The sequence below is a fragment of the Pseudomonas sp. GM49 genome, assembly GCF_000282355.1.
Classification (GTDB): Bacteria; Pseudomonadota; Gammaproteobacteria; order Pseudomonadales; family Pseudomonadaceae; genus Aquipseudomonas.
Genome location: NZ_AKJL01000001.1, coordinates 1 through 55,091, shown reverse-complemented (window position 1 = coordinate 55,091; position 55,091 = coordinate 1). Strand labels below are relative to the sequence as shown.

56 protein-coding genes, 1 tRNA gene and 1 pseudogene are annotated in these 55,091 nt (G+C 59.7%); 33 read left to right on the top strand and 25 right to left on the bottom strand.

Annotated elements, in window-relative coordinates; all coding sequences use genetic code 11:
• Positions 1-131: 131 nt before the first annotated feature.
• Positions 132-485, top strand: a complete 354-nt coding sequence (uraH, locus tag PMI29_RS29445) for a hydroxyisourate hydrolase (protein ID WP_007993084.1) — start codon at positions 132-134, stop codon at positions 483-485.
• 193 nt (positions 486-678) lie between these two features.
• Here the strand turns inward: uraH and PMI29_RS29450 are convergent, their stop codons facing one another.
• The 3 genes from PMI29_RS29450 to PMI29_RS29460 form a co-directional block, all read right to left on the bottom strand.
• Positions 679-1,305 (bottom strand): LysE family translocator, encoded by a 627-nt coding sequence (locus PMI29_RS29450; RefSeq protein WP_007988142.1) that lies wholly within the window; start codon positions 1,303-1,305, stop codon positions 679-681.
• 72 nt (positions 1,306-1,377) lie between these two features.
• A complete protein-coding gene (locus PMI29_RS29455; RefSeq protein ID WP_007993083.1) occupies positions 1,378-2,727 on the bottom strand; it encodes an NCS2 family permease in 1,350 nt (449 codons plus the stop codon).
• 332 nt (positions 2,728-3,059) lie between these two features.
• The gene (locus PMI29_RS29460; RefSeq protein ID WP_007993082.1) at positions 3,060-3,506 is read right to left on the bottom strand and encodes a MarR family winged helix-turn-helix transcriptional regulator; all 447 of its coding nucleotides are present in this window, start codon (positions 3,504-3,506) and stop codon (positions 3,060-3,062) included.
• A gap of 82 nt (positions 3,507-3,588) precedes the next feature.
• Between PMI29_RS29460 and PMI29_RS29465 the strand changes: the two genes are divergently transcribed.
• Positions 3,589-4,755, top strand: a complete 1,167-nt coding sequence (locus PMI29_RS29465) for an aminotransferase-like domain-containing protein (RefSeq protein WP_007993081.1) — start codon at positions 3,589-3,591, stop codon at positions 4,753-4,755.
• A gap of 187 nt (positions 4,756-4,942) precedes the next feature.
• Here PMI29_RS29465 and PMI29_RS29470 read toward each other — a convergent pair whose 3' ends face one another.
• From PMI29_RS29470 to PMI29_RS29490, 5 genes are all read right to left on the bottom strand, one after another.
• Positions 4,943-5,314, bottom strand: coding sequence for a glutathione S-transferase N-terminal domain-containing protein (locus PMI29_RS29470; RefSeq protein WP_007988133.1), 372 nt, complete (start codon positions 5,312-5,314; stop codon positions 4,943-4,945).
• A 104-nt stretch (positions 5,315-5,418) separates the two neighbouring features.
• Positions 5,419-5,964, bottom strand: a complete 546-nt coding sequence (gene folE / locus PMI29_RS29475; protein WP_007988130.1) for a GTP cyclohydrolase I FolE — start codon at positions 5,962-5,964, stop codon at positions 5,419-5,421.
• A gap of 77 nt (positions 5,965-6,041) precedes the next feature.
• On the bottom strand, positions 6,042-6,599 hold the full coding sequence (locus PMI29_RS29480; RefSeq protein ID WP_007993080.1) for a Smr/MutS family protein: 558 nt from the start codon (positions 6,597-6,599) through the stop codon (positions 6,042-6,044).
• Positions 6,600-6,687: 88 nt separating this feature from the next.
• On the bottom strand, positions 6,688-7,008 hold the full coding sequence (locus tag PMI29_RS29485; RefSeq protein ID WP_007988126.1) for a hypothetical protein: 321 nt from the start codon (positions 7,006-7,008) through the stop codon (positions 6,688-6,690).
• 131 nt (positions 7,009-7,139) lie between these two features.
• Positions 7,140-7,730: a cysteine hydrolase family protein gene (locus PMI29_RS29490; RefSeq protein WP_007993079.1), complete on the bottom strand. Its 591-nt coding sequence runs from the start codon at positions 7,728-7,730 to the stop codon at positions 7,140-7,142.
• A gap of 238 nt (positions 7,731-7,968) precedes the next feature.
• On the opposite strand from PMI29_RS29490, the gene prmB reads away from it, so the two are divergent.
• Positions 7,969-8,877: a 50S ribosomal protein L3 N(5)-glutamine methyltransferase gene (gene prmB / locus PMI29_RS29495; RefSeq protein WP_007993078.1), complete on the top strand. Its 909-nt coding sequence runs from the start codon at positions 7,969-7,971 to the stop codon at positions 8,875-8,877.
• Positions 8,878-9,006: 129 nt separating this feature from the next.
• Here the strand turns inward: prmB and PMI29_RS29500 are convergent, their stop codons facing one another.
• Together PMI29_RS29500 and PMI29_RS29505 are read right to left on the bottom strand one after the other, a co-directional pair.
• On the bottom strand, positions 9,007-9,798 hold the full coding sequence (locus PMI29_RS29500; protein WP_007993077.1) for a hypothetical protein: 792 nt from the start codon (positions 9,796-9,798) through the stop codon (positions 9,007-9,009).
• A 151-nt stretch (positions 9,799-9,949) separates the two neighbouring features.
• A complete protein-coding gene (locus PMI29_RS29505; RefSeq protein WP_007993076.1) occupies positions 9,950-10,948 on the bottom strand; it encodes an alpha/beta hydrolase in 999 nt (332 codons plus the stop codon).
• Positions 10,949-11,031: 83 nt separating this feature from the next.
• On the opposite strand from PMI29_RS29505, the gene aroC reads away from it, so the two are divergent.
• From aroC to mtnC, 5 genes are read left to right on the top strand one after another with little or no spacing between them, the layout of a single operon-like run.
• Positions 11,032-12,123 (top strand): chorismate synthase, encoded by a 1,092-nt coding sequence (gene aroC, locus PMI29_RS29510; RefSeq protein WP_007993074.1) that lies wholly within the window; start codon positions 11,032-11,034, stop codon positions 12,121-12,123.
• A gap of 34 nt (positions 12,124-12,157) precedes the next feature.
• On the top strand, positions 12,158-13,303 hold the full coding sequence (locus tag PMI29_RS29515; protein ID WP_007993073.1) for an MFS transporter: 1,146 nt from the start codon (positions 12,158-12,160) through the stop codon (positions 13,301-13,303).
• Complete coding sequence (locus tag PMI29_RS29520) at positions 13,300-13,926, top strand: methylthioribulose 1-phosphate dehydratase (protein ID WP_007993072.1); 627 nt, start codon at positions 13,300-13,302, stop codon at positions 13,924-13,926. Before PMI29_RS29515 ends, PMI29_RS29520 begins: the two co-directional genes overlap by 4 nt.
• Before the next feature lie 20 nt (positions 13,927-13,946).
• A complete protein-coding gene (locus PMI29_RS29525) occupies positions 13,947-14,492 on the top strand; it encodes a 1,2-dihydroxy-3-keto-5-methylthiopentene dioxygenase (RefSeq protein ID WP_007988110.1) in 546 nt (181 codons plus the stop codon).
• 4 nt (positions 14,493-14,496) lie between these two features.
• The gene (gene mtnC / locus PMI29_RS29530) at positions 14,497-15,180 is read left to right on the top strand and encodes an acireductone synthase (protein ID WP_007993071.1); all 684 of its coding nucleotides are present in this window, start codon (positions 14,497-14,499) and stop codon (positions 15,178-15,180) included.
• A 70-nt stretch (positions 15,181-15,250) separates the two neighbouring features.
• Here the strand turns inward: mtnC and PMI29_RS29535 are convergent, their stop codons facing one another.
• Complete coding sequence (locus PMI29_RS29535; protein WP_007993070.1) at positions 15,251-15,529, bottom strand: DUF3509 domain-containing protein; 279 nt, start codon at positions 15,527-15,529, stop codon at positions 15,251-15,253.
• Positions 15,530-15,898: 369 nt separating this feature from the next.
• On the opposite strand from PMI29_RS29535, the gene PMI29_RS29540 reads away from it, so the two are divergent.
• The 10 genes from PMI29_RS29540 (at position 15,899) to PMI29_RS29585 (ending at position 24,993) form a co-directional block, all read left to right on the top strand.
• The gene (locus tag PMI29_RS29540; protein ID WP_007993069.1) at positions 15,899-17,737 is read left to right on the top strand and encodes a long-chain-acyl-CoA synthetase; all 1,839 of its coding nucleotides are present in this window, start codon (positions 15,899-15,901) and stop codon (positions 17,735-17,737) included.
• Between the two features lie 97 nt (positions 17,738-17,834).
• Positions 17,835-18,353 (top strand): ankyrin repeat domain-containing protein, encoded by a 519-nt coding sequence (locus PMI29_RS29545; RefSeq protein ID WP_007993068.1) that lies wholly within the window; start codon positions 17,835-17,837, stop codon positions 18,351-18,353.
• 231 nt (positions 18,354-18,584) lie between these two features.
• Complete coding sequence (locus PMI29_RS29550; RefSeq protein WP_007993067.1) at positions 18,585-19,115, top strand: hypothetical protein; 531 nt, start codon at positions 18,585-18,587, stop codon at positions 19,113-19,115.
• A gap of 80 nt (positions 19,116-19,195) precedes the next feature.
• On the top strand, positions 19,196-19,387 hold the full coding sequence (locus tag PMI29_RS29555; protein ID WP_007993066.1) for a PLD nuclease N-terminal domain-containing protein: 192 nt from the start codon (positions 19,196-19,198) through the stop codon (positions 19,385-19,387).
• A 260-nt stretch (positions 19,388-19,647) separates the two neighbouring features.
• Positions 19,648-20,523, top strand: coding sequence for a polyamine aminopropyltransferase (speE, locus tag PMI29_RS29560; protein WP_007993064.1), 876 nt, complete (start codon positions 19,648-19,650; stop codon positions 20,521-20,523).
• Positions 20,524-20,657: 134 nt separating this feature from the next.
• Positions 20,658-20,891, top strand: a complete 234-nt coding sequence (locus tag PMI29_RS29565) for a hypothetical protein (protein WP_007993063.1) — start codon at positions 20,658-20,660, stop codon at positions 20,889-20,891.
• A gap of 210 nt (positions 20,892-21,101) precedes the next feature.
• Positions 21,102-21,446 carry a ribonuclease E inhibitor RraB gene (locus PMI29_RS29570; RefSeq protein WP_007988090.1) on the top strand — a complete coding sequence of 115 codons (345 nt, stop codon included), beginning with the start codon at positions 21,102-21,104 and terminating at the stop codon, positions 21,444-21,446.
• Between the two features lie 368 nt (positions 21,447-21,814).
• A complete protein-coding gene (locus PMI29_RS29575) occupies positions 21,815-23,224 on the top strand; it encodes a circularly permuted type 2 ATP-grasp protein (protein WP_007993061.1) in 1,410 nt (469 codons plus the stop codon).
• A gap of 12 nt (positions 23,225-23,236) precedes the next feature.
• Positions 23,237-24,187, top strand: a complete 951-nt coding sequence (locus PMI29_RS29580) for an alpha-E domain-containing protein (protein WP_007971901.1) — start codon at positions 23,237-23,239, stop codon at positions 24,185-24,187.
• Positions 24,184-24,993 (top strand): transglutaminase family protein, encoded by an 810-nt coding sequence (locus PMI29_RS29585; RefSeq protein WP_007988084.1) that lies wholly within the window; start codon positions 24,184-24,186, stop codon positions 24,991-24,993. Before PMI29_RS29580 ends, PMI29_RS29585 begins: the two co-directional genes overlap by 4 nt.
• A 123-nt stretch (positions 24,994-25,116) precedes the next feature.
• On the opposite strand, the gene PMI29_RS29590 is transcribed toward PMI29_RS29585, so the two are convergent.
• A complete protein-coding gene (locus PMI29_RS29590) occupies positions 25,117-25,938 on the bottom strand; it encodes a c-type cytochrome (RefSeq protein WP_007993059.1) in 822 nt (273 codons plus the stop codon).
• A 603-nt stretch (positions 25,939-26,541) separates the two neighbouring features.
• Between PMI29_RS29590 and PMI29_RS29595 the strand changes: the two genes are divergently transcribed.
• The 3 genes from PMI29_RS29595 to PMI29_RS29605 all read left to right on the top strand — a co-directional run bounded on the left by PMI29_RS29595 (position 26,542) and on the right by PMI29_RS29605 (position 30,734).
• Positions 26,542-27,747, top strand: coding sequence for an acetyl-CoA C-acetyltransferase (locus PMI29_RS29595; protein WP_007993058.1), 1,206 nt, complete (start codon positions 26,542-26,544; stop codon positions 27,745-27,747).
• Positions 27,748-27,771: 24 nt separating this feature from the next.
• Positions 27,772-29,916: a 3-hydroxyacyl-CoA dehydrogenase NAD-binding domain-containing protein gene (locus PMI29_RS29600; protein ID WP_007993057.1), complete on the top strand. Its 2,145-nt coding sequence runs from the start codon at positions 27,772-27,774 to the stop codon at positions 29,914-29,916.
• Positions 29,917-30,011: 95 nt separating this feature from the next.
• Positions 30,012-30,734: an amidotransferase gene (locus tag PMI29_RS29605; RefSeq protein ID WP_007993055.1), complete on the top strand. Its 723-nt coding sequence runs from the start codon at positions 30,012-30,014 to the stop codon at positions 30,732-30,734.
• A gap of 99 nt (positions 30,735-30,833) precedes the next feature.
• Here PMI29_RS29605 and PMI29_RS29610 read toward each other — a convergent pair whose 3' ends face one another.
• The 3 genes from PMI29_RS29610 to PMI29_RS29620 form a co-directional block, all read right to left on the bottom strand.
• Positions 30,834-31,805 carry a magnesium and cobalt transport protein CorA gene (locus PMI29_RS29610; protein WP_007993054.1) on the bottom strand — a complete coding sequence of 324 codons (972 nt, stop codon included), beginning with the start codon at positions 31,803-31,805 and terminating at the stop codon, positions 30,834-30,836.
• A 147-nt stretch (positions 31,806-31,952) separates the two neighbouring features.
• Complete coding sequence (locus tag PMI29_RS29615; protein ID WP_007993052.1) at positions 31,953-32,675, bottom strand: lysophospholipid acyltransferase family protein; 723 nt, start codon at positions 32,673-32,675, stop codon at positions 31,953-31,955.
• A gap of 214 nt (positions 32,676-32,889) precedes the next feature.
• Positions 32,890-33,579 carry a crotonase/enoyl-CoA hydratase family protein gene (locus PMI29_RS29620; protein WP_007993050.1) on the bottom strand — a complete coding sequence of 230 codons (690 nt, stop codon included), beginning with the start codon at positions 33,577-33,579 and terminating at the stop codon, positions 32,890-32,892.
• 308 nt (positions 33,580-33,887) lie between these two features.
• Here PMI29_RS29620 and PMI29_RS29625 point away from each other — a divergent pair.
• A tRNA-Ser gene (locus tag PMI29_RS29625) sits at positions 33,888-33,977 on the top strand.
• 121 nt (positions 33,978-34,098) lie between these two features.
• On the opposite strand, the gene PMI29_RS29630 is transcribed toward PMI29_RS29625, so the two are convergent.
• Complete coding sequence (locus PMI29_RS29630) at positions 34,099-34,680, bottom strand: hypothetical protein (RefSeq protein WP_007993049.1); 582 nt, start codon at positions 34,678-34,680, stop codon at positions 34,099-34,101.
• 327 nt (positions 34,681-35,007) lie between these two features.
• On the opposite strand from PMI29_RS29630, the gene PMI29_RS29635 reads away from it, so the two are divergent.
• The 6 genes from PMI29_RS29635 to PMI29_RS29655 all read left to right on the top strand — a co-directional run bounded on the left by PMI29_RS29635 (position 35,008) and on the right by PMI29_RS29655 (position 38,398).
• A complete protein-coding gene (locus PMI29_RS29635) occupies positions 35,008-36,285 on the top strand; it encodes a serine hydrolase domain-containing protein (RefSeq protein ID WP_086790145.1) in 1,278 nt (425 codons plus the stop codon).
• Positions 36,282-36,602 (top strand): YbjQ family protein, encoded by a 321-nt coding sequence (locus PMI29_RS29640; protein ID WP_007993045.1) that lies wholly within the window; start codon positions 36,282-36,284, stop codon positions 36,600-36,602. The genes PMI29_RS29635 and PMI29_RS29640 overlap by 4 nt, the downstream gene beginning before the upstream one ends.
• A gap of 146 nt (positions 36,603-36,748) precedes the next feature.
• A complete protein-coding gene (locus PMI29_RS29645; RefSeq protein WP_032829518.1) occupies positions 36,749-36,937 on the top strand; it encodes a hypothetical protein in 189 nt (62 codons plus the stop codon).
• Positions 36,938-37,249: 312 nt separating this feature from the next.
• Positions 37,250-37,618 (top strand): hypothetical protein, encoded by a 369-nt coding sequence (locus tag PMI29_RS29650; RefSeq protein ID WP_007988063.1) that lies wholly within the window; start codon positions 37,250-37,252, stop codon positions 37,616-37,618.
• A gap of 113 nt (positions 37,619-37,731) precedes the next feature.
• Positions 37,732-38,199 (top strand): glycine zipper domain-containing protein, encoded by a 468-nt coding sequence (locus PMI29_RS30645; RefSeq protein WP_007993042.1) that lies wholly within the window; start codon positions 37,732-37,734, stop codon positions 38,197-38,199.
• 16 nt (positions 38,200-38,215) lie between these two features.
• The gene (locus PMI29_RS29655; protein WP_007993040.1) at positions 38,216-38,398 is read left to right on the top strand and encodes a hypothetical protein; all 183 of its coding nucleotides are present in this window, start codon (positions 38,216-38,218) and stop codon (positions 38,396-38,398) included.
• A gap of 30 nt (positions 38,399-38,428) precedes the next feature.
• On the opposite strand, the gene PMI29_RS29660 is transcribed toward PMI29_RS29655, so the two are convergent.
• Positions 38,429-41,620, bottom strand: a complete 3,192-nt coding sequence (locus PMI29_RS29660; protein ID WP_443216412.1) for an RHS repeat-associated core domain-containing protein — start codon at positions 41,618-41,620, stop codon at positions 38,429-38,431.
• 412 nt (positions 41,621-42,032) lie between these two features.
• On the opposite strand from PMI29_RS29660, the gene PMI29_RS29665 reads away from it, so the two are divergent.
• Complete coding sequence (locus PMI29_RS29665; protein ID WP_007993036.1) at positions 42,033-42,728, top strand: HAD-IA family hydrolase; 696 nt, start codon at positions 42,033-42,035, stop codon at positions 42,726-42,728.
• A 54-nt stretch (positions 42,729-42,782) separates the two neighbouring features.
• On the opposite strand, the gene PMI29_RS29670 is transcribed toward PMI29_RS29665, so the two are convergent.
• Positions 42,783-43,529, bottom strand: coding sequence for a 3-oxoacyl-ACP reductase family protein (locus PMI29_RS29670; protein ID WP_033051845.1), 747 nt, complete (start codon positions 43,527-43,529; stop codon positions 42,783-42,785).
• 124 nt (positions 43,530-43,653) lie between these two features.
• Here PMI29_RS29670 and PMI29_RS29675 point away from each other — a divergent pair, with 124 nt between their 5' ends.
• Entirely contained in the window at positions 43,654-44,577 is a 924-nt protein-coding gene (locus tag PMI29_RS29675; RefSeq protein ID WP_007993033.1) for a LysR family transcriptional regulator, read from the top strand.
• Positions 44,578-44,692: 115 nt separating this feature from the next.
• On the opposite strand, the gene PMI29_RS29680 is transcribed toward PMI29_RS29675, so the two are convergent.
• The 3 genes from PMI29_RS29680 to PMI29_RS29690 all read right to left on the bottom strand — a co-directional run bounded on the left by PMI29_RS29680 (position 44,693) and on the right by PMI29_RS29690 (position 48,326).
• Positions 44,693-45,421 (bottom strand): aspartate/glutamate racemase family protein, encoded by a 729-nt coding sequence (locus tag PMI29_RS29680; RefSeq protein ID WP_007993032.1) that lies wholly within the window; start codon positions 45,419-45,421, stop codon positions 44,693-44,695.
• Between the two features lie 56 nt (positions 45,422-45,477).
• A complete protein-coding gene (locus PMI29_RS29685) occupies positions 45,478-47,019 on the bottom strand; it encodes an NCS1 family nucleobase:cation symporter-1 (RefSeq protein ID WP_007993030.1) in 1,542 nt (513 codons plus the stop codon).
• A gap of 566 nt (positions 47,020-47,585) precedes the next feature.
• Positions 47,586-48,326, bottom strand: coding sequence for a phosphoadenylyl-sulfate reductase (locus tag PMI29_RS29690; protein WP_007971943.1), 741 nt, complete (start codon positions 48,324-48,326; stop codon positions 47,586-47,588).
• A gap of 172 nt (positions 48,327-48,498) precedes the next feature.
• Between PMI29_RS29690 and thrH the strand changes: the two genes are divergently transcribed.
• Positions 48,499-49,116 carry a bifunctional phosphoserine phosphatase/homoserine phosphotransferase ThrH gene (gene thrH / locus PMI29_RS29695; RefSeq protein WP_007993026.1) on the top strand — a complete coding sequence of 206 codons (618 nt, stop codon included), beginning with the start codon at positions 48,499-48,501 and terminating at the stop codon, positions 49,114-49,116.
• Between the two features lie 125 nt (positions 49,117-49,241).
• Here thrH and pabB read toward each other — a convergent pair whose 3' ends face one another.
• From pabB to rloA, 4 genes are all read right to left on the bottom strand, one after another.
• On the bottom strand, positions 49,242-50,585 hold the full coding sequence (gene pabB / locus PMI29_RS29700) for an aminodeoxychorismate synthase component I (protein ID WP_007993025.1): 1,344 nt from the start codon (positions 50,583-50,585) through the stop codon (positions 49,242-49,244).
• Positions 50,586-50,773: 188 nt separating this feature from the next.
• Entirely contained in the window at positions 50,774-51,760 is a 987-nt protein-coding gene (locus PMI29_RS29705) for an alpha-L-glutamate ligase-like protein (protein ID WP_007993023.1), read from the bottom strand.
• A complete protein-coding gene (gene rloB / locus PMI29_RS29710; protein WP_007993021.1) occupies positions 51,760-53,295 on the bottom strand; it encodes an osmotic stress tolerance membrane protein RloB in 1,536 nt (511 codons plus the stop codon). Before rloB ends, PMI29_RS29705 begins: the two co-directional genes overlap by 1 nt.
• A 5-nt stretch (positions 53,296-53,300) precedes the next feature.
• Complete coding sequence (gene rloA / locus PMI29_RS29715) at positions 53,301-53,837, bottom strand: retropepsin-like aspartic peptidase RloA (RefSeq protein WP_033051843.1); 537 nt, start codon at positions 53,835-53,837, stop codon at positions 53,301-53,303.
• A 297-nt stretch (positions 53,838-54,134) separates the two neighbouring features.
• Between rloA and PMI29_RS29720 the strand changes: the two genes are divergently transcribed.
• Both PMI29_RS29720 and prpB read left to right on the top strand, forming a co-directional pair.
• Positions 54,135-54,854, top strand: a complete 720-nt coding sequence (locus PMI29_RS29720; protein WP_007993019.1) for a GntR family transcriptional regulator — start codon at positions 54,135-54,137, stop codon at positions 54,852-54,854.
• Positions 54,851-55,091 (top strand): annotated as a pseudogene (prpB, locus tag PMI29_RS29725) (methylisocitrate lyase); the annotation flags it as partial. The gene PMI29_RS29720 and the pseudogene prpB, both read left to right, overlap by 4 nt.

Genomic DNA, 55,091 nt, shown 5'->3' with positions numbered 1-55,091 from the left:
TTTTTTTGAAAAGTGTCTTAATAATTCGCTCGCCGCAGCTTTTCGTGCTTCGAATCGGTGCGGTCTCCTTTTCAACTGACTTCGGGAGGCGCGAAGTCTGACTGCTCCACGCAGGCAGGCGCGCAGAATCAATGGGACGTTTGACTACACACGTTTTGGACGCAGCACACGGTTGCCCGGGCAGCTCGATCAAGGTCGAGTTGTACCGCGTTGAAGGTTCGCAGCTGGAATTGGTCGCCACTGCCGTTACCAACAGCGATGGCCGTGTCGATGCACCGCTGCTGCAAGGCGATGACTACCGCTCCGGGGTCTATCAGGTTCAGTTTCATGCCGGCGATTACTACCGCGCCCGTGGTGTAAAACTGCCGGAGCCGGCGTTTCTGGATGTCGTGGTGCTTCGTTTCGGCATCTCTGCCGAACAGGATCACTACCACGTGCCGTTGTTGATTTCGCCTTATAGCTACTCCACCTATCGCGGCAGCTGATCCCCCAAGCAGCAGCTGCACCCTGGAAGCGACTGCGCATATAGCTTCTTTGGTCTTTCGCCCGCTCACACTGCGGGCTTTTTTTCGTCTGTAGGAGCGAGCTTGCTCGCGATGGAGGTCCAGGCAGCGCGATAATTCATACTGCACGCGTTATCGTTGACGTCCATCGCGAGCAAGCTCGCTCCTACAGCTTTTAGCGGCTCAGCAGCGACGCTGCACCCGCACCACCAAACAACCCCGCACTGATCCGGTTGAACCAGCTCTGGCCCTTGCCGCTGCGCAGATAGCGCGCCGCACCATGGGCGCCGAGGCCGTAGGCCAATTTGCACAGCAGGTCGAGCACGGTCCAGGTCGCAATCATCACCAGCAGTTGCGGCAGGAACGGTTGTTCGGCACTCAAGAACTGTGGCAGGAAAGCGGCGAAGAACAGTATGTCTTTCGGATTGCTGGCGCCGAGCATGAAGGCACGGCCGAACAGTGCACGAAAGCGAGGCACCGGTGCTGCTTGCGGCACTTCAGCGCCGTGGGAAGGCTGGCGCGATTGCTGCCAGCTCTGCCAGGCGAGGTAGAACAGATACAGTGCGCCGATAATCTTCAGGGCGCTGAACAGCTGTTCCGAAGCCAGCAACAACGCACCCAGGCCCAGCGCCGAAGCACTGAGCAGGCAGATCGATGCGGACACGCCGCCGAGAAAGGCCGGGTAAGAGCGGCGCAGGCCGTAATTCAGACTGTTGCTGATCATCAGCAAAGACAGCGGCCCCGGGATCAGGATCACTATCAGCGCAGCGCCGCTGAACAGCAGCCAGGTTTCCAGACTCATCACTTTCCTCCATTTGCACAAAAGCCTCACCCGACGGGGTGAGGCTGTTTTGAAGCGGGTCCCGCGTAAGGCTTACAGGAAGATGAACTTGGCGATGAAGATCGCGCAGAGCACCCACAGGCTTACGGAAATTTCCTTGTACTTGCCGGTACCGGCCTTCAACGCCACGTAGGTGATGAAACCCAGCGCGATACCGTCGGCAACCGAGAAGGTCAGCGGCATCATGATTGCGGTGACAATCGCCGGAATGCTGTCGGTCGCTTCATCCCATTCGATGTGAGCCATGCCGCCCATCATCAGCATTGCTACATAAATCAGTGCGCCAGCGGTGGCATAGGCGGGAATCATGCCGGCCAGAGGTGCGAAAAACATTGCAGCTATAAATAGCACACCAACGGTGACTGCGGTAAGACCAGTCCGACCACCAGCGGCCACGCCGGCAGCACTTTCTACATAGCTGGTCACTGGCGGAACGCCGACTACTGCACCGAATACGCTGGAAGCACTGTCGGCTTTCATCGCACGGGAGAGGTTTTCGATGCGGCCGTCAGCGCCCACCAGGTTGGCGCGCTGGGCAACGCCCATCAGTGTGCCGGCGGTGTCGAACATGTGCACGAAGAGGAACGCCAGGACCACGCTGATCATGCTGACGTTGAACACACCGGCGACGTTCATGGCCATCCAGGTCGGTGCCAGGCTTGGCGGGGCCGACATGATGCCCTCGTAGTGCACCAACCCAAGGCCCCAACCGGCGAGGGTCACGGTAATGATGCTGATGAGGATTGCGCCGAACACTTTGTGATAGCTGAGGATGGCAATCATCAGGAAGCACACGGCGGCGAGCAGCGGGCCGGGCTCGCGCAGGGAACCGAGCTTGATCAGGGTAGCCGGGCTATCGACGACGATACCCGCGGTTTTCAGGCCGATCAGCCCCAGGAACAGACCCACGCCGGCGCCCATGGCGAAGCGCAGGCTGACCGGGATGCTGTTGAGCAGCCATTCGCGGATCCGCGAGAAGGTCAGGATCATGAACAGCACACCGGAAACGAACACCGCGCCGAGGGCGGTTTCCCAGTTGTAGCCCATGGTGCCGACCACGGTGTAGGTGAAGAAGGCGTTCAGCCCCATGCCCGGCGCCAGGCCGACCGGCCAGTTGGCGTACAGGCCCATCAACAGGCAACCGAGTGCGGCGGCGATGCAGGTGGCGACGAACGCTGCACCGTGGTCGATCCCGGCGTCGGCCATGATGTTGGGGTTAACGAAGATGATGTAAGCCATGGTGATGAAGGTTGTCAGACCGGCAATCAGCTCGGTCTTCACCGTGGTGCCGTGCAAGCTGAGTTTGAACAGACGTTCCAGCAAGCCATTGCGTAATGGCGGCGAGAGATCCAGCGTCGATGCTTCGGATTTGCGGCTTTCCACAGCGAATACTCCTCAAGAGTTTTATTGTTATTTCCAGGGCCGGACCCATGAGGGTGGCAGCGGCCCTTTGAGGCACTTGCGAATTTGTTGACCGCTTGGTCAGAAACTCGCACGAGGTGGATTATGCTTTTGTATACAAATAATGCAAATAATGTTTTTGGTTTTGTCGACGAAAAGTTTGGCTTTAGGGATATATCGCCTGTTCCGGCCCCTTCGCGGGCAAGCCCGCTCCCACAGTTGACCGCATTCCCACCTGTGGGAGCGGGCTTGCTCCGGGCGGCGTTCCGACGAAGGCGTCGGTTCAGCCACTACAAATCCAGCTGATTCAACACTCAGTCTGCCGACAACCGGGTTTGCCCCAACGCCAGATTCACCGCCAGCCACCCATTCACCGCCGTCTCCCCGGCCTCGGCAAACACCCGTTCCAGCAATTTCACCTGCTCGCGCCTCAACGCCTGCTCAAACCGTGTGCCTTCAGCAGTCAATTCCAGCAAGCGCTTACGCTTGTCGGTCTCGGACGCGACGCTGTCGACCAGGTGCATCTCCAACAATTGTCGCAATGGCATGTTCAGCGCCTGCTTGCTCACGCCGAGCAAGGCCAGTAACTCCTTGACGCTCAGGTTCGGGTAACGGGCGATGAAAAACACGATGCGCTGATGCACCCGGCTCAGGCCGCGACGTTCGAGCATTTCATCGGCCTTGGCGGTGAAGGCCTGGTAGCCGAAGAAAAACGCTTCCATGGCTTGCTGCTGGGAGATCGGGTTTTTAAGGTCAAGCATATTGACGTATCCATTCGAGCTGGCGTAATTTCGGTCAATAAGTTTGACTCATTTTCCTCGTGCCTCGCTACCGGTGATCCCCATGGCTTTTTCCGAACGTGTCTCGCGCCTTAAAAGTTCTTTGATCCGTGAAATCCTCGCCGCGGCTCAGCGTCCGCAGATGATGTCATTTGCCGGCGGCCTGCCCGCCGAAGCCATGCTGCCGAAGGTCGAATGGGCCGACATGCCGTTGTCCATGGGCCAATACGGCATGAGCGAAGGCGAGCCGGCGCTGCGCGAAGCGCTGGCAGCAGAAGCGCGAGCGTTGGGAGTGCCGTGCGAGGCAGGGCAGGTGCTGGTGGTCAGCGGCTCACAGCAGACCCTGGACCTTGCAGCCAAGCTCTACATCGACAAGGGCACTGAAGTCCTGCTCGAAGCGCCGACTTATCTGGCGGCGTTGCAGATTTTTCAGCTGTTCGGCGCCGAATGCCTGACCGTGCCGCTGGAGGCTGACGGTCCGAACCTGGCGCAATTGCGCGCACGCCTGGAAAAACACTGTCCGGCCTTCATCTACCTGATCCCGACCTTCCAGAATCCATCGGCCGTGCGTTATAGCGAAGCAAAGCGCGACGCGGTGGCAGCGCTGCTCGACGAGTTTGGCGTCACCCTGATCGAAGACGAGCCTTATCGCGAACTGACTTTCGACGGTGGCAGCGCCACGCCGATTGCCGGTCGCTTGAAGACGGCCAGCTGGATCTATACCGGGACCGTGTCGAAAACCCTGTTGCCGGGTTTGCGCGTTGGCTACCTGATCGCCAGTCCCGACCTGTTTCCCCATCTGTTGAAACTCAAGCAGTCGGCGGATTTGCACACCAATAGGGTAGGCCAATGGCAGGCGCTGCAATGGATTGGCAGCGAGAAATATCAGCAGCACCGCAGTGAGTTACGCGATTTTTACCGTGGACGTCGGGATGCGTTCCAAGCAGCGCTGGAAACTCACTTTTCGGATCTGGCGGACTGGAACGTGCCGCAGGGCGGGCTGTTTTTCTGGTTGAAACTCAAGCAGCCACAGGACACCCGAACCTTGCTTAACGCCGCGCTGGCCAACGACGTGGCGTTCATGCCGGGCGAACCGTTTTTCCCCGAGCCGGATAACCATCCGGGGTATTTGCGGTTGAACTTCAGTCACATTGAGCCTGCGCGGCTGGATGAGGGGCTCAAGCGCTTGGCGGGGGTGGTGCGGGCAGCCCAAGCCGCCAAAGCAGCCTGAAAGCAGACAAAGATAAACCGGCCCTTGAGCCGGTTTATCTTTGTTCGGGGTTTGCGTTGTCTGAGCCGGCCCCATCGCGAGCAAGCTCGCTCCCACAGGTTTTGTGCACGCCACAAGCCCCCTGTGGGAGCGAGCTTGCTCCGGGCGGCGTTCCGACGATGGCGTCAGTCAGATCACCACAAATACATCAGGCTGCAGCGAATCGCTTGTCCAGATAATCAATGATCACCTTGGACTCATACATCCAGGTGGTCTGGCCATTCTCTTCGATACGCAGGCATGGCACCTTGATCTTGCCACCTTGCTCCAGCAAGGTCTGGCGATCCTGTTCGTTGTTCTTCGCATCGCGAAGGGCCACCGGCACATTCAGGCGGCGCAGGGTGCGGCGGGTCTTCACGCAGAACGGGCAGGCGTGGAATTGATACAGCGTCAGGCCTTTGGCGGCCGCTTCGACCTGGGCCTGAGCCGCGGCGGGGCGCTTTTTCTTGCCTGGACGGGTGATGAAGTCGATGAAGATGATCAGTTGGCCAAGGCCGACACGAAGCGCTTTTACGAACACGTTGAAAGCCTCACGGTGCAAATGAAGAAGGGCGCGCAGCTTACCTGATTTTTTGCGGACGAAAAAAAACCGGCGATGAGTGCCGGTTTTCTTCGTGCCGCGAATTACTTGATGAGGCTGAGGAATTCGCTGCGGGTCGCGGCGTTCTCACGGAACTCACCGAGCATCACCGAGGTGATCATCGTCGAATTCTGCTTCTCCACACCGCGCATCATCATGCACATGTGCTTGGCCTCGATCACCACTGCAACGCCCAGGGCGCCGGTGACCTGCTGGACCGCGTCGGCGATCTGGCGGCTGAGGTTTTCCTGGATCTGCAGGCGACGGGCGTACATATCGACGATCCGCGCCACCTTCGACAGGCCCAGGACCTTGCCGCTCGGGATGTAGGCGACGTGAGCCTTGCCGATGAACGGCAGCAGGTGGTGTTCGCACAACGAGTACAACTCGATGTCCTTGACCAGCACCATTTCGCTGTTGTCGGAGCTGAACAGGGCACCGTTGGTGACCTCTTCCAGTGTCTGTTCATAGCCGCGGCAGAGGTACTGCATGGCTTTGGCGGCACGCTTGGGCGTGTCGAGCAGGCCCTCGCGGGAGACGTCCTCGCCCAGTTGGCCAAGGATCGCGGTGTAATTCTGTTCCAGGGACATGAAACTACCTGTGGGATTTTACGCAAAGGGCAAGGGTACGGTGGCGGACACGACGCTGCAAGCGTGGCGCATCAGCTTTACTCGTCGCGACCTTCCATCATGGTGCGTTTGAGCATCACATAAACCGCGCCGGCACCGCCGTGTCTGGCCTGGCACGAGGTGAAGCCGAGTACCTGTGGATGCTGGCGCAGCCAGGTGTTGACGTGGCTTTTGATCATCGGCCGCTTGCCGTCCAGGCGTACAGCCTTGCCATGGGTGACGCGCACGCAGCGGATTTCGAACTTGGTCGCTTCGGCCAGGAAGGCCCAGAGGGTTTCCCGGGCTTTTTCCACACTCATGCCATGCAGGTCGAGGCTGCCTTCGAACGGAATCTGGCCGATCTTGAGCTTGCGCATCTGGCTTTCCTGCACGCCGTCACGCGCCCACATCAGCTCGTCTTCAGGGCCGACGTCGATGACGAACTGATCGGACAGCCCGTCAACGGTGGTGGATTCGGTGCGCACAGTGGCCGCTAGACGCAGCTTGGCAATCTGCGCGCGGTCAGCCTTGGGTTTGCCGGTTTCGGCGCGATCGTGCTTGATCGGCTTGACGCCTTGGATTGCGCTTTTGAACAGGGAAAAATCGTCGTCTTGCATGTCAGCCTCCGCGAAGGGCGGCCAGTTTACCCAACTCCAGGCAGTTGGGGCGCGACAAAACACGCGGCGTTGGGCTTCGAGCCTGGGCTCAGTCGTGTTTTTTCATCAGATGCGGGGACATGTTCAGTTCTTGTGACTGACGCGAGCGGCGACGGCAGCGGCGCCACAGCCACACGCCGAGGTACAGCACCACCAGACCAATCGCCAGGATCACCGCCGCACCGGCACGGTTGGTGTTCATCTCGCCGAGGGCGGGGGCGTGACCGAGCAGGCTGGCGACACCGGCCATGGCGAGCAACACACCGCTCATGGCCAGCAACGCGGCTATCGTTGCGCCGATTCGAAAACGCCAATTGCGCTGGCCTTTGGGCCGCAAGCGGCGAGCGTCAAAACCATCGGATAACTTCATTCCGACCTTCCTCAATGGGTATCGGCCCTTCGACCGGGAGTTGACCGGGATGTTCCTGAGGCTATGACATTTACGGCTAATGAGAGGCTTTTGCGGATGAGCGGCGTATTTGACCGCTCATTGGGCGCCGATCAGACCAGTTCGTGGGTCAAGGCGAGGGTGGCAAAGTTATCGCCCATGATCGCCATTTCGGTCTGATGAACGTGCGCGGCGCTCAGTACACCACCCTTGTAGGGCAGATCGCGAGTGGCGCAGGCATCTTCAATAAGTGTGCATCGGAAACCCAGGTTCTTCGCCGCGCGCACAGTGGTGCTGACGCTCGAGTGACTCATGAAGCCGCAGACGATCAGGTCGAGGGCGCCGAGGTCCTCCAGGCGTTTGGCCAGTTCGGTACCGTGGAACGCGCTCGGCAGCAATTTGCCGATGATGGTTTCGTCGTTCTGTGGCTCAAGACCCGGAATGAACTCACCACCGACGCCTTGCGGGTTGAACATTCCACCGAGCGTGCCGAGGTGGCGGACATGCACGATCGGCCGGCCAGCGGCACGGGCCGCGGCGAGTAACTGCTTGATGTTCGCGACGGCCTCATCCATGCCGCTGAGGGCCAGCGGCCCGCTCAAATACTCTTTCTGGGCATCGATGATGATAAGGGTCGCATGACTCAGTTTGGCTGCCGGATAACCGCGGCCGCTGAGTTGAAACATCGTTTTTGGAACGGACATTCTGGGGCTCCTTGGAGTGGGGCTTTTGCGACATTGTCCTCTGGCTGAGCGGTTCTGTGAATCGCTACGATCGTAGGTGCCGTCGTTGCTGGCCTGTAGCCTTGTCAATAGTCACGTTTTGTTCAATAGCCTGGCGAAAAAATGGATAACTCCTACATTTGAATCGGTAGTTTCCCGCGTCGTCGTGACGTCGTTTGACTGGTAGAATCGCCCGTCGATTTTTCTGGAGTTTGCCGTCGTGATCACTTCCCGCCTTCGCACCCTGCGTGACCATATCCGTTGGGCCGTCAGCCGCTTCCATGGGGAGGATCTGTTTTTCGGTCATGGCACCGACAACGCCTGGGACGAAGCCCGGCAATTGGTGTTGGGCGCACTGCACCTGCCGTGGGAAATCGCCGACAGCTACCTCGACTGCAATCTGGAAGACGACGAACTGGTCCATTTGCAGCGCTTGCTCAAGCGCCGTATCGAAGAGCGGGTACCGACAGCGTATCTGCTGGGCGAGGCCTGGTTCTGTGGCATGTCGTTCATCGTCGATGAGCGTGTTTTGATCCCGCGTTCACCGATTGGCGAGTTGATCGAAAATCGTTTTACCCCGTGGCTTGCTTCGGAGCCTGCGCGGATTCTCGACCTGTGCACCGGTTCCGGTTGCATCGGCATTGCCTGCGCCTACGAGTTCCAGCATGCCGAGGTGGTGTTGGCAGACCTGTCGTTCGAAGCGCTGGAAGTGGCCAACCAGAACATCGAGCGCCATGGTGTCGATGAGCGCGTGTACACGGTGCAGGGCGACGGTTTCGAAGGCTTGCCGGGACAACGTTTCGACCTGATCGTGTCGAACCCGCCCTACGTCGATGCAGAGGATTTCGCCGACATGCCGGACGAATACCAGCACGAACCGGAACTGGGCCTGGCCTGCGGCGATGACGGTTTGAACCTGGTACGGCGCATGCTCGCCGAAGCGGCGGATCATCTGACTGAGAAGGGCTTGCTGATTGTCGAAGTGGGCAACAGCCAGGTGCACGTTGAGGCGTTGTACCCGGAAGTCGACTTCGCCTGGCTGGAGTTCGAGCGTGGCGGCCATGGTGTGTTCATGCTGAGCGCACAGCAGTGCCGGGAGCATCAGGCGTTGTTCGCTTCCCGCGTTTGACCCTTGTAGGAGCGAGCTTGCTCGCGATGAACGTAAGGGCGACGTGTTTATTCAGAATACACGCGTCATCGTTAACGTCCATCGCGAGCAAGCTCGCTCCTACAATGAATGCGCCGCGGTCTCAAACCTTCATCGGTGCGTGGCAATCCAGATCAGCAACCCCGCCTGAAACACCGCAAACGCCACCAGGCAGGTGATGGTGAAGCGCAGCCCGGCGTCTTCGCGTTTGTACTTGCTGACTTTTTCTTCGTGTTTCTTGAGTTTGACTTCCTGCTCGGCCAGGTTCTGCTCGGCTTGCTGGAGCATCTGCGCCGCCTCGAGAATTTCCACGACCTGCAGTTTTTCGCCGTTCCAGTCGCCAGAAAGGTCGCCGACCTTGACCGGCTTGACGCTGCCTTTCAAATGCTGGGCATCGGCATACACCACGTCGAAACCGTGCACGCGTAAAAAATGATCGCGGCGCAGGCGGGTGTCTTCGTTCAGCGCTTCCTTGTTGTTCAGGTCAAAGCCGTCGACGGTGTAGGTCGGCCAGCGCTTCTTCGCCCAGTTGATGCCCTGGGCCGCCATGAATCGGCCAATGCCACGGTTCAGCGGTTCTACCTGCAAACCGCTATCCGGGGCGAAATGCACGCGCTTTTCGGTGTGATCGACCCACACGTCCAGATGATTCTGTTCCTTGCGCACGCGCTGGCCGGGCAGGGTGATGCTCATGCGCATCAGGCTGCGTTCCTTGTCGTTGCGCTCGGCATAGCCGAGCTCGACAAAGCGCAACGGGCGCCCGCCCGTGTTGCGGTCAGTCTGCAGCGGCGCCAGACGGAGCATCTTGTGGTGCTCGACGTGGACGTCCGCCCAGGGCAGCTCGACCGCTGGCGGTGCGTCTATTTCAGCGGTGGTGTCGGGTGAAGTCTGGGTGTCAGTCATAACGGCGAGATCCTGTCCAAGCTCAGCTTGTCGCCAGCCAATCTGCTGGCGACAAAGGCTTATCGGCCGTTTTTTTCAAGACTGGAGGGCCGGGGGCGTTCTCAACCATTTTCACGCCGTGAAAACTGGTTGAGAACGCCCCCGGCAGCGCTTAACTGGTGCGAAGTCCGTCGATAAACCCGAGGATTCGCGTGCCCAGTTCCGCCGCCAGGGGCAACTGCGGGTCTTTATAGGAAGCCATCTGGCGTTTGACGTCGTTGGGCACGATGCGCATGACGTGGTTCATGCCCTCGATCAGCGCCAGTTCGGCGTCCGGTTTGGCCGCCTTGAGCAGCCTTGCGTCATTGACGCCAACCTGGATGTCGTTGCTGCCCTGGATGATCAGCGCTGGCATCTTCAGCTTGGCAAATGCCGCGGCCGGGTCCTGGCGGAACAGGGAAATCAGATAAGGCTGTACGCTCGGACGGAAAATCGCCTGCAAGGGTGGCGGCACATTGTCGTCGGGTTTCCCGGCCTTGAGGCTGTCGAGCAATTCATTGCTGCGCAGCATCAGCGGTGGCGGCAGGCGATTGCCCAGTTGCTCGCGAATGACCTGATCCACCGGTCTTGCGCTACCCGAAACAGAAATCACCGCGTCGGCATCGATGCCCGGCGCAGCAAGGCTGGCGATCAAGGCGCCCTCGCTGTGACCCAGCACAATCAGTTTGCCGAAGCGCGGATCGGTCTTGAGCTTCCGGCCCCAGGCTTGGGCATCGGACACATAAGCCTCTACCGTCAAGTTGCGTTCGTCCGGGGTCGCGGCCAGGCTCGCGGCCACGCCACGTTTGTCGTAACGCACGCTGGCAATGTTGTGTTTGGCCAGCACCCAGGCCAGGCGCTTGAGGCTGTCATTGCGCCCGCCGTCGGTGTTGTTTCCGTCACGATCCGTAGGGCCGGAGCCGGAAATGATCAGGACAACCGGTACTCGATTGTCGGATTTGGGCAGCAACAGCGAGCCGAAAAGCTCGCCAGTGCCTGTATCCAATGTGATCGGTCGTTGCAGGACAGTCGCCTGGGCGAAGCCGGAAATCAGGGTAAGGCTCAAGGCTAGAACTCGCAGCATCATCGCGCCATCATCAAGAAGGTGCCGGTTGGACTCACAGGCACCCATAAGGTTCGAGGATGAACTACTTGGGTAGCCTGCGTATACTGGCGCGCATTACGTATTCAGGTTCATTTCACGGAGCGTCCTGCATGTCCGGCAATACCTACGGCAAGCTGTTCACTGTCACCACCGCGGGCGAAAGCCATGGTCCGGCGTTGGTCGCCATTGTCGATGGCTGCCCACCGGGCCTGGAGATATCCCTGGAGGATCTGCAGCGTGACCTGGATCGCCGCAAACCCGGCACCAGCCGCCACACCACCCAGCGCCAGGAAGCCGACGAAGTCGAAATCCTCTCCGGCGTGTTCGAAGGGCGTACCACCGGCTGTTCCATCGGCCTGTTGATCCGCAACACCGACCAGAAGTCCAAGGACTACTCGGCGATCAAGGACCTGTTCCGCCCGGCCCACGCCGACTACACCTACCACCACAAGTACGGCGAGCGCGACTACCGCGGCGGCGGTCGCAGTTCGGCCCGCGAAACCGCGATGCGCGTCGCGGCCGGTGCGATTGCGAAAAAATACCTGGCCAGCCAGGGCATTGTCATTCGTGGCTACATGAGCCAGCTCGGGCCGATTGAAATCCCGTTCAAGACCTGGGAATCGGTCGAGCAGAACGCTTTCTTCAGCCCGGACCCGGACAAGGTGCCGGAACTGGAAGCCTACATGGACCAGTTGCGCCGCGACCAGGATTCGGTCGGCGCGAAGATCACCGTGGTCGCCGAAGGCGTGATGCCAGGCCTGGGCGAACCGATCTTCGACCGTCTCGACGCCGAACTGGCCCATGCGCTGATGAGCATCAACGCGGTCAAGGGCGTGGAAATCGGCGCCGGTTTCGCCAGCGTCGCCCAGCGCGGCACCGAGCATCGCGATGAAATGACCCCGGAAGGTTTCCTCAGCAATAACGCGGGCGGCATTCTCGGCGGTATTTCCTCCGGTCAGCCAATCGTTGCGCACCTGGCGCTGAAGCCGACGTCGAGCATCACCACGCCGGGCCGTTCCATCGACATCCATGGCAACCCGGTGGAAGTGATCACCAAGGGGCGTCACGACCCGTGCGTCGGCATCCGCGCCACGCCGATTGCCGAAGCGATGATGGCCATCGTGCTGATGGATCACCTGCTGCGTCACCGTGGGCAGAACGCCGATGTGCGTGTGAGCACGCCGGTGCTGGGTCAGCTTTAATGGCTGACCTTGCAGCCGCTGCGGTTTGACCGGCGTGGCGGCGCTCCCGTACTGGCGGCTCTCCAGTTTCTATCTGTTCTATTTCGCCTTGCTCGGTTCGACAGCGCCGTTTCTGGCGCTGTACTTCGATCACCTCGGGTTCAGTGCTGCGCGCATCGGCGAACTGGTGGCGATCCCGATGCTGATGCGTTGCGTGGCGCCGAACATCTGGGGCTGGCTGGGCGACTACACCGGCCGGCGGCTGGCCATCGTGCGCTTCGGCGCAGTGTGCACATTGCTGACGTTCTCGCTGATTTTCGTCAGCAAGACCTACGCCTGGCTGGCGATGGTCATGGCCTTGCATGCGTTCTTCTGGCACGCGGTGTTGCCGCAGTTCGAAGTCATCACCCTGGCGCACTTGCAAGGGCAGACTTCGCGCTACAGCCAGATTCGCCTGTGGGGCTCGATCGGTTTCATCATCACCGTGGTCGCGCTGGGGCGGTTGTTCGAATGGCTGAGCCTCGACATTTACCCGGCGGCGCTGGTACTGATCCTGGCCGGTATTGTGCTCAGCAGCCTGTGGGTGCCGAACGCTCAACCGGCGCCGGGCAACCGGGTGGCGGGGGAGGGATTTCTCAAGCAACTGCGCAACCCCGGCGTATTGGCGTTTTACGCCTGCGTGGCGCTGATGCAGATGAGCCACGGGCCGTATTACACGTTTTTAACGCTGCACCTTGAGCGACTGGGTTACAGCCGCGGCGTGATCGGCATGCTCTGGGCGGTCGGCGTGGTTGCCGAAGTCCTGATGTTTCTGGCCATGAGCCGGATCCTCGCGCGCGTCTCGCTGCGCCGGGTGCTGATGGCCAGTTTTCTGCTGGCGGCGTTGCGTTGGCTGTTGCTGGGCACGCTCGCGGAATTTCTGTGGGTTCTGTTGTTTGCCCAGGTGCTGCACGCAGCGACGTTCGGCAGTTTTCACGCCGCTGCCATTCAATTCGTGCAACGTAGTTTCGGCGCGCGCCAGCAAGGCCAGGGTCAGGCGCTGTATGCCGCTCTGGCCGGCACCGGTGGCGCATTGGGCGCGTTGTACGCCGGTTACAGCTGGAACGCCCTTGGCGCCGCATTGACCTTTAGTATTGCCAGCCTCGCAGCCGTCGCGGCTGCCGTTATCATTGCCACATGTATGCAAGAGGACAGGCCATGAGCCTTACCCGTGAACACTTCGCCCAGGAAATCATCGACGCCGGGCGTTTTCTGTATGGCCGCGGTTGGTCGCCGGCCACCAGCAGCAATTACTCGACCCGCTTGTCACCGACCGAAGCCTTGCTGACCGTGTCCGGCAAGCACAAGGGGCAACTCGGCATGGACGATGTGCTGGCCACCGACCTGTCGGGCAACAGCCTGGAACCGGGCAAGAAGCCGTCCGCCGAAACCCTGCTGCACACCCAGCTCTACAGCTGGCGCCCAGAGATCGGTGCCGTGCTGCACACCCACTCGGTGAATGCCACCGTGCTGTCGCGCCTGACACCGCAAGACTTCATCGATTTCGAAGACTACGAACTGCAAAAGGCCTTCAGCGGTGTGACGACCCACGAATCCCGGGTGCGCGTGCCGATTTTCGACAACGACCAGGACATTGCGCGCCTGGCCGCCAAGGTGCAGCCTTGGCTTGACGCCCATCCCGATTGCGTCGGCTACCTGATCCGCGGCCATGGCCTCTACACCTGGGGCGCGCACATGAGCGATGCCCTGCGGCAGATCGAGGCCTTTGAATTTTTGTTCGAGTGCGAGTTGAAGATGCGCTCGCTCTTGAACCTTAAAGCATGAACCGTTAAGGAGTTGCCCTGATGAGCAGCCTGTCCGTTTATCACGTCTCCAGCCCTGAAATTCCCAACAAGGTGCTGACCCATTTCGAAGACATCGCCTCGACCCTGGCCGAACAAGGCGTGCGCTTCGACCGTTGGCAGGCCGCCACCAAGCTCCAGCCGGGCGCGAGCCAGGATGAAGTGATTGCTGCCTATCAGGCGCAAATCGACCAGCTGATGACCGAACGCGGTTACATCACCGTCGACGTGATCAGCCTCAACAGCGACCACCCGCAAAAAGCCGAATTGCGCGCCAAGTTCCTCAACGAACACCGCCATGGTGAAGACGAAGTACGATTTTTCGTCGCCGGGCGCGGCCTGTTTACCCTGCACATCGACGATTATGTCTACGCGGTGCTGTGCGAGAAAAACGACCTGATCTCGGTGCCTGCGGGTACCAAACACTGGTTCGACATGGGCGAGCATCCGCACTTCATTGCGATTCGCTTGTTCAACAACCCGGAAGGCTGGGTGGCCAATTTCACCGGTGAAGACATCGCCAGCCAATTTCCGCGTCTTGAGGACTGAGTCGATGCCGATCAAAGCGATTCTCACCGATATCGAAGGCACCACCAGCGCGGTGAGTTTTGTGTTCGACGTGCTGTTTCCCTATGCCGCCAAACATCTGCCGGAGTTCGTTCGTCAGCAGGCCGAGCGCGCTGACGTAGCTGAACAGCTGGCCGCCGTACGCCGTGACAGCAACGAGCCGAATGCCGATGTCGAACGGGTCATCGAGATCCTGCTGGGCTGGATTGCCGAAGACCGCAAGGCCACGCCGTTGAAAGCGTTGCAGGGCATGGTCTGGGAGCAGGGCTATCAAGCCGGGCAGTTGAAGGGGCATGTGTACCCGGACGCCGTTGAGGCGCTCAAAGACTGGCATCAGGCCGGTTATCAACTTTTTGTTTATTCGTCCGGCTCGATCCAGGCCCAGCGGCTGATCTTCGGTTGCTCCGAGGCGGGGGACCTGACGCCGTTGTTCAGCGGCTATTTCGATACGACGTCAGGGCCTAAGCGCGAGGCGCAGTCCTACGCCAACATCACCCAGGCGATCAACATCGAGGCGGGGCAGATTCTGTTCCTGTCCGACATCGTCGAAGAGCTGGATGCGGCGCGTGCGGCGGGGATGGCCACCTGTGGATTGGCCCGTGAGGGCGGGGAACTGGCAGGGCATGTCACCGTGGACAGCTTTGCGCGGATAAATCCCGCTAGTTTCTAAACGCCTCAAAACCTGTGGGAGCGAGCTTGCTCGCACCGTCGCTCCCACAGTGTTTTTCCGGCAATTTTATTTACAGCGTGTGATAGGTCGGCAGGGCAAACCGTTGCTGGCTCTGCAGCATGGAAATCTGCGGCAGCTCACTGGCTTGTTCAGCGAGGTCGCGGCGAATCGCACTGATGACCCACGACAGTTGATCGCCATTGTGCAACTGCTGGTAGGAAATCGAGCGCTTGAACACTTTGCCTTCGCCGCCGTCCAGGGTCAGCAGGATCCCACCGTCAGGGCGCTCTTGGGTAGTGACTGCGAAGTTGGAGAATAAGGACGAAAATTTTTCCTGGATAAGGCTCATGTCGTTCAGCTCCATGATGATTTGAATGGCAAGCATGGAGAGACTGTTGCAGCCTTTGTGCCATTCATTTCAGCTGAATAATATTGAGCAAAAACAATATGTTACGGTTTTCAGTGATTTTTGCTTTCGTGCAATCTGCATGAATGGCCATCGTGCATCCTGCATTTTGCAGGTACGTCGGCGACTCGATGGAACCAATTGGCGTGGGTGAGATCACGAATTTTCACACCGTTGTTGCGGATCAAGATCGCGGATCAAGATCGTAGATACAAAACATTTCAAAAACCGCGTGTACAGCTCAAGAACCGTTGACGTATTTTCGGATTCAGTCATCGCAGCCCGACAATAAAAAGATCGAACGGGAGCATCATGAGCCGCACGTCGAACGACACGATTACCTGGGGCATGATGCTCCGCAAGCTGCCTTCCATTGCCAAAGCCATCCCCCGGGTGGTCAAGGGCATGAAGGTCGCCAACGTCAAGGACCCGACCCAGGCGTGTGGTTTGGGCTGGAGTTTCGAGCAAGCCACGTTGCGCAACCCGGATGGCCCGGCGTTGTTGCAAGGCGACGTAACGCTCAGTTATTCCGAGGTCAATCAATGGGCCAACCGCATCGCCCATCACTTGAGCGGCCAAGGCATCGGCAAGGGTGATGTGGTAGCGGTCTTCATCGAGAACCGCCCCGAACTGCTGGTGACGATTCTGGCGGTGGCCAAGGTCGGCGCGATCAGCGCGTTGCTCAATACCTCACAGACCCGCGACACCCTGGTGCACAGTGTGAATCTGGTGGCGCCGGCGGCGATCATTGTCGGGGAGGAGTTGGTCCCGGTGTACCTGGCGGTTCGTGACCGGGTGTCGATCAAGGCCGAGCGCACCTGGTTCGTCGCCGATCAGGACACCTCTCGCCAACCGGGCATCGCGCCTGAAGGTTTCATCAACCTGATGACCGTCAGTCTCGACGACGCCAGCGACAACCCGGCCAGCAGCCAGCAGATTTTCTTCGACGATCCCTGCTTTTATATCTACACCTCGGGCACCACGGGGCTGCCCAAGGCTGGCGTGTTCAAGCACGGTCGCTGGATGCGCAGCTCTGCGAGTTTCGGCATGATCGCCCTGGACATGCGTGCGGACGATATCGTCTATTGCACCTTGCCGCTGTACCACGCCACGGGGCTTTGCGTGTGCTGGGGTTCGGCCGTCAGTGGTGCCAGCGGGTTCGCCATCCGCCGCAAGTTCAGCGCCAGTCAGTTCTGGAACGACGTGCGCAAATACCGGGCGACCACCATCGGTTATGTCGGAGAACTGTGCCGCTACCTGGTCGATCAACCGCCCAGCGCCGACGACAACCGGCACGACGTGAAGAAAATGATCGGCAACGGCTTGCGTCCCGGCGCCTGGAAAGAGTTCAAGACCCGCTTTGCGGTGAATCACATCTGCGAGCTGTACGCCGCCAGCGACGGCAATATCGGGTTCACCAACATTCTGAATTTCGACAACACCATCGGTTTTTCCCTGATGCGCTGGGAGCTGGTCGCATACGACCACGACAGCGGCGCGCCGATTCGTCAGGCCAATGGGCTGATGCGCAAGGTCGCCAAGGGAGAGCAGGGGTTGTTGCTAGCAAAAATCGACGACAAGGCACCGCTGGACGGCTACACCGATCCGCAGAAAACCGCCAGGGTCGTGCTCCACGATGTGTTCGAGCAGGGCGACCGCTACTTCAACACCGGCGACCTGTTGCGCAACATCGGCTTTGGTCATGCGCAGTTTGTCGACCGCCTGGGTGACACCTACCGCTGGAAGGGCGAAAACGTCTCGACCACGGAGGTTGAAAACATCCTCCTGCAACACCCGCATATTTCCGAAGCCGTGGCCTATGGCGTGGAAATCCGCAACACCAATGGCCGGGCCGGGATGGCGGCGATCACTCCCGCCGAATCCCTGGCAACCCTGGACTTCAGCGAACTGCTGGCCTTCGCCCGTGAGCAAATGCCCGCCTATGCTGTGCCGTTGTTCCTGCGGGTGAAAGTGAAAATGGAAACCACCGGGACTTTCAAATATCAGAAGACCCGACTCAAGGACGAGGCCTTCGACCCGGGCAAAACCGGTGATGACCCGATCTATGCCTGGCTGCCGGGGACCCAGACTTACGTGCAGGTCACGGAGCAGTTGTTGTCTGATATTCACGGCGGCAAGTACCGCTATTGAATCTGGCTATGGCGGTCCATGAGAAAAAACAAGTGACAGTGCCGGGAGTGCTCGGGAAACTGTCGGCTTTTACGAATGACAGAAATTGGAGTGCCCAATGTCAGACAAAAGCCGCCAGATGACCCCCGAAGAAGCCGCCGAATTCACCGAACAGGTATTCAACAAGGCTCGGGAGGGCGATGCGGCGATGATGGCTGCGCTGTTGACCAAGGGTTTGCCGCCGAACCTGCGTAACCACAAGGGCGATACCTTGCTGATGCTGGCCGCGTATCACGGTCATGTGGATACGGTCAAAGTCCTGCTGGAGCACAAGGCCGACCCGGAGATCCGCAATGACAACGGCCAGAGCCCGATTGCCGGCGCCGCCTTCAAGGGCGACCTGGCGGTGATCAAGGCCTTGGTCGACGGCGGCGCGCAGGTTGAAGGTTCGTCCTTCGATGGCCGCACGGCGCTGATGATGGCGGCGATGTTCAATCGCGTCGAAGTGGTCGATTACCTGATCAGCAAGGGCGCCGACCCGAAAGCCAAGGACGCCAATGGCATCACCGCGCTGGAAGCTGCCAGGACCATGGGGGCTGCCGATACGGTTGCGCAGCTGGAAAAACTGCTGGGCTGACGTTGAACCCTGTGGCGAGGGGGCTTTTGTGGTGAGGGGGCTTGCCCCCGTTGGGTCGCGAAGCGGCCCTGATACCTGCGACTGCGATTATCCAGGTCCACCGCGGCTGCCGGGTTCACGACTGCTTCGCAGCCGAACGGGGGCAAGCCCCCTCGCCACAAGGTCCGCAGCGTCTGCTTTATGCGGTATCCTTCGCGCCCTCAAAATTCACCTCGCTACAGGATCCGCCCCATGAAAGCCGCACTCGTCGAACTCATCAGCAAAATCAGCTCCGGGTGCATGGGCGAAGACGAAATCCTCAAGGTCGCGGACGAAGCGGCCCAGGCCTACGCCGATCAGGATGCTTTCCTGAAAGCCAATCCGGACATCAACTACGACGAAACCTTCCCGATCCCGCTGGGTGAGTGGGTGGTGGTCGGCAGTCTGCCGGAAACGGTGCTGTTCCAGGCTGACACCTACATGGACCTGTTCGCCCAGATCGTCGCTTCGTTCGGCCCGGGGGTGGAGTTCAATCTCAAGCCCAAGCAACTGGCCAAGACCGAAGCCCTGACCGCGCTCAACCGCATCCAGGTGCAGATGAGCAGCATGAACAAGGAAAACGGTGGCTACACGCTGATGAACTTCAGCCAGTTGCTCGATGACGAATTGCAGGTGGTCCTGGTCTACGGCAATGACGTGCCACGGGTGCTGGAATTGTGCACCGAAGTCGGCATCGCGGCCTCGCCATCCCTGGAAGCCCTGAAAGTGGCGATCCACGTCTGATCCAAACACTGTCAATAAAAAGGAATCCTCGCGACGACCGTCTATCCTGAGGGGGCAAATCACTCTTCAGGAGCGTCACCATGGGTTCCACGTTCAACAGCCTGGTTGCCTTGATCATTTTTGCCCTGGATATCTGGGCCATCATCAATGTGTTCAAAAGTAGCGCCGAGACCGGGATGAAAATCCTCTGGGTGCTGTTGATCGCACTGTTGCCGGTGCTGGGGCTGATCATCTGGGCCATCGCCGGGCCGCGGGGCAATGTCAAGTTCTGACGGATTTCCCACAAACAACACCGACCTTGTGGGAGCGGGCTTGCCCGCGATGATATCGCCGCGGTGTCTCTGACAGACCGCAGCGCCTGCATCGCGGGCAAGCCCGCTCCCACAAGGATTGAGGCGAACTGATCAAGAGGTTCGACCTGTCATCTTCCGCGACGTAGAATGCGCGCCTTTCCCGGTCAATCGAGACGATCGAATGGCCATCATGGGCGGGTAACCGTCCGTTGCCACCCGCATTCATCGGAGCACTTCCCATGAGCAACACCCCGACCAGCGACTACCTGGAAACCCTCTACGAAGGCTACGGCCAGCGTTTTCGCATGGAAAAACTGCTGCACGAAGTGCGCACCGAACACCAGCACCTGGTGATCTTCGAAAACCCGCGCATGGGCCGGGTGATGGCGCTGGACGGCGTAATCCAGACCACCGAAGCCGACGAATTCATCTACCACGAAATGCTCACCCACGTGCCGATCCTCGCCCATGGCACCGCCAGGCGCGTGTTGATCATCGGCGGCGGCGATGGCGGCATGTTGCGTGAAGTGGCCAAGCACCGCAGTGTCGAGCACATCACCATGGTCGAGATCGACGGCACCGTGGTCGACATGTGCAAGGAATTCCTGCCGAACCACTCCAAGGGTGCATTCGATGATCCACGCCTGAACCTGGTAATCGACGACGGCATGCGTTTTGTCGCCACCACCACTGAAAAATTCGACGTGATCATTTCCGACTCCACCGACCCGATCGGGCCGGGCGAAGTGCTGTTCTCGGAAAACTTCTACCAGGCCTGCCACCGTTGCCTGAACGAAGGCGGCATCCTGGTGACCCAGAACGGCACGCCGTTCATGCAGATCGAAGAAGTAAAGACTACCGCCGGTCGCCTGCGCAGCCTGTTCCCGGACTGGCACTTCTACCAGGCCGCCGTGCCGACCTACATCGGCGGCTCGATGACCTTCGCCTGGGGCGCCACCAATACCGCTTATCGCAAGTTGTCCCGCGAAACCCTGCAACAGCGCTTTACGGGCAGCGGCATCGTCACCCGCTACTACAATCCTGAAATTCACATCGGCGCCTTCGCCCTGCCGCAATACGTATTGCAGGCAGTGAACAAGCCAAGCAACGACTGATCTTTCAGTCCACGCACCAAACCTGTGGGAGCGAGCAAGCCCGCTCCCACACTGAATTGCGGCGGAACAATTAGCCAGCTAACAAGGTCGAGATAGATGTAAGCCCATCCATGGGTTTTATCGAGGAGGCTGCAATGCAAAAGTGGAAGGTCACTTTCGTGGATGATCATGGCGAAACCGTCGACGAGGTCTTTGAGTGCATCGAGCGCCCGGACAACGAGCGCGCCGCCAAGCTCATCAAGGCCCGGTTTCTTCCTGTCGTCGCCGAACTGGATCTGAACGATCTGGAGGGGCGGACCGCCGATGCGTGCGTCAAAGAACTCAAGTTCCAGAACAGCATTGAAATCCTCGGTATTTCTCCAATCTGAACGACACCTGTGGCATTCACATCCAGACCTTGGCAGAGGCTCTATCTTGAGGCTACTCTGCAAGCGAGATCAGCGATTGAATCGCTAAGGTCTGGTCTTGTCAGCTCCATGCTTGTTTCCCGCCGGCTCATTGGTTGCCGTCGCTCGCGCTGTTCGGTTGCGGGTGAGGGAGTACGGAAAGTCTATCCATCGTTTTGAGGAGGACGTTTCATGAGCACAGCCTATCAAGAAGACATCAGCAGCAGCGTGCTGCGCCGCATGAAAGAAGGCGGTTTTGACTTTTCACGGTTTCATCCCATCGAGTTCTACGCCATTTTCCCGGACGAGGAGCGGGCACGCAGGGCGGCAGGTCATTTCCACCGTGGTGAATCCCTGAATGCGCAAGTCAGTGTGCGCGACGACGGCGCCTGGGCGCTGGAGTTGAGCAAAGTCATGTATGCCACCTACGACGACATCGGCGACTTCGAACAGGGTTTCGAAGCGGTGGTCGAGCCGTTGGGCGGCATTATCGAAGGCTGGGGTGTGAAACAGGAGGTACGAGGGCGACTCGCATAACCTTATGAACAGTGACAATTGGCAACGACGGCTGACCTTCGGGTTGGCCGTTTTCATTTGTGGGCATTGAACATCGGCAAAAAAAAGCCGCCTGGGCAGGCGGCTAAAAGGGAAGTCCGGTGAGCTTTTCAGCGAATGCCCGGATTTTCCGCACCCGTTGCCGGGCAGTGAAATCAACTCTGGCTATGCTGGTGATAGGCGACCACTACGCCTTGCAATGAAGCGGGGGCAATCAGGTTGGGGCATTTGTCGCACAGGATTGGTGCGGTGAGTGCGTCTTGATTATCCAACCGATTGAAATTTAAGCGTTTATGCCGATGGCACGGGCCTTGCGAAGGTCTGGACGTCCGAGTGACAAGGAGTACGGCATGATCCGCACCTATTTTGATGAGATGTACGATGTCGGCGGCCAGGTCCGCCCGCATTATCGGGAGTTTGCCCGTTGGCTGGCCGAGACGCCTGACGAGCTTCTGGCACAACGGCGACGCGAGGCCGATCTGCTGTTTCATCGCGCCGGGATTACCTTCACGCTCTACGGGGACGAGCAGGGCACAGAGCGCCTGATTCCATTCGATACCATCCCGCGCAGCATCCCCGCCAGCGAATGGCGGATTGTCGAGCGCGGCTGCATCCAGCGAGTCAAGGCGTTGAACATGTTCCTCGCCGATCTCTATCACGAGCAGCGCATCATCAAGGCCGGCATCATTCCGGCCGAGCAGGTGCTGGCCAACGAGCAGTATCAGTTGGCAATGCAGGGCCTGGATCTGCACCGCGATATCTATTCGCACATTTCCGGTGTCGATCTGGTGCGCGACGGTGACGGCACGTATTACGTGCTCGAAGACAATCTGCGTACACCGAGCGGCGTCAGTTACATGCTCGAAGACCGCAAGATGATGATGCGCCTGTTCCCCGAGCTGTTCGCGGCGCAACGCATTGCCCCCATCGACCACTACCCGAACCTGCTGCTCGACACCCTGAAAAGTTCAAGCCCGATCGATAACCCGAGCGTGGTGGTGCTGACACCAGGACGCTTCAACAGTGCGTTCTTCGAGCATGCGTTCCTGGCACGGGAAATGGGCGTGGAACTGGTGGAGGGCGCAGACCTGTTCGTGCGTGACGACAAGGTCTACATGCGCACCACTGACGGGCCGAAAGCGGTCGACGTGATTTATCGTCGCCTCGATGATGCCTTCCTCGATCCGCTGGCTTTCAACCCGGAGTCGATGCTTGGCGTGCCGGGGCTGCTGTCGTCCTACCGTTCCGGCAACGTGGTGCTGGCCAATGCCATCGGCACGGGGGTGGCGGACGACAAATCGGTGTATCCGTTCGTCACCGACATGATCCGTTTCTACCTCGATGAGGAGCCGATCCTGAAGAACGTGCCGACCTGGCAATGCCGTAACCCGTCTGAACTTTCCCACGTGCTGGCCAATCTTCCAGAACTGGTGGTCAAGGAAACCCAAGGCTCCGGCGGGTACGGAATGCTGGTGGGGCCGGCGGCGACGGCGGCGGAAATCGAAGCCTTCCGTGCGCGGATCATCGCCAAGCCCCATGCCTACATCGCGCAACCGACGCTCTCACTGTCGACCTGTCCGACCTTTGTCGAAAACGGCATCGCGCCGCGCCACATCGACTTGCGGCCGTTTGTCTTGTCGGGCCGCGAAACCCGGGTCGTGCCCGGCGGTTTGACCCGTGTCGCCCTGCGCGAAGGCTCCCTGGTGGTCAATTCCTCCCAGGGCGGCGGAACCAAGGACACCTGGGTGGTCGAGGATTAAAGGAAGCCTGTCATGTTAAGTAGAACTGCCTCGGATTTGTATTGGATGTCGCGTTACCTGGAGCGGGCGGAAAACCTCGCACGGATGCTCGACATCAGTTATTCGCTGTCGCTGATGCCGCAAGACGGTCGTGGCGACGGTTTGCACGAGCTGGCCATGCCGCTGTTGATTACCGGCACCCTGGACGATTACCTGGAGCGCCATGGCGAACTGCATGCCGAACGGCTGCTGCATTTCTTCGCCCTGGATGCGGCCAACCCGGCGAGCATCTACAGCTGCCTCGGTGCCGCACGGGCCAGCGCCCATGCGGTGCGTGGGCGCATCACCGCCGACATGTGGGAAAACATCAACGCCACCTGGCTGGAAATTCGCGGTATCGCCGAACAGGGCCTCAGTCGCTATGGCATGAGCCGTTTCTGCGAGTGGATCAAGGAACGTTCCCACCTGTTCCGGGGCGCGTCCTACGGCACCATCATGCGTAACGATGCGTTTCGCTTCATTCGTCTGGGGACCTTTATCGAACGGGCGGACAACACCTTGCGCCTGCTCGATGCCCGCTACGAAATGGCCGGCGACCAGGCCGAGGCGGTCAGTGATGGCACCGCTCACGCGTATTACCAGTGGAGCGCGTTGTTGCGGGCGTTGTCGTCGTTCGAGGCCTACACGGAAATCTACCGCGACGCCCCGGGCGCCCGGCATGTTGCCGAACTGCTGTTGCTGCGGGCCGATGTGCCCCGTTCATTGCGCGCCTGCACTGAAGAAATCGACCAGATCCTCGCGCAATTGCCGGGGGCCAACGGTCGTCCCGCACAGCGCCTGGCGGCAGAAATGGACGCACGCCTGCGCTACACCGGCATCCATGAAATTCTCGAAGAAGGCCTGCACGCCTGGCTGACCGAGTTCATCCCGCTGGTGCGCCAGTTGGGTAACGCGATTCACAGTTCTTATCTGGAGGCCGCATGAGACTTTCCATTAGCCACGAGACCACCTATCACTACGAAGACAAGGTGCGGGCGAGCATCCAGTACCTGCGACTGACGCCCCACGACAGCGAGCGCCAGCACGTGCTCAGCTGGCAGCTCGACCTGCCGCGTCCGGTGCGGGCGCAACTCGATCCGTTCGGCAACATCCTGCATGTGCTGACCATGGACGAGCCCCACGAGGCGATCATCATCGGCGCCCGTGGCCAGGTCGATATCGACGAAATGCGTGAGGCCGAACACGAGAGCCAGTCGGCACTGCCGTTTCTGCGTTTCACCCGTTTGACTGAAGCTGACGCCGCCCTGCGTGCGTTCGCCGAGAAGGAATGCAAGCAACGCCGCGATCGCACGGCACTGATTGATCTGATGCATGGGCTCAACCAGCATATGACCTACACGCCGGGCTCCACGGAAGTGGACACCAGCGCGGCTCAGGCCTTTGCCGGGCGTTCCGGCGTGTGTCAGGACCACACCCACGCGTTTCTTGCCTGTACCCGCAGCCTGGGCATTCCTGCGCGTTATGTGTCGGGTTATCTGTACAGCGAAAACAGCGAACACCTGGCCAGCCACGCCTGGGCCGAAGCCTGGCTGGATGACGCCTGGTACAGCTTCGACGTGACCAACGAACTGGCCCGACCGGAACGTCACCTGAAACTGGCGGTGGGCCTGGATTACCTGGATGCCTGCCCGGTACGGGGCATGCGCCGGGGCGGCGGGTGTGAGCAGATGCATGCCAAGGTGCTGGTGTCACCGACGCCAGCGCCGGTGATTTCGGTGCAGCAGCAATAACCAGAGGCCTGCAAAATCCTGTGGGAGCGAGCTTGCTCGCGATGGCGACCTTTCAGTCGATACTACTGTGACTGACACACCGCTATCGCGAGCAAGCTCGCTCCCACAGGGATCGTGTCAGTGCTAGTGCTGAATCTTGCGCCCAACCATATGCTGCAAATACCCCACTAACATCCCCAGATCTCCATCCGGCAACACCTCGGCCGAGAACCCGGGCATCTTCGCCTGCGGCCACTGGCGCAAGCTCTGTGGATCGCGGATGTAGCGCTTGAGGAAGTCCGCGCCGAAGTACTCGGTCGGGTTGTACGGAATATTCAGGTCCGGCCCGAACTGCGCGTCCCCGGCACCGTTGAGTCGATGACACGCCAGGCAGTTTTTCTGGAACAGCGCAAAACCCTTGTTCACCGGATCATCCGCCTTCAAGGCCGGGTCGGGCAGCAGGGCAGGGAAGCGCTGGGCCACGGGCGCCAGGCGTTTGATGCTCGCCACCTGGAACGGCCATTGTTCGGGGCTGATGTTGCCGGCCTGCGGATGGGTCCAGACCAGATAGAACGGCCCGGCGCCGGGTTTGCCTTCTGACAGCGGTGGCCACGGTTTGGCCGGGTCTTCAATCGCCAGCCAGGCCCGGGCACCCTGGGTATTGAGCAACGGCGCCGCAGCCATTTCGGCGGCAAAGCCATCCAGGGCCACGGCTTGCAGGTGGTCGTCAGGCTTGATGCCGGTCAGCAGTGCGGACAGAGGCACTGCGCGGTAACTCATGTCCCGCTTGTAGGAAACGTCGTTGCTGATGTCGATGGTCTGGACTTGAGGATGCTTGAGCAGTTCCTCGGTCTGCCAGGTGCGACTCTCCGCGCCCAGCTCCAGGTTCAGCTGTGCGGCATACAGGGGCGAGCCGAACAGCAGGGCCCCGAGCAGAATGAGCATTTTCAAGTGATCGCCGTCCATGTTGTGGAAGTGCCGCAAAGATTGGCACAGCCACGCTGGCCCGGGTAGCGGGCCAGTCACATTTTGATAGTGGCAATTCAAAAACCGTGACGCCGTATCTTTTAGACGCGACTAGCCGATCACCTTGGTCAGGTTCGGCAATATCAACAACAGCGTGGTGGCGAAAAGGATGAGCCCGGCTTGACGTACTTTCGATTGTTTGAACATGGCTTGACCGCCTTTTTTGTTATTTCCTGATGCCTGCCTGCATATCTCCATGATGGCAGCGCGTTGCACTTCCTGTAGTGACGAGCGCCTCGGCAAAACCCGACGACAACTTCGTACAAGTTCACCTTAGAGGCCGCACCGCGCTTGCTTTAGATCCATTTCGTATGGTGTTGTTGCGATTCGCTTTAAAAAAGGCATGAGGCCTATTGCCAGCTTCTTTGCCGCCCGTTGGCTAGACAGCTTGGTGTCCTGAATCGGTTAATCCGGTAGCTGACTACCGTTCGTCTGAGCGTGAGCGTCAACGTCTGTGAGCGCTGCGGTCATTGAATCAAACGTGAGTCGGGCCAAGAGTGAGCACTCGGTATTTACCCACCTGCACTGCGGTTCGAGGACGTCATGACCCAAGCATTGATTTTCGACGCGTTACGCACGCCCCGTGGCAAAGGCAAGGCCGATGGTGCCTTGCACAGCGTTAAACCGGTGAACCTGGTGGCCGGTTTGCTCACCGCGCTGCAACAGCGCACGGCGCTGGACACCAGCCAGGTCGATGATGTGGTGCTCGGCTGCGTGACGCCGATTGGCGATCAAGGTTCCGACATCGCCAAGACCGCCGCTCAGGTGGCCGATTGGGATGTCAGTGTGGCGGGGGTACAGATCAACCGTTTCTGCGCTTCAGGGCTGGAGGCCGTGAACCTCGGTGCGATGAAGGTGCGCTCCGGCTTCGAAGACCTGGTGGTGGTCGGCGGCGTCGAGTCGATGTCCCGGGTGCCGATGGGCAGCGATGGCGGGGCCTGGGCGCTGGACCCGGCGACCAACCTGCACAGTCACTTCACGCCACAGGGCGTGGGCGCCGACCTGATCGCCACCCTTGAGGGCTTCAGCCGTCAGGACGTCGATGCCTACGCCCTGCATTCCCAGCAAAAGGCCGCGCGGGCGCGGGCCGACGGTTCGTTCAACAAGTCGCTGGTGCCGGTGCAGGACCAGAACGGCATCATTCTGCTCGATCACGATGAGTTCATCCGCGCCGATTCGACCCTGGAAGGCCTGGGCAAACTCAAGCCGAGTTTCGAGATGATGGGGCAGATGGGCTTCGATGCCACCGCGCTGCGGGTCTACAGCCATGTCGAGCGGATCAACCATGTGCACACCCCCGGCAACAGCTCCGGGATTGTCGATGGCGCGGCGCTGATGCTCATCGGCTCCGAAGCCAAGGGCCGCGCGCTGGGCTTGCAGCCACGGGCACGGATTGTCGCCACGGCAGTCACCAGCACCGATCCGACCATCATGCTCACCGGCCCCGCGCCGGCGACCCGCAAGGCGTTGGCCAAGGCCGGGCTGCGGGTCGAAGACATCGATCTGTTCGAGGTCAACGAGGCGTTCGCTTCGGTGGTGTTGAAGTTCATCAAGGACATGGCCGTCGATCCGGACAAGGTCAATGTCAACGGCGGCTCAATCGCCATGGGCCACCCGTTGGGCGCCACCGGGTGCGCCATTCTCGGCACGCTGCTGGATGAACTGGAAGCCCGGCGCCTGCGCTATGGCCTCGCGACCCTGTGTGTCGGCGGCGGCATGGGCATTGCCACCATCATCGAACGCCTCTGAGCCCGGACATCAAGGAACCCAGTTATGAACGAAGCCATTCGTTACGAAAAAGACCAGGACCAGATCGTCGTCCTGACCATCGACCTGCCCGGCCAGAGCGCCAACACCATGAACGCGGTGTACCGCGAAGCCATGGCGGACTGTGTTGCGCGGCTGGTGGCCGACAAGGACAGCATCGCCGGTGTGATCATCACCTCGGCCAAGAAGACTTTCTTCGCGGGCGGCGACCTCAATGAACTGATCAAGGTCGGCAAGCCCCAGGCGAAAGCCTTCTACGACATGGTGCTGAGCCTCAAGGGCCAGTTGCGCACTCTGGAAACCCTCGGCAAGCCAGTGGTTGCCGCGATCAATGGCGCCGCATTGGGCGGCGGCTGGGAGATCTGCCTGGCCTGCCATCATCGCGTGGCGCTGGACAACCCGTCGGTGCAACTCGGCCTGCCGGAAGTCACTCTCGGCCTGCTGCCAGGCGGCGGAGGCGTGGTGCGCATGGTGCGTATGCTCGGCCTGGAAAAAGCCCTGCCTTATCTGCTTGAAGGCAAGAGGTTGCGGCCGCAACAGGCGTTGCAGGCAGGATTGATCGACGCGCTGGCGACCGATCACGAAGACCTGTTGGCCAAGGCGCGGGCGTGGATTCTCGCCAATCCGGCGGCGGTGCAGCGCTGGGACGTGAAGGGCTACCAGATACCGGGCGGCACACCGTCTAACCCGAAAGTTGCGCAGATGCTGGCGATTGCACCGTCGATCCTGCGCAGCAAAACCCAGGGCACGATGCCCGCGCCGGAGAAGATCCTGTGCGCGGCAGTCGAGGGCGCCCAGGTGGATTTCGATACCGCGCACCTGATCGAAACCCGCTACTTCACCGAGTTGACCACCGGCCAGATTTCGAAAAACCTGATAGGCACGTTCTGGTTCCAGCTCAATGAAATCAATGCCGGTGGCTCGCGGCCTCAAGGTTTTGCGCCTTATGTCACCCGCAAGGTCGGCGTGCTCGGTGCCGGAATGATGGGCGCCGGTATCGCGTTTGTCAGTGCATCGGCGGGGATCGATGTGGTGCTCAAGGACATCAACCTCGCTGCGGCAGAGAAGGGCAAGGCGCATTCGGCGGCGCTGCTGGACAAGAAAGTCGCTCGCGGACAAATGAGCATCGAACAGCGTGATAGCGTTCTGGCCCGCATTCAAACCAGCGAAAGCGATGCCGACCTGGCCGGTTGCGACCTGATCATCGAGGCCGTGTTCGAGGATCGTGATTTGAAGGCCAAGGTCTCATTGGCAGCGCAGAAGGTCGTCGGCGCGGACGCGGTGATCGCTTCCAACACCTCGACCTTGCCGATCAGTGGTCTGGCGTGCGCCGTGCCCGACCAGAGCAAGTTCATCGGCCTGCATTTTTTCAGCCCCGTGGAAAAAATGCCGCTGGTGGAAATCATCAAGGGCGCCAATACCAGCGACGAAACCTTGGCCCGCGGGTTCGATTACGTCCTGCAAATCAGGAAAACCCCGATTGTGGTCAACGACAGCCGCGGTTTCTTCACGTCGCGGGTGTTCGGCACCTTCACCAACGAAGGCATCGCCATGCTGGGCGAAGGCGTCAACGCGGCGATGATCGAGACTGAAGCACGCAAAGCCGGCATGCCTGTAGGACCGCTGGCGATCTCTGACGAAGTTTCCCTCAGCCTGATGAGCCATATCCGTCTGCAAACGGCCAAGGACTTGCAAGCAGAAGGTAAACCGCTGATAGAGCACCCGGCATTTACCGTAATTGACGTGCTGCTCAATGAGTTCAAGCGTCCGGGCAAGGCTGCCGGTGGAGGTTTCTACGAGTATCCGGCGGGCGGCCAGAAACACCTGTGGCCTGAGTTGAAAACCCGCTTCGAGAAAACCGACGGGCAGATTTCGCCGAAGGATGTGCGTGATCGCCTGCTGTTCGTGCAGGCCATCGAAACCGTGCGTTGCGTGGAGGAGGGCGTGTTGACCTCGACGGCGGATGCCAACGTTGGCTCGATCTTCGGTATCGGTTTCGCCGCCTGGACCGGTGGTGCGCTGCAGTTCATCAACCAGTACGGCGTGCAGGACTTTGTCGCCCGCGCCCAGTATCTGGCCAAGCAATATGGCGAGCGGTTCGCGCCGCCCGCCTTGCTGCTGGAGAAGGCGGCCAAAGGGGAGACGTTCTAAGGGGGCGATGACGTATTTCGGGGCTTGCCTTGTCACGGTGTTTCGAGGCAGGCTCTGGGGTGTGCATTATTCCCATCACGTGTCAGGTATTTTTTATGTCGTTACGCATCTGCATTCTGGAAACCGACCACCTGCGTCCGGAATTGGTTGACCAATATCAGGGCTACGGGCAGATGTTCAAACACCTGTTTTCGCAGCAGCCGATTGCCGCCGAGTTCACGGTCTACAACGTGGTGCAGGGGGAATACCCAAGTGACGACCTGGAGTTCGACGCCTACCTGGTGACGGGCAGCAAGGCTGACTCCTTCGGCACCGACCCGTGGATCGAAACCCTCAAGAAATATCTGCTGACCCGCTACGAGCGCGGCGACAAGTTGTTGGGCGTCTGCTTCGGCCATCAGTTGCTGGCTCTGCTGCTCGGTGGCAAGAGCGAGCGCGCCACCCAGGGCTGGGGCGTCGGCACGCACAAGTACAAAATGGCCGCCAGGGCGCCATGGATGAGCCCGGTGCGCGAAGAACTGACGTTGCTGATCAGCCACCAGGATCAGGTCACGACGCTGCCGGAGAACGCCACGGTCATCGCTTCCAGCGATTTCTGCCCGTATGCCGCCTACCACATCAACGATCAGGTGCTGTGCTTCCAGGGGCATCCGGAGTTCATCCACGACTACTCCCGCGCCCTGCTGGAGATTCGCCAGCAGGCACTGGGTGAGCAGGTCTACTCCAAAGGCATTGCGAGCCTGGAGCAGGAACACCACGGCACCACGGTTGCCGAATGGATGATGCGGTTTGTCGCGCACAAGCCGGAAGCTGTTTAAACCTGTAGGAGCGAGCCCTGCTCGCGATGGTCGTGAACGATAACGCGCCAAACCTGACAGCCCACGGTGCTCTCAGGTTTTTCGCGGGCAGGCTCGCTCCTACAGCCACCCCGACTTTTTGAAACTCGCCCACAACCCCAGACAACCCACCGTAATAAACCCCAGCACCCCGAAGTACCCGTAGTGCCAGTTCAGCTCCGGCATGTTCTGGAAGTTCATCCCGTAGATCCCCGCCACCGCCGTCGGGAAGGCCAAGATCGCGGCCCAGGCCGCAAACTTGCGCTGCACCACGCTCTGGCGAGAGGCCTCCAGCAGCACCCCGACCTCAATCGTCTGGCTGGCAATATCCGCCAGGGTCGTCAGGTCTTCCATCTGCCGCGTCACATGAATCTGCACATCGCGAAAGTACGGCCGCATGTTCTTGTCGATGAACGGGAAACTCAGCCTCTGCAGTTCCTCTCCTATCTCAATCATCGGTGCCACATAACGACGCAAGCGCAAAACATCACGACGCAGGCCATGCAGCTTCTGGATGTCGTAGTCATTCAACACGCCACATAACACATTGCCTTCCAGCTCATCGATTTCCGCGTGAATGGCTTCGCCCATCGGCTGGTAGTTTTCGATCACGAAATCGAGGATGGCATAGAGTACGAAATCTTCCCCGTGCTCAAGCAAGAGCGGACGCGCCTCACAGCGTTGTCGGACATGGGCGTAGGACGCGGAGTGACCGTTGCGCGCAGTAATGATGTAGCCATTGCCGGCAAAGATATGCGTCTCGATGAACTTGAGTTTGCCTTCATCCCGGATGGGCGAATACGTCACGATGAACAGCGCATCGCCGAAAGTTTCCAGCTTTGGTCGGCTGTGCTTTTCCAGGGCGTCTTCGATGGCCAGTTCGTGCAGGTTGAACTGGCGTTGCAGGTTGTAGAGTTCCTCGGCGTTCGGCTCTTCGAGGCCAATCCAGACAAAGTGTCCGGGCTTTGCAGCCCAGGCGGCGCCTTCGTCGAGGGTGATATTGGTGACTCTTTTACCGGCGCTATAAACCGCAGCAGCAACAACTCTACCCATGATGGTGGTTCACTTCTTTTTGGCAGCTTTCTATTAGCGATAAACGCAATGGCAGGCATTGTTCAGCTTAGCCTTGGCGATGCTTGAGAGTCAGCTAAATCTGCAGAGTTCAGGGGCAAAAGAAAACCCGCACTCGGCGGGTTTCATTCAGGCGGCTTGCAGTTGCCGGTCCATCGATTCGATACATTCACGCATCTGCTCGCGGCACTGGGCGATCAGCATGGGCATGTCGTCCAGGCTCAATCCGGCAGTGGGAATCGCAGGCAACGAACGAATCAGAATTTTCCCGCTGCGCCAGCGGTTCAATCGCATGTGTTTGACGTAACTGCTGACACACACCGGCACGATCGGTACCCCGGCGGCAATGGCCATCTGGAAGGCGCCTTTCTTGAAGGGCAGCAAGTCCTCACCCAGGTTGCGCGTGCCTTCCGGGAAAACCCAGATCGAGGTGTCTTTGTTTTGCAGGGTGTGGGTGGTGGTCAACATCGATTGGCGCGCCTTGTGCGCATTGCCACGGTCGATCAGTACATTGCCGGCCAGCCAGAACAACTGCCCGAACAGCGGCACCCATTTCAGGCTCTTTTTGCCGATGCACACGGTACGGCGGGGCACTACGTTGCCAAACACGAACAGATCGTAGTTGGACTGGTGATTGGCGATGATCACGCAGCTGTCAGGTTTGTCCATCAACGGCCCGACTTCGGCCTTCACCCGCAAACGCAAAATACACATGGCCGGCCAGGCATACAGGCGTGCGCATAGACGGCTGTTGTCCGGGTTGAATGGCCGGCACAGGCCGAGAATCACACCCAGCACACCTGCCACGATAAAGTGCAGGCCCATCAATGACATACGAAGCAAAAACAGCATTTACAGGCCCCACCGGGACAAAAGGTGGCGCAGTGTACGGATGTACACTGTTTTCGGCAATTGCTGCCAGGGAAGTGGGAGATGGCCGATGTTTGAGCTGATGTTTCCGACCATTTGGTCAGATGCGGTCTAGAGCGGTTACAGACGTTTAATCAAGGCATGTATGAAAAAGCCCGACACGACGGTCGGGCTTTTCGTTGTTGCAGATCCGGGCTTAAACCAGATGTTCCTGGTCCTGGATGATCGCGTTGTCCAGGGCCTCCAGCAAGGCTTTGCGCACTTTCAATTTGGTGTTCTTGTGCGCGGTCATGTTGATCTTCTTCAACTGACGAGCCGCCGACAGTGCCGCGCCTTGCAGTTCTTCAGCCGAAACCACCACATCAAGGAAACCGGCAGCCACGGCGCTTTGTGGATTGAACATCTCGCCGTTGACCACCGAACGCTGCAGAGCCACTTTGCTCAGGCGATCACGGGCAATCTCGATACCCGCGTGGTGCATGGTCATGCCGATCTGTACTTCGTTCAGGCCAATGCTGAACGCACCGTCGACACCGATGCGATAGTCGGCCGACAACAACAGAAACGCACCCTTGGCCACCGCATGCCCCGGGCACGCGACGATCACCGGGAAGGGGTGCGACAGCAGGCGGCGGGCCAGTGTCGAGCCGGAGGTCACCAGCGCCACGGCCTCTTTAGGGCCTGCCGTCATCACCTTCAGGTCATACCCGCCAGAGAGAATGCCCGGCTGGCCGGTAATGATCACCACTGCACGATCAGTCACCGCCTGATCCAGCGCAGCGTTGAACGCGGCAATCACATCCGGGGAGATGGCATTGACCTTGCCATTGCTCAAGGTCAGGGTCGCGATACCGTCTTCGAGATGGTAGGAAATCAACTCACTCATGACGCTATTCCTTTCAATAAAGTTGGGCAGACGTTACCCACCACTGCAGGCCAGGTAAAGCGCCGTGACTGACCCGCCAGTCACCCTTTGCCTGCCCGCCAGGCGCAGCCCGCCGTGCCTGCTGCGTATTCCCCTCTATATAGAAGAGGGCACGAAGCCGGAGATTGGCCGGTTTGCCATGGCCCGGAGCGAGCGGAAACGCTGAATCGCGTTAACCGCATGAAAATTCTGAAAAAAATGTTTGCCATCGGAAAAGCTTTCGACTACATTAGCGCGCCTCGACAGACAGAACATGTTTGAAGAGATACGGTGAAGTGTCCGAGTGGCTTAAGGAGCACGCCTGGAAAGTGTGTATACAGGAAACTGTATCGAGAGTTCGAATCTCTCCTTCACCGCCACATTCTGAAGACCCTCGCAAATCAATGGTTTGCGGGGGTTTTTCTTTTTTAGTTGTAGTGCTCATTACATCCCGCCTTCCGTCACTCCGATCTATACCCTTCGCCGTCCCGTGTGTCTCTGCTACGTTAGCTCAAATCGCTCTAATGCATAGTCCTTACCTGCCAGGGTAAGTTCAAAAGTGGTGGCGCCGAACGTCCCCCGCGTCACTTTTTGCTTCACTAGATGTTTAGCCTGGAGTTGCTTTAGACCGTCTTCAACTTCCAGCTTGCTTAGTGAGACAAGTTTGCAAACCGAGTCTAAATTTGCAATTTTTCTGAAATTTGCATGATAGGCTAAAGCTTCCATCAGCAGCGTTTGGTTATCTGTCAACTGTGGAAACTGAGGGTTGTTCATTTTGTAAACTTTTCGCTCTATCTCGTGTAGCTCGCCGTAAGTTCCGTCAGTAGTGCGGTAGAAGTAAATCGCTACAGTCAGAGTGCTGATTAAAGCCGCGATAATCATCAGCAGCGACCAATTCGGTATTGGCGTTTCCAAGAGAAGCCAGTTCCACGCACGAAGCAGCCAGCCCTTGGTATCTGCCAACAACGTCGGGTCGAAATAAGTGTCGATCAGCTTTATCGCAGCCCAAGCGACAAGGAAGCCTCCAGCCGAGTAAGCTATAGCCTTGAAAGTTAACGACAAATGCTTGCCTTCTGCTGCCATGCTGCTCGTCTCCGGTGTAGGAAACAGATGTTGTCAGCATAGCAGTGGAAAAGCGGCGCTCTGGCACTGGCGCGGGTGGGGGACTCCCGAGCGGCGCTTCACCGCCAAATTCGATGTAAACAAACCCCTTGGTTTCGAAAGATGCCAGGGCTTTTGGGGGTTGAGTTTGAGATTGGGCAAACAACAGACTTCTCCGCGCAAGCGGTCACCAAGCCAATCCGGCTGTTAGACTGCCCGATTTCTTCGAAGGGAATCGACATCATGCTCTATCCTCGAGCCAGTTTTCGCGGCGCAGCCAAGCTCATCGCGACTGTGTCGATAGTTGCGATGACATCAATGGCCCTCGCATCCGCCCCTGCAACTTTTCCCGACGCGCAAGCCAGTGACCCCGCCAAACTCGGCTGGATGGCAGGTTCGCCACCCTCCGTTGATCGCACCGTGCGTTTTGAAGACGGTAGCTATTTTCAATTCCCGGCAATGCGCTGGAGTGTTTCGAATTTCCGGCAACTGATGCCAACGATCAACGTTTCACGCGGCCTGGGTGCTCCGGTTCCACTGGAGACAGTGCTGCGCAAAGATATCGACGAGATCAGTTTTGTCCCGCTTGGGGCCAAGGCGCCGATGACCTGGGAGCAATCCCTCGCGGCCACTTACACTGATGGCATTGTGGTCATGCACCGCGGGAAAGTTGTCTACGAGCGATATTTCGGGGTGCTGAAACCGGACGGCCAGCATGCTGCGATGTCGGTGACCAAGTCCGTGGTCGGCACACTGGGCGCCATGCTGGTGGCGGAAGGGCGCATCGATGCTGGCAAGCGGGTTGCCGAATATGTCCCGGAACTGACGGATTCTGCGTTTGGCGGCGCCACGGTGCGGCAGGTGCTCGACATGACCACAGGCCTCAAATACAGCGAAGACTACGCGGACCCGAACGCCGAGGTCTGGGCTCATGCCAAGGCGGGCAATCCGCTGCCCAAACCCAAGGGTTATGACGGCCCTCGCAGTTACTACGAGTTTCTGCAGACGGTTCAACTGCAAGGTGAGCACGGCAAAGCGTTCGCCTACAAAACCGTCAACACGGATGTCCTTGGCTGGGTCATTGCTCGCGCCACTGGTCGCAATGTCGCGCAGCTTTTGTCGGAAAAAATCTGGAGTCGATTGGGGGCCGAACAGGATGCCTATTTCACCGTGGACTCCATCGGCACTCCGTTTGCCGGTGGTGGCTTGAATACGGGGTTGCGGGACCTGGCGCGGTTTGGCGAGATGTTGCGCACCGGTGGCCGGTTCAACGGTCAGCAGATCGTGCCAGTGGAAGTGATCGACGATATCCGTGGTGGCGCTGATAAACAGGCTTTCGCCAAGGCGGGGTACGCATTGCTCAAAGACTGGAGTTATCGGTCGATGTGGTGGGTGACGAACAAGGCGGGCGGGGCGTTCATGGCGCGTGGGGTTCATGGGCAGCGCATCTATGTCGATCCGAAGGCCGAGATGGTTATCGTCCGCTACGCATCCCATCCCGTGGCCAGCAACTCGGCCAATGACCCCGTGACGTTGCCGGCGTTTGATGCGTTGGCTGAATTTCTGAACAGGAAGGAACACCCATGATCACCACCACAACCCACTCCATTGACGGCCGACAAATTACCGCCTACCTGGACATTGTCAGCGCCGAGTCGGTGCAAGGGATCAACGTTGTTCGAGACGTATTTGCCGGCATGCGCGACTTTTTCGGTGGGCGCTCCCAGACACTGGAACGAGCGTTGAAAGAAGCACGCATTCAGGCCACCGATGAGATCAAGGAGCGGGCGCAGGCGCTTCAGGCGGACGCGGTGGTCGGGCTTGATTATGAGATCAGCATGCCGGCGGGCAAGGGCGGGATGGTCGTGGTGTTTGTGACCGGGACTGCGGTCAAGTTGAGATGAAAGCTGAGAAGCCATTCGTCGGTCACGGAGAAATCCGAACGTCAGGTCCGTTAGTGACCGGCTAGTCTGAAAAACCTTGGCGATCGATATTACTTCAGGCAAAGGGCTTGCCGATGTCGATCGCGCTTTTTGAAAGGGGTGAAGAGATGGCTGATCCGTATATCGAGGACGATGGCGCAGAATTTCCGATCAACAATTCCGTGCGGTGTGGTCAGACCCAGTATGTGGCCAGTTTCGGCGAGGACCAGACTGAGGTCGACAAAATCAAGACCAGGGCGTGCCGGGTACTGAAGGGCAAGTTTTTACCCAAGGTGACAGCGCCGGTCAGGAAGTAACCGAACGCTGGGCAGACCCCGTTATAGAGCGCGGTTTGTCATGTCTGAAAAGTTTTATGACAATTTTTCAAAGACGCTGATCTTTCACAAACTTTTCACAGAATCCTCCGTAATCTCGACTCATCCGTTAGAAAGCAACACCTGGCCCGTTTCCCCAGCGGGCTTTTTTTTGTCCGTCATAAAACCTTTTTCAAAAATGCTGTCCAACCGTCGCCAATCGCGAAGTTGGACCGGAGTGCTGGACTTTATCCGCGCAAAAGCATTCAATCTCGCCCCCCTTTTTGTGTACCCCTATTTTTTGAGGTTTTTGTCATGCGTTTAACACTGCCTGCTCTGGTTCTGGGGCTTCTGGTTGCTCAAGGTGCAATGGCTGGTGACGGCACTGCCGCGCTGGGCGGTGGCTTGGGCGGCGCGTTGGGTAACGTGGTCGGCCAGAAAATGGGCGGCAGCACTGGCGCAGCGATTGGCGCGGGCGTGGCTGGCGCTGCGGGCAGCGCAGTTGCCGCCAAAAAAGGTCATCGCACCAGCGCTGCTATCGGTGGCGGTGTCGGCGCGGCCGGTGGTTCGGTGATCGGCAATAGCCTTGGCGGCAAGTCCGGTGCCACCATCGGTGCAGGCCTGGGCGGTGCATTGGGCGGCGGCGTAGGCAGCAACCTGGCCAATGGTCACAAGCGTCACTGATCCTGATTCAGATTTGAAAAAAGCCCGGCTTGATGCCGGGTTTTTTCATTTATGAACGTTTCACGCCGCAGCAGCTCAAATCTTCCATACCCTGGAAGAATGCGAGGCGTGCCATGAACCCGAAAACCAACGGCAAAAAAAACGGAAGCCTGAATGCTCGACTATTGATGGTGCCTGCGATTGTTTTTGGATTGCTGGTCTCTCAGGTGGCGCTGGCGGGAGGTAATGGAGATGCCGCGGTAGGCGGTGGTCTTGGTGGGGTGCTGGGCAACGTTGTCGGTGGTCAGGTGGGAGGCAGTACGGGCGCAGCGATTGGTGCAGGTGTCGGCGGAGCGGCCGGTAGTGCCATTGCCGCGCCCAAGCACAGTCGCACCGAGGCGGCGGTAGGTGGTGGTTTGGGCGCGGCGGGTGGATCGGTGGTCGGCAACAGTCTTGGCGGTTCGACCGGATCGGCCATCGGTGCAGGCCTGGGTGGTGCAGCCGGCGGTGCGGTCGGCAATGATCTGGGGAGTGACAGCGGTCATTCCCATTCCGGTAACGGTTATAAACACTCGAACAAGCACCACAAAAAGCATCACTAGTTGAGCGAGGCATCCCATGACTGCGAAAAGCGAAGGCAAGGAAGAAAAGGGCCCGAGCGGACTGCCACCTATCAACGATCCCGGCAATGAAGATCCGGGATCGCTGATGGATGATGCGACGGTGCCGCTTAACGATGCTGATGATTTGGGCGATGTGGGGAATATCGAGTTTGAAGATGAGGAAGAGGACGAGGATTGATCGAATCGTGCTGGCGGATTGACCGGTTGTCTACCTGAGCAAACGCCCCCGTCGCCCAGTCCTCGGTATGTCATGGCCTGAGTCTGCGCGATGTGAGTATTGGTTTGGAGGTTTTGGAGAGGGTGCATTGGGCTCCCCCTCATCAATCCTTGCCCCTCCCTCCCCATACGGCGCCGAGCATCCCGGCTGGTTCGCGTGCGGGCAATTTCCGCTCGACCCCAACGGATCCACCCACCCCGTCGGGTTTTGGGTGTACCGATACGGATTCAACCCTCCGGCCAACTTGACCGGATCCGGCGTCAGATAACGACCGATGTCCGGATGGTAGTAGCGATGCCGGTTGTAGTGCAGGCCGCTCTCAACGTCGAAGTAATGCCCCTGAAACCGTAGCGGCTGTTCGAGTCGTTCGCCGTCGCCGTGGCTCAGTTCGCGGAGTTTGCCGTGGGCGGTGTACTTGGCCGACCAGACGATAGCGCCGCCGTAGCTGGTCAGTTCCTGCGGGGTGCCGAGGTGGTCGAGTTGGAAGTAGAACGGGCAGGCGTCTGCCCGGCCTTTACCGTCGAGCAGCGCCAGCGGGCGCAAACAGCCGGGTTCGTAAACGTAACTGCGGTAGTGCCGGGGAGCGCTTTCGGCGATGAGCTGGTCGCCTTGCCAGAAGAATTGCGTGGTCTGGCCGTCGACGGTTTTGCCGATGCGTCGGCCGAAGGCGTCGTAGCGGTAGCTGACACTTTTACCGTCCGGGCTGCGGACACCGATCAGGCGATGCTGGCTGTCGTAGGCGTATTCGGTGACCTGGGGCGGCGTACCGCGGCGTACGCGGATCAGGTTGCCGAAGGCATCGTAGTCATAGTGGCTTTCGTAGCGGCGGCGCAGGTGGTTACCCTGGAGCACGCACGGGCCCGGGCGGTCGTGGATCAGCAGGTTGCCGGCCGGGTCGTGGGTGAAGTTCTCCGTGAACTGGTCGCGGGGGTGGCATACGCCGGTCAGGCGGTCGAGCGCATCGTATTGATAGTGGCGTTGGCCGTGACGGCTGTCGGTAATCTGCAGGAGATTGCCCTTGGCGCTGTAGGCGTACTCGCGGCGGTACAGCAGTCGTTGCTTTTGGCTGACGGCATGGGCCTGCAAGCGGCCCTGCTCGTCGTAGGCATAATCGCTGAGCAGCAGGCCCTGTTGGCGTTGCTGTTCGCGCCCACCGACAAAACGATGACTGGTCAGACGCGTACCGTTGAGATTGATGGCAGTCAGGGCGCCGCCCCGGGCATGGTGGTAATCGAGCACACAGCCGTCCGGCAGGCGCAGGCGCTTGAGCCGACCGCAGGTGTCGTAGCCGTAGCGCAGTGTGCTCCAGCCCTGATGCTCGGTGATCAGCCGGTCCTGGCGGTCATATTCGAACTCCAGCGGATGGTCATGGCCGTCGTCGACGCTGATCAGCCGCCCGAGGCTGTCGTAGCGGTACTCGACCTTGATCCCGTCGGGCAGGGTCTTGAGCAATAAGCGTCCAGCGCTGTCGCGTTGGTACTGCGTGACGAGTTGCGAACCGTCGTCGCCGAACTCGGTTTTCTCCAGCAACTGGCCATTGCCATCATAGGCATACGCGCTACGACGGCCATCGAAGCCGATTTCCTGTCGGATCAATCCGCCCGGCGTGTAGTCCAGCCGATAGGTGTCGCCGACCTCGTTTTCGATCTCGGTGAGCAACAATTGCGCATGGTTGTAGCGGTATTTCAGTGCGCTGCCTTCGGGGTTGATCCGGCGGCTGACCAAGTGCAGGTCGTCGGCGTATTCGTAACGGGTCACCCGTCCCAGTTCGTCGGTTTCGGCGGTGACCTGGCCGTACGCGTTGTAGCGCCAGGCGCGGTGGGCGCCGGTGGGCAGCGTGGTCCGGGTCAGTCGGCCGACCGCGTCCCACTGATAGCCGGTGACGGCACCGTGTTCGTCCTGCCGGGTAATCCGCCGTCCCAAGGCATCGTAGGAAAAAGTGCGCTGAGCACCGTCCGGCAGGATCTCCTCCAGCAATAGCCCCAAGGCATTCCAGACAAACCGGTGACCGCTCTGGTCGGGGAGGCGGATCGTCACCAGGCGCCCCTGCGGGTCGTAGATATAGCGGGTGATTTGCCCGTCTGGATCGGTGATGGCAGTGATGTCTCCCTGGGCATTGCGCTGAAAGGTCCGCGTCGCCTGACCCTGGGTGCAGGTGTGCAGCAAACCATGGCGATACTCGCAGGACCTGGGCGCCGCATCTGTTGCAAGCAGCGCGATCAGCCGACCGACTTCGTCATAATGGTATTCGGTGACGGCGCCGAGGGCGTCCTGCTCGGCGATCAGATGGCCCTTATCGTCATAGGCCTTGTGCTGCTCACCGCCGTCCAGTCCAACCTGGCGCACCAGTCGTGCGCGGTCGTCATGAACGTAAACCTCTTCGCTACCGTCGGCGTTGTTTACCGTCACGCAGCCTTGATCGTCCCAGGCGTAGTGCGCCTCCATCTGCGCAAATGAGGCCCAGTGACGAATGCAGCGGACGGCTTTGCCGGAGCGTTCCCACGCCCAGAAAAAACTCGCGCCGCCGGCCAGTTGCCGTTGCAGGATGACGTTTTGCTCGTCGTAGTCGTAGCGCTCGCTTTCACCCGCCGCGTTGGTTGCCTCGATCAAACGCTGGCGGGCGTCGTAGCGGTAGCTGGCCAGTGTCTGCTCGGTGCGCCAGGTGGACGCCTCGGGGTCACTGCGCTGAAACACCTGATAGTCGATGGCCACCAGGTGCTTGACGTCGTAACGCAGCAACAAGGCGCGGTCGGCGCCATTGTCCAGGCGCTGGATCCGGCCGAAGCGGTCCCGCTGCACCGTCAGGCGGTTGCCGTAGGCGTCGCTGATCGCGCTGAGCCGGCCGTCATGAAAGTGGTAGAACCGCGCGCGGTCGCCGGCCAGGGCGAGGATCAGTTCGTCCGGCTCCTCGCCGAGGTAAATCGCCGCCCGCGACAGGTTGTTGTGGATCATCGGGCGCTCCGCCGTCGGTCGTGGAAAGGGCGTGCGGCGGTTTTCGGGGTCTATCCACAGCACCCGCCCGTCGTGGAGTTCCAGGTGCTGGGACAGCGAATGGCTCCAGCCAAGGCCGAGGCCGCTGTCGAGCTCGACGGCACTGGTGCGATAGACGCGGATGAGGTCGAACGGCAAGATCCCGTCGAGGGTGGCGTCGGTGAGGGGCAGCAGTGCTTCGCCGGTTACCATCGACACCGAGCAGTTGTGGGTGGCAGTGCGCTCGACGGTGTCGGCGCTGTCGCCGTTGGGGTTTTTCGCCTGTTCGCAGGCGTCGTCGTGGTGTTCATGCTTGCCGGAGCGAAGTGTCAGAGGGCCGCTCGCGGGGCATGCCAATACCTTTTGGGGATCGAACATCTGCAGTCTTTCGCTTGGCGGAATGTGGAACGCGAAACTCTGCGGGGGATCGGTAACGAAAGAAGTCGGGAAAGGTGGCGCTCACTGTAGGGCGATTCGCTAAATCACGGAGGGCCATTCGGCGTTGATCGGGATTTCCTCGTTGCTCTAAGACGGCGGTGCTCGCTATGCTGCTGAACCCTTTAATCCATTCAGGCATCGGCCTACCTGCGCTGCCCGGGATGCCTTGGAAAACGGATCAGATGCGATGAATGCACCACTGAAAGCATTCGGCCCGATCAAGGCCGTGATTTTCGATATGGACGGCTTGTTGCTGGATACAGAGGGCATCTACACCGAAGTCACGTCCATCATTGCCGCGCGTTACGGCCGGACGTTCGACTGGAGCATCAAACAGAACATCATTGGCCGGGGCGCGGGCGATCTGGCGCGCTATGTGGTTCAAGCACTGGACCTGCCGATTACTGCGCAAGAGTTTCTGGTGATCCGCGAGCCGCTGATGCGCGAGCGTTTTCCTACAGCGCAAGCGATGCCTGGCGCACAGGAACTGGTACGGCATCTGAAGGCCAACAACATTCCCATTGCCGTCGGCACCAGTTCTTCGAGCCAGTCGTTCGGCCAGAAAACCACCTTGCATCGCGACTGGTTCGCCTTGTTCGACTTCATCGTCACTGCCGATGACCCCGAGGTGGGCGCAGCCAAACCGGCACCGGATATTTTCCTGACGGCGGCGCGGCGTCTGGGCGTCGCGCCAGAGGATTGCCTGGTGTTCGAGGATTCGCCCTTTGGTGTCACCGCGGCGAAAGCGGCGGGGATGACGGCGATTGCGATTCCGGATGCGGCAATGGCCGACACAAAGTACGTACACGCCGATGGCATTCTTCGTACGTTGAAGGCGTTCGAGCCGGGCGCTTTTGGTTTGCCTGCGCTTGAGTGGGCCTGACGAAAGAAAGTGTGGGAGCAAGCCCGCTCCCACATTTGGTTTGCGTTCAACGCATCAGGCGCCGAAACCACCGTCGATGGTCAGGCTGGCCCCTGTGATATAGCCCGCTTCAGGGCTGACGAGGTAGGCGACGAAGCTGGCGATTTCTTCGGCCTTGCCGTAACGGCCCACGGCCATCAACGGAATCAGGCTTTCCGCAAAGTCACCGTGGGCCGGGTTCATGTCGGTGTCGACCGGACCCGGTTGCACGTTGTTGATGGTGATGCCTTGCGGGCCGAGATCACGGGCCAGGCCCTTGGTCAGGCCGACCAGCGCCGACTTGCTCATGGCGTACGGGCCGCCACCGGCGAAGGGCATGCGATCGGCGTTGGTGCTGCCGATGTTGATGATGCGACCGCCTTCGGTCATGTGTTTGGCGGCGGCCTGGGTGGCGATGAACACGCTGCGCACGTTGATGGCCAGGGTCTGGTCGAAGTCTTCGAGTTTGAACTCGGCCAGTGGTGCGACAGCCAGTACGCCAGCATTGTTGACCAGGATATCCAGTCGACCGAAGGTCTCTACCGTGGCGGACACGGCACCGCGAATCGCGTCGGCGTCGGCGCTGTCGGCCTTGATGGCCAGGGCCTTGCCGCCCTTGGCGGTGATGCTGTCTTGCAGTTCTTCAGCTTTGGCCGCCGAGCTGACATAAGTGAAGGCAACGGTTGCGCCTTCAGCAGCCAGGCGCTTGACGATGGCTGCACCGATGCCGCGGGAACCACCTTGAATCAATGCCACTTTGCCGCTGAGGTTCTGAGTAGTCATGTCGATCTCCAAGTCCCGAGGCGAGATGTCCCGGTTGATGGAGCCTAGTATCAGTTCTGAATTACCTGCCGTGTAGACCATGGTTGCGATAGTCTGTGTAAACCAAAAGTTTATAGTGGTTCCTATGGAAACCTTCAGCAGTATCGAATGCTTTGTGCGCAGTGCCGAGGTCGGCAGCTTTGCTGAAGCGGCGCGGCGCTTGAGCCTGACGCCGGCGGCGGTGGGCAAGAGCGTTGCCAAGCTCGAGGCGCGCCTGGGTGTCAGATTGTTCCAGCGCAGCACTCGCAGCCTGACGCTGACGGAGGCCGGTCAGTTGTTTCTCGGTGAAGTCAGCAGCAGCCTGCACACCATCCAGAATGCCGTGGCCAATCTCGCCAGCGTCGGAGGGCAGCCGGCGGGCACCTTGAAAGTCAGCATGGGGACGGTATTTGGCTGCTTGTACATTGTGCCGATGCTCGGCGAGTTTCTGCGGCGATTCCCGGCGATCAACCCGGACTGGCACTTCGATAACCGTCAGGTCGATCTGATCGGGCAAGGGTTCGACGCGGCAATCGGTGGCGGCTTCGAACTGCCCCAGGGCGTGGTTGCGCGCAGGTTGAGCCCGGCGCATCGGGTGTTGGTGGCTGCGAAGGACTACCTGGAGACACATGCGGCGATCAGCGAGCCAGATGACCTCAAACACCATGACGGGATTCTGATTCGCTCGCCGCAAACCGGTCGTGTGCGCTCCTGGCAGTTGACCCATCGCCATCAGCACCATAGCCCGTTGACGCTCAAGGCCCGGATGACCATGAGCGACTCCGAGGCAGCCTGCGCCACGGCAGTGCAGGGCCTGGGCATTGCGCTGGTGAGCATGCCGTTTGCGGTGGGCTATCTGGAAACGGGCCGGTTGCAGCGAGTGTTGCCGGACTGGTACATCGACGACGGCTACACCTCCATCTATTACGCCGAACACAAGCTTTTGCCCGGCAAGACCCGGGCGTTTGTCGATTTCATCATTGAACAGTTTGCCGAGCGGGGGTTGGGGCAGAGGTTTAGTGCTCTTTGAGCACGTCTTGAAACCGAGGGGCGGCCATCGCGAGCAAGCTCGCTCCCACAGGGGATTTGTGAGCGTCGCAGATCCAGTGTGGGAGCGAGCTTGCTCGCGATGGCCGCGCCGCGGTCTACCGGGCAAACCGCCCCGGCCAGCCAATGATGTTTTTCGGCCGTGGCGTTGCATAAGTCCGCACTTTCGAGGTCGACAACCCCAGTCGCACCAATGACTCGGCAATGGTCACCGCCGCCGTCACCCCATCCACCACCGGTACCCCGGTACGTCGGCGAATCTGCTCGTCCAGCCCGGCCATGCCGCCGCAGCCCAGGCAAATCACTTCGGCCTTGTCCTGGGTCACTGCCAGTTCGGCCTGATGCACGATGGCCTCCAGTGCGCGCTGCGGTTCGTGCTCCAGTTCCAGCACTGCCAAACCACTGGCCCGTACCGAGGCGCAACGGTCCCACAGGCCGGAGAGCTTGAGGCGATCTTCGATCAGCGGCACGGTGCGGTCGAGGGTGGTAACCACGGAATAGGCGTGACCGAGAAACATCGCCGTGCTGGCGGCGGCATCGGTGATGTCCACCACCGGGACATTGAGCAGTTCCTGCAAGCCTTCACGGCCGTGCTCGCCGTAGCCGGCCTGGATCACCGCGTCGAATGGCTGGTCGTAGGACATCACCCGGTCCATGACCGCGATGGCCGCCAGGTAACTTTCGAAATTGCCTTCGATGGAGTCGGCGCCGAAGTGCGGGGTGAGGCCGACGATTTCCGTGCCGGGAGAGGCCACGGTCTGCGCCGAGCGGGCGATGGCCTGGGTGATGGATTCGGTGGTGTTGACGTTGACCACGAGAATACGCATGGGGAGTCCTTATTGCGGATGGTTCTGCGGCCCGACATTGCTGGGCCGCCATGGAGTTAATGGCTGACGTTTTCGACCGCGATGGCTTCACCGCTGACGTCGGCGTAGTGCGGTTGACGCTTGGCGATGATCAGGTAGAGCATCCCGGCGATGCCGGCACCAATCAGCCAGGAGAACGGCGACACGCTGTGGAACCCCGGCACCAGGGCCAGGACGATGGCGATCAGGGCGGCGGGAATGAACGCCGCCACGGCGCGCAAATTGACCCCGTGGCTGTAGTAATAAGGGCCGTTCGGGTCTTCGCTGTACAACTGCGGCACGTTGACCTGGCCTTTTCGAACCAGCCAGTAGTCGACCATGATCACCCCGTACAACGGGCCGAGCAGGGCACCGAGGCCGGAAAGGAAATACACGATCACCAGCGGGCTGTTGTAGAGATTCCACGGCAGGATCAGCACGGCGATGGTCGCGCTGATCAGCCCGGCGCGGCGGAAGGTCAGGTACTTGGGCGCGAGGTTGCTGAGTACGAACGCCGGGGCGACGAAGTTGGCCATGATGTTCACCGCCACGGTGACGATCAGGAACGCCAGGCAACCAAGCACCAGGAAGAAGGTGTTGGGGATCGAGGCGATGATTTCGGTCGGGCTTTCGATGATCCGGCCATTGATCTGAAATTGTGCGCCGCACAGCAGGACGGTGATGCTGGCGAACACCAGAATATTTACCGGCAAGCCCCAGAAATTTCCGACCTTGATGGTTTTACGGCACGGTGAAGAACGGGCGAAGTCGCAGAAGTTGAGGATCAAGGTGCCGTAGATCGCCAGCCACAGTGCGCCACCGGCAAAGATGTTGCGCCACATCTCACCGCCAGTCAGCGGCTCACGGATCGACCAGGCGATGGTCGCATCGGCCTGGGTGTACATCCACGCGGCGAGAGCGGCAACGGTCAGCAGAATCACCGGGCCGGCAAACGCCTCGTAGCGCCGCACCATCTCCATGCCATAGGCAAGGATCGCCAGTTGCACGAACCAGATCGCCACGAAACACACCCAGCCCAGGGTCGACAGGCCGAGGATCGAGTTGTGGTCGTAGTCGGCGAACCCGGGATGGACCGCCGTCAACAGCACGCGAAACACCACCGAGGCCAGGTACGTCTGAATACCGAACCAGGCGATGGCGATAACGGCGCGGATCAATGCCGGAATTTGCGCACCGTGGATGCCGAAACTGATCCGGCTGATGACCGGAAATGGAACCCCGGTTTTCTGGCCCATATAGCCGGACAGGTTCATGAAGAAGTAAACCAGCGCCGCACCGATCCCCAGGGACAACAGGATCTGCCAGCCGCCCAGGCCCAGGGCATACAGGCCGATGGCAAACGAGTAGTTGGCAATGTTGTGAACGTCGTTGGTCCACAGGGCAAAGATGCTGTAGCGGCCCCAGCGCCGGCCTTCGGCCTTGGTCGGCGCCAGGTCCTTGTTGTGCAGTCGGGGGCTGAGCACCACGGGGGCGTGATGCGTCTGATTGTCAATCGAGTGAGTGGAATGGGAGGAGGGTAGATCCAGCGCGATATTGTTGTTGGAGAGACTAGTACGCATTCCGGCAGGCTCCTGATGCTCGACGCCGCGATGACTGTGCATGAGCGTTGGCTCGACAAATCTTCGTCGCGGGTGGCGAATATCATTGGTTACGGGGCATCTGCAGCCTGTACGGGATAGGGCGCTTCAGGCTTGCGGATCTAAAGTGTGTGTATGTTTTGAATTTATTGTATACAAAACATGTATGCACTTAAGCCATATCCGTGCCAGGCGGAAGTTCTATGAAAGGCACTGCTCATTTCGTTTTGTTATGGCTTTTCGCCAAGATACTGAAAAATAATCAATATAAATTGACTGTTTGATCAGGTATTTATTTTCAGGAGAGGATTCAGGAGGGAGTGGCGGCGCCAGGCAGGCGGAGGAATGTAACTTTTGGGGGCGCAGAAACAAAAAGTGCACACATAAATGGCACTGATGGTGACATTCCTGTGTACACATTTTTTGAAGCTGAAGATAACACTGTAGGAGCGAGCCTGCTCGCGATGGTCGTCAACGATAACGCGGGGTGCCTGATACCCGGCTGCGTTCTCGGGTTCATCGCGAGCAGGCTCGCTCCTACAGTGGGTTTACGCTTTGGATTTGCTGATGATATTCCCGGCATGCAACCCGCATTCCTTCTGCGTCGCTTCTTCCCACCACCAGCGGCCTTCGCGCTCATGCTGGTTCGGCAGCACCGGGCGGGTGCAGGGCTCGCAGCCGATGCTGATGAAACCCCGTTCGTGCAGGCTGTTGTACGGCAGTTCCAGCATGCGGATGTAGCCCCAGATCTCTTCGCTGGTCATTTGCGCCAGCGGGTTGAATTTGTACAGGGTGCGTTCCGGGGTGGAGAACGCGGTGTCGATTTCCATCACCGCGACCGCGCTGCGGGTGCCGGGGCTCTGGTCCCGACGCTGGCCGGTGGCCCAGGCTTTCACGCCGGACAGCTTGCGGCGCAGCGGTTCGATCTTGCGGATGCCGCAGCATTCGCCATGGCCGTCCTTGTAGAAGCTGAACAGGCCTTTTTCCTTCACGAACGGTTCGAGCTTCGTGTAGTCCGGCGATACCAGTTCGATGTCGATCTTGTAGTGCTCGCGCACCTGATCGATGAAGCGATAGGTCTCGGGGTGCAGGCGGCCGGTGTCGAGGCTGAATACCTTGACGTTTTTGTTCAGCTTCCAGGCCATGTCCACCAGCACCACGTCCTCGGCACCGCTGAAAGATATCCACAGGTCATCGCCGAACTCGGCAAACGCGAGTTTCAGGATGTCCTGGGCGGATTTGTTGGCATAGGTCGTGGCGAGTTCCACGACGTCGAACGTTGGGCTCATCAGGGCGGCTTCCTACAGGTCGGTGGCGCTGGGCGCTCTATATGGGTCGATGGTAACAAAAAGCTGCACGGGCCGGGGCATCCTCTGCGTTGCGCAGGCAGGCCCGAGTCGCTAGAGTTCGGCAGTCTTTTTGCTCGCTCGACTCAATAATCAATACAAATGGGAGTGTCTTGTGGAAATTGCCTGTCTGGATCTTGAAGGTGTGCTGGTCCCGGAAATCTGGATCGCCTTCGCCGAAAAAACCGGGATCGAATCCCTCAGGGCTACCACCCGGGACATTCCCGACTATGACGTGCTGATGAAGCAGCGCCTGCGGATTCTCGACGAGCACGGCCTGAAGCTCTCCGACATTCAGGAAGTGATCGCCACGCTCAAGCCGCTTGACGGCGCCATCGAATTCGTCGACTGGCTGCGTGAGCGCTTCCAGGTGGTGATCCTGTCGGACACTTTCTATGAGTTCTCCCAGCCGCTGATGCGTCAACTGGGCTTCCCGACCTTGCTCTGCCATCGTCTGATTACTGACGACAGCGGGAGAGTCACTGGCTACCAGTTGCGTCAGAAAGATCCCAAGCGTCAGTCGGTCCTGGCCTTCAAGAGCCTCTACTATCGGGTGATCGCGGCGGGGGATTCCTACAACGACACCACGATGCTGGGCGAGGCCGATGCCGGGATTCTGTTCCATGCGCCGGATAACGTGATCGCCGAGTTCCCGCAGTTCCCGGCGGTGCATACGTTTGAAGCGTTGAAGCTGGAGTTCATCAAGGCTTCGAACCGGACCTTGAGCCTGTAAGCACATTTCCTGTAGGAGCGAGCTTGCTCGCGATGGTCGTCAACGATAACGCGGCAAGACTGACACCCCGCGGCGTTTTCAGGTTCATCGCGAGCAAGCTCGCTCCTACAGGGGCGGGTGTGGTGTCAGAGGTTTTGCAGGGTATCGAGCAACACCTTCACCTTGGTGATCGATTCCTGATATTCGGCCTGCCACTCCGAGTCCGCGACAATCCCGCCACCGCCCCAGCAACACACCTGCCCGTCCTTGACCAGCAAACTACGGATGGCGATGGAGCTGTCCATCTCGCCGCGCACGTCCAGGTAGACCAATGAACCGCAATACAGTCCGCGTCGGGTCGGTTCCAGCTCATCGATGATCTGCATGGCGCGAATCTTTGGCGCACCGGTAATTGAGCCGCCGGGAAAGCTGCCGGCGATCAGGTCCAGGGCATCGCGCTCATCCGCCAGTTCACCGGTGACGCTGCTCACCAGGTGATGCACGTTCGGATAGCTTTCCAGGCTGAACAGTTCCGGCACCCGTACCGAGCCGGTGCGGCAGGTGCGACCGAGGTCATTGCGCAGCAGATCGACGATCATCAGGTTTTCTGCGCGGTCCTTGGGGCTGGCCAGCAGTTCGGCGGCGTTCGCGGCGTCTTGCTCAGGCGTCAGGCCCCGAGGTCGAGTGCCCTTGATCGGGCGGGTTTCCACATGGCGCTGGCTGACTTTGACGAAGCGTTCCGGCGACAGGCTGAGTACGGCATCGCCGTCAGGCAAGCTCTGGAAACCGGAAAAAGGCGTCGGGCACGCAGCGCGCAGCGCGCAGTAAGCGGTCCACGGATCACCTTGGCAGGGTGCACGAAAACGCTGGGCGAAGTTGACCTGATAACAGTCACCGGCCTGTATGTATTGCTGGATGCGCTCGATTGCCTGTTGATACTGGTCAGCGCTCAAGTCGGCAGTCATCGGGGTGAGCAGTTTGAAGGGCGCGCCCACTTCCGCTGCAGGCTGGCTGAACAGGTCGGTCAGGCGCTGACGCTCGCTGTCCGGCAGAGCCGGGTGGAACACCAATTGACTGGTCAGCGAATGGTGATCGCTGATCAATGCCCAGCCGTACAAGCCGAAACGCGCGTCAGGCAGTTGCAGGTCGTCCCGAGCCTGGCTCGGCAGGCGCTCCAGATGTCGGCCGAAATCGTAACTCAGGTAGCCGATCAATCCACCGGCAAACGGCAACTCATAAGGTGCCGGCAGAGTGGCTTCGCCCATGCGTGTCAGGTTATCGCGCAGGCGTTGCAGGAAAGCGTCGCCACTTTCGTCGGGCGATACCTTCAGTTGCTCCAATGGCCAGGCGCTGAGCAGGTCATAGCGACCGCGGTCGGCGCTGGGGCGGCCACTGTCGAGCAGCACGGCACCGGGGGCATGGCGAATCGCCGCGAAGTATTGGGCGGGGTTGGCGCGATAGGGCAGCGGGTGTACGGAGCAGGTCAACATGGGCGGGGGAAGTCAGCCATCGAGGCGGGGTGGCGATTGTAGTCCCCTCGGAGAATTGCTCCTAGAGGGAGATGTAGTGTAGGAGCGAGCTTGCTCGCGATGGGCGTGAACGATGACGCTGGGAGCCTGACACCCCGTGGCGCTCTCTGGTCCATCGCGAGCAAGCTCGCTCCTACAGGAGAAGGGCCTCAGCCCTCGACCGCAGGAATATGTCCAAACATCTCCTGCACAAACGCCACGCGCTCTTTGACCGTTTCGGTCACGCCACGGGCCTTCAGGTCTGCCAGTCGTGCTTCCACCGCATGGGTACGCAACGTCAGCCCGCAGTCATTGGCAATCTGGATGTTCAGCCCCGGCCGGGCGTTGAGCTCAAGAATCAGCGGGCCTTTTTCCTGGTCCAGGACCATGTCGACACCGATGTAGCCCAGCCCGCACAACTCATGGCAGCCAGCGGCGAGCTTCATGAAACCGTCCCAGTAGGGCAGTTGCACGCCATCCACAGCATTGGTGGTGTCCGGGTGTTTGTTGATGATGTTGTTCAGCCAGGTGCCGCGCAGGGTCAGGCCGGTGGCCAGGTCCACACCGACGCCGATGGCGCCCTGGTGCAGGTTGGCCTTGCCGTTGGACTGACGCGTCGGCAGACGCAACATGGCCATCACCGGGTAACCCATCAAGACAATGATGCGAATATCCGGCACGCCTTCATAACTGATGCTCTTGAAGATTTGGTCCGGAATCACGCGGTATTCGATCAGCGCCCGGTCGCGGTGACCTCCCAGGGAGTACAGGCCGGTCAGGATGCTGGAAATCTGATGCTCGATTTCTTCATGGCTGATGATCCGGCCGGACACCGAGCGATATCGGCCTTCAAAGCGGTCGGCGATCACCAGGATGCCATCTCCACCCGCGCCTTGGGCCGGTTTGATCACGAAGTCACTACGTCCGCCGATGATCTCCTCGAGATTATCGATTTCCTTTTCGGTGGAGATCACGCCATACAGCTCGGGCACATGGATGCCGGCGGCGATGGCGCGCTCCTTGGTGATGATCTTGTCATCGACGATCGGGTACAGGCTGCGCTTGTTGTACTTGAGCACGTAGTCTGCGTTGCGCCGATTGATCCCCATGATGCCCCGGGCTTCCAGGGCCTTCCAGGTCTTCCAGAAGCCGAACATCAGGCGTCAGCCTTTTTCAGGAAGGCCTTGAAACGCACCAGTTCGGTCAGGCGATAACCGCGATAACGACCCATGGCCAGCATGAAGGCCACCAGGATCAGCAGGATCGCCGGGAAGGTGAACACGAAGTACACCAGTTCCGGCACGGTCATGATCAGGTGCGCCAGGGACGCGGCGAACAGCGTGCCGATGGCCACTTTCATGGCATGGCCGCCTCCGCGTTCTTCCCAGGTGATCGACAGGCGTTCGATGGTCATGGTCAGGATCACCATCGGGAACAGCGCCACCGACAAGCCGCGCTCAAGGCCGAGTTTATGGCTGAACAGGCTGATCGCCGCAATCAACACCACCACGAACGTCAGCACCACCGACAATCTCGGCAGCATTTGCAGTTTCAGGTGTTCGAGGTAGGAGCGCAGCGACAGGCCCAGCGCCGTGATGATGGTAAACAGCGCGATACCGAAGCCGAGCTGGGTTTCGCGGAAGGCCAGGGCGATCAGCACCGGGGTGAAGGTGCCCAGTGTCTGGATGCCGATCAGGTTGCGCAGGATCAGGATCACCAGTACGCCGATCGGGATCATCACCATGATCATGAAGGTCTGCTGGGTTTCCAGCGGCAGGCCGTACAGCGAGTACTCGAGGAAGTTGGCGTCGGTGTTTTCGTCGGTCAGCTTGGCCAGGCGAATGGCGTTCATTTCGCTGTTGTTCAGGCTGAAGGTCACGTTGGCTTTTTTGCCGCCATCGACGGTGATCAGGTTTTCGTCGCCGGTCCACCACAGCAGGCGGTCGGTCGGCAGGCCCTGTTCACCGGTTTCCGGGTTGAAGTACAGCCAGTCGGTGCCGTTGAAGCTTCGCAGCCACAGTTCCGGCATTTGCGGTTGGTCGGCCACCAGGCGGATGGTGTGGACTTTTTCGATCGGGACGTGGGCGATGGACAGCAACAACTCGACGATTTTCGCCTTGTGCGCGGTGGACGGATCACCGGCCAGCAGCAGTTTCACGTTGTCATCGTTGAGGTTGTTGACCCGCTTGATGGATTCGCCGACGAAGGTTTCGACGTCGGCCGAGTGTTGGCGGATCGGTGCGAGCAGGGCTTCGGCGGCGATTTTTTCCGGGCCTTCGATGGTCATGCTGTCGCGAAAGGTCGGGCCTTTGATCTTGGCTTTCTCACCGGAATAACGCTTGGTCAGCACCAGGCGGTAATACAGCGTCTGATTGCCTTTGGCCCGGCGTGCCGACCAGGTGACCTTGCGGTTGCCGTCGACCCGGTTCACGGCCACGCCGTAGTTATTGGAAATGAAGCTCTCGTTGAGGCTGACGAAGTCGCGGCTCAGCGGTGGCACGAACATCTGGATCTTGACCGGGTCCTTGGCACTGGCGACGAACTCGACCTTGGCGTCGATGTTCCACAGGTCGTCAGTGGCGTCTTCGGTCACCGGGATGCCCAGGACGAAGATCTGATAGGCCGTAACTGAAATGCCCAGCACCACCAGGATGGCGATCAGCAGTTTCAGATGAAGGGTAAGAGAGCGCATTGAAATTACTCGGCGGTATGAGCGTCGGTGGTGCAGGCGGGTTTGCCGGCAGCATATTTAAGGCTGGGGTCGACCAGTGCATCGAAGCGTTTGAGCGCTTCGGAGCCAATCAGTAGCGGGTATTGGAAAGCGCTGCGGTCGGTCAGGTTCACTTCGATGCTGCGCAGGGCCGAGCCCATGCAGATATCCAGTTCGATCACCGGGCGGGCGGTGTACTTCTTGCCTTCCTCCGGGTCGTAGTCGCCGGCCCGGCGCTTGATCTTGCTGACACGGGCCAGCGGGCGTTCGATCGGGTGCGAATGGGCGGCGTCGATGGCCAGATAAAAACGCACCCACGACTCGCCGTTGCGCTTGAAGCGTTTGATATCCCGTGCACTCAGGGAAGCGGTTTTCGCCCCGGTGTCGAGTTTGGCCGCCACTTCCAGATCGATGCCATTGAGCGATGCGTACTCATTAAGGCCATACACGGTCTTTTCCCCGGCCATTGCGAAACCAGGCAGACAAAGGAAACAAAGGAAGGCAGGGAAGGGCTTGAGTCTCATAAATCCTGATGCGCAGCGGTACGACTTGATTCAAGGCCCTGGCATCGCTGCGCAAGCTCCCTCGTATGCCTATCAGGGTTTTATGACAGACAGTGCAGATGTGACAAACAAATGCGGGCGGCATTCTAGCACGGTGGTTTGATGGCGCCAGCGCTGGCCGGTGGCTATAAATAGACGGGTTGCTTCGTTATGGTGCAGCCGGTTATCAGAAGATTGTCGACAATATCGATTTATGCTTTGACTGTGGCGCCAGTATTCGCTAGTTTTTGCGGCACTGTCTCACAAGGTGTCGACAATATGCTGGATCAACTCGATCCCCCGGTTTCTACGCAAGACGATACGGAGACACTTTCCGAGAACGTCTTCCGACGCATTCAGGCGGCTATCGTCAAAGGCGAGATCGCGCCGGGCAGCAAAATCTCCGAGCCGGAACTGGCGCGCACCTACGGCATCAGCCGTGGTCCGTTGCGTGAGGCCATCCACCGTCTGGAGGGCCAGCGCCTGCTGGTTCGCGTACCGCATGTCGGCGCGCGGGTGGTGTCGCTCAACCACGCCGAGCTGCTGGAGCTATACGAAATCCGCGAATCCCTGGAAGGCATGGCCTGTCGCCTGGCCGCCGAGCGCATGAGCGTTGAAGAAATCGACGAGCTGCGTCGGGTGCTGGAAACCCACGAGCGCGATGAGGCGTTTCAGGCAGGTAGAGGCTACTACCAGCAGGAAGGCGATTTTGACTTCCACTATCGAATCATCCAGGGCAGCGGCAACCGCACGCTGACCCAAATGCTCTGCGGCGAGCTTTATCAACTGGTGCGCATGTACCGCATCCAGTTTTCCACCACGCCCAATCGCCCACATCAGGCTTTCGCCGAGCACCACCGCATTCTCGATGCCATCGCCGACCGTGACGGTGAGCTGGCCGAGTTGTTGATGCGCCGTCACATCGGCGCCTCCAAACGCAATATCGCCCGTCACTACCAGGACGGCGTCAACCCGACAGCCAAACGAGGTGAGTCATGAGTTTGAACAAGAGCACACCAGGCCAGCGTTTCCGCGATGCGGTCGCCAGCGAACATCCACTGCAAGTGGTCGGCGCGATCAACGCCAACCACGCGCTGCTGGCCAAGCGCGCCGGTTTCAAGGCGATCTACCTGTCGGGTGGCGGGGTGGCTGCCGGCTCCCTTGGCGTGCCTGACCTGGGCATCACCGGTCTGGATGACGTGCTGACCGACGTGCGCCGTATCACCGATGTTTGCG

What these genes read in the sequence shown, in the direction of transcription:
- PMI29_RS29555 (WP_007993066.1), top strand. Translation starts at nt 19,196, where the DNA reads ATGGGTTCCACGTTCAACAGCCTGGTTGCCTTGATCATTTTTGCCCTG.
- PMI29_RS29630 (WP_007993049.1), bottom strand. Translation starts at nt 34,680, where the DNA reads ATGGCAGCAGAAGGCAAGCATTTGTCGTTAACTTTCAAGGCTATAGCT.
- PMI29_RS29565 (WP_007993063.1), top strand. Translation starts at nt 20,658, where the DNA reads ATGCAAAAGTGGAAGGTCACTTTCGTGGATGATCATGGCGAAACCGTC.
- PMI29_RS29520 (WP_007993072.1), top strand. Translation starts at nt 13,300, where the DNA reads ATGAGCCTTACCCGTGAACACTTCGCCCAGGAAATCATCGACGCCGGG.
- PMI29_RS29505 (WP_007993076.1), bottom strand. Translation starts at nt 10,948, where the DNA reads ATGGGTGCCTGTGAGTCCAACCGGCACCTTCTTGATGATGGCGCGATG.
- PMI29_RS29655 (WP_007993040.1), top strand. Translation starts at nt 38,216, where the DNA reads ATGACTGCGAAAAGCGAAGGCAAGGAAGAAAAGGGCCCGAGCGGACTG.
- PMI29_RS29525 (WP_007988110.1), top strand. Translation starts at nt 13,947, where the DNA reads ATGAGCAGCCTGTCCGTTTATCACGTCTCCAGCCCTGAAATTCCCAAC.
- PMI29_RS29600 (WP_007993057.1), top strand. Translation starts at nt 27,772, where the DNA reads ATGAACGAAGCCATTCGTTACGAAAAAGACCAGGACCAGATCGTCGTC.
- folE (WP_007988130.1), bottom strand. Translation starts at nt 5,964, where the DNA reads ATGTCCCTGGAACAGAATTACACCGCGATCCTTGGCCAACTGGGCGAG.
- PMI29_RS29500 (WP_007993077.1), bottom strand. Translation starts at nt 9,798, where the DNA reads ATGACTGACACCCAGACTTCACCCGACACCACCGCTGAAATAGACGCA.
- PMI29_RS29660 (WP_443216412.1), bottom strand. Translation starts at nt 41,620, where the DNA reads ATGGTAACCGGCGAAGCACTGCTGCCCCTCACCGACGCCACCCTCGAC.
- uraH (WP_007993084.1), top strand. Translation starts at nt 132, where the DNA reads ATGGGACGTTTGACTACACACGTTTTGGACGCAGCACACGGTTGCCCG.
- pabB (WP_007993025.1), bottom strand. Translation starts at nt 50,585, where the DNA reads ATGTTGACCTGCTCCGTACACCCGCTGCCCTATCGCGCCAACCCCGCC.
- PMI29_RS29585 (WP_007988084.1), top strand. Translation starts at nt 24,184, where the DNA reads ATGAGACTTTCCATTAGCCACGAGACCACCTATCACTACGAAGACAAG.
- PMI29_RS29610 (WP_007993054.1), bottom strand. Translation starts at nt 31,805, where the DNA reads ATGGGTAGAGTTGTTGCTGCTGCGGTTTATAGCGCCGGTAAAAGAGTC.
- PMI29_RS29595 (WP_007993058.1), top strand. Translation starts at nt 26,542, where the DNA reads ATGACCCAAGCATTGATTTTCGACGCGTTACGCACGCCCCGTGGCAAA.
- PMI29_RS29675 (WP_007993033.1), top strand. Translation starts at nt 43,654, where the DNA reads ATGGAAACCTTCAGCAGTATCGAATGCTTTGTGCGCAGTGCCGAGGTC.
- PMI29_RS29720 (WP_007993019.1), top strand. Translation starts at nt 54,135, where the DNA reads ATGCTGGATCAACTCGATCCCCCGGTTTCTACGCAAGACGATACGGAG.
- PMI29_RS29705 (WP_007993023.1), bottom strand. Translation starts at nt 51,760, where the DNA reads ATGTTCGGCTTCTGGAAGACCTGGAAGGCCCTGGAAGCCCGGGGCATC.
- PMI29_RS29590 (WP_007993059.1), bottom strand. Translation starts at nt 25,938, where the DNA reads ATGGACGGCGATCACTTGAAAATGCTCATTCTGCTCGGGGCCCTGCTG.
- PMI29_RS29575 (WP_007993061.1), top strand. Translation starts at nt 21,815, where the DNA reads ATGATCCGCACCTATTTTGATGAGATGTACGATGTCGGCGGCCAGGTC.
- PMI29_RS29485 (WP_007988126.1), bottom strand. Translation starts at nt 7,008, where the DNA reads ATGAAGTTATCCGATGGTTTTGACGCTCGCCGCTTGCGGCCCAAAGGC.
- PMI29_RS29690 (WP_007971943.1), bottom strand. Translation starts at nt 48,326, where the DNA reads ATGAGCCCAACGTTCGACGTCGTGGAACTCGCCACGACCTATGCCAAC.
- PMI29_RS29545 (WP_007993068.1), top strand. Translation starts at nt 17,835, where the DNA reads ATGTCAGACAAAAGCCGCCAGATGACCCCCGAAGAAGCCGCCGAATTC.
- PMI29_RS29540 (WP_007993069.1), top strand. Translation starts at nt 15,899, where the DNA reads ATGAGCCGCACGTCGAACGACACGATTACCTGGGGCATGATGCTCCGC.
- PMI29_RS29605 (WP_007993055.1), top strand. Translation starts at nt 30,012, where the DNA reads ATGTCGTTACGCATCTGCATTCTGGAAACCGACCACCTGCGTCCGGAA.
- PMI29_RS29615 (WP_007993052.1), bottom strand. Translation starts at nt 32,675, where the DNA reads ATGCTGTTTTTGCTTCGTATGTCATTGATGGGCCTGCACTTTATCGTG.
- PMI29_RS29635 (WP_086790145.1), top strand. Translation starts at nt 35,008, where the DNA reads ATGACATCAATGGCCCTCGCATCCGCCCCTGCAACTTTTCCCGACGCG.
- PMI29_RS29665 (WP_007993036.1), top strand. Translation starts at nt 42,033, where the DNA reads ATGAATGCACCACTGAAAGCATTCGGCCCGATCAAGGCCGTGATTTTC.
- PMI29_RS29535 (WP_007993070.1), bottom strand. Translation starts at nt 15,529, where the DNA reads ATGAGCCTTATCCAGGAAAAATTTTCGTCCTTATTCTCCAACTTCGCA.
- PMI29_RS29465 (WP_007993081.1), top strand. Translation starts at nt 3,589, where the DNA reads ATGGCTTTTTCCGAACGTGTCTCGCGCCTTAAAAGTTCTTTGATCCGT.
- PMI29_RS29460 (WP_007993082.1), bottom strand. Translation starts at nt 3,506, where the DNA reads ATGCTTGACCTTAAAAACCCGATCTCCCAGCAGCAAGCCATGGAAGCG.
- PMI29_RS29480 (WP_007993080.1), bottom strand. Translation starts at nt 6,599, where the DNA reads ATGCAAGACGACGATTTTTCCCTGTTCAAAAGCGCAATCCAAGGCGTC.
- aroC (WP_007993074.1), top strand. Translation starts at nt 11,032, where the DNA reads ATGTCCGGCAATACCTACGGCAAGCTGTTCACTGTCACCACCGCGGGC.
- speE (WP_007993064.1), top strand. Translation starts at nt 19,648, where the DNA reads ATGAGCAACACCCCGACCAGCGACTACCTGGAAACCCTCTACGAAGGC.
- PMI29_RS29450 (WP_007988142.1), bottom strand. Translation starts at nt 1,305, where the DNA reads ATGAGTCTGGAAACCTGGCTGCTGTTCAGCGGCGCTGCGCTGATAGTG.
- rloA (WP_033051843.1), bottom strand. Translation starts at nt 53,837, where the DNA reads ATGAGACTCAAGCCCTTCCCTGCCTTCCTTTGTTTCCTTTGTCTGCCT.
- rloB (WP_007993021.1), bottom strand. Translation starts at nt 53,295, where the DNA reads ATGCGCTCTCTTACCCTTCATCTGAAACTGCTGATCGCCATCCTGGTG.
- PMI29_RS29640 (WP_007993045.1), top strand. Translation starts at nt 36,282, where the DNA reads ATGATCACCACCACAACCCACTCCATTGACGGCCGACAAATTACCGCC.
- PMI29_RS29490 (WP_007993079.1), bottom strand. Translation starts at nt 7,730, where the DNA reads ATGTCCGTTCCAAAAACGATGTTTCAACTCAGCGGCCGCGGTTATCCG.
- PMI29_RS30645 (WP_007993042.1), top strand. Translation starts at nt 37,732, where the DNA reads ATGAACCCGAAAACCAACGGCAAAAAAAACGGAAGCCTGAATGCTCGA.
- PMI29_RS29650 (WP_007988063.1), top strand. Translation starts at nt 37,250, where the DNA reads ATGCGTTTAACACTGCCTGCTCTGGTTCTGGGGCTTCTGGTTGCTCAA.
- PMI29_RS29620 (WP_007993050.1), bottom strand. Translation starts at nt 33,579, where the DNA reads ATGAGTGAGTTGATTTCCTACCATCTCGAAGACGGTATCGCGACCCTG.
- PMI29_RS29645 (WP_032829518.1), top strand. Translation starts at nt 36,749, where the DNA reads ATGGCTGATCCGTATATCGAGGACGATGGCGCAGAATTTCCGATCAAC.
- PMI29_RS29550 (WP_007993067.1), top strand. Translation starts at nt 18,585, where the DNA reads ATGAAAGCCGCACTCGTCGAACTCATCAGCAAAATCAGCTCCGGGTGC.
- PMI29_RS29570 (WP_007988090.1), top strand. Translation starts at nt 21,102, where the DNA reads ATGAGCACAGCCTATCAAGAAGACATCAGCAGCAGCGTGCTGCGCCGC.
- PMI29_RS29580 (WP_007971901.1), top strand. Translation starts at nt 23,237, where the DNA reads ATGTTAAGTAGAACTGCCTCGGATTTGTATTGGATGTCGCGTTACCTG.
- PMI29_RS29670 (WP_033051845.1), bottom strand. Translation starts at nt 43,529, where the DNA reads ATGACTACTCAGAACCTCAGCGGCAAAGTGGCATTGATTCAAGGTGGT.
- mtnC (WP_007993071.1), top strand. Translation starts at nt 14,497, where the DNA reads ATGCCGATCAAAGCGATTCTCACCGATATCGAAGGCACCACCAGCGCG.
- PMI29_RS29680 (WP_007993032.1), bottom strand. Translation starts at nt 45,421, where the DNA reads ATGCGTATTCTCGTGGTCAACGTCAACACCACCGAATCCATCACCCAG.
- PMI29_RS29685 (WP_007993030.1), bottom strand. Translation starts at nt 47,019, where the DNA reads ATGCGTACTAGTCTCTCCAACAACAATATCGCGCTGGATCTACCCTCC.